The organism is Microbacterium sp. NPDC090007 (assembly GCF_044748345.1).
Classification (GTDB): Bacteria; Actinomycetota; Actinomycetes; order Actinomycetales; family Microbacteriaceae; genus Microbacterium.
This window is the reverse complement of the sequence record NZ_JBIVFV010000001.1, coordinates 1-57,671: the sequence shown is the minus strand read 5'-3', so window position 1 is coordinate 57,671 and position 57,671 is coordinate 1. Positions and strand designations below refer to the sequence as shown.

46 protein-coding genes and 2 tRNA genes (1 of these 48 running past the window's edge) are annotated in these 57,671 nt (G+C 71.2%); 23 read left to right on the top strand and 25 right to left on the bottom strand.

What is annotated here, in order from left to right; all coding sequences use genetic code 11:
- The 4 genes from ACIPVB_RS00240 to ACIPVB_RS00225 all read right to left on the bottom strand — a co-directional run.
- On the bottom strand, positions 1–1,124 hold the 5' portion of the coding sequence (locus tag ACIPVB_RS00240; protein ID WP_400365906.1) for an ABC transporter substrate-binding protein. It extends 202 nt beyond the left edge of the window; the window shows 1,124 of its 1,326 coding nt (coding positions 1–1,124); its start codon is at positions 1,122–1,124; its stop codon lies beyond the left edge, outside the window.
- Positions 1,125–1,198: 74 nt separating this feature from the next.
- Positions 1,199–2,098: a carbohydrate ABC transporter permease gene (locus ACIPVB_RS00235; RefSeq protein ID WP_400365904.1), complete on the bottom strand. Its 900-nt coding sequence runs from the start codon at positions 2,096–2,098 to the stop codon at positions 1,199–1,201.
- Entirely contained in the window at positions 2,095–3,024 is a 930-nt protein-coding gene (locus ACIPVB_RS00230) for a carbohydrate ABC transporter permease (RefSeq protein WP_400365903.1), read from the bottom strand. Before ACIPVB_RS00230 ends, ACIPVB_RS00235 begins: the two co-directional genes overlap by 4 nt.
- Positions 3,021–5,054 (bottom strand): beta-galactosidase, encoded by a 2,034-nt coding sequence (locus ACIPVB_RS00225; protein ID WP_400365901.1) that lies wholly within the window; start codon positions 5,052–5,054, stop codon positions 3,021–3,023. The genes ACIPVB_RS00230 and ACIPVB_RS00225 overlap by 4 nt, the downstream gene beginning before the upstream one ends.
- A gap of 139 nt (positions 5,055–5,193) precedes the next feature.
- Here ACIPVB_RS00225 and ACIPVB_RS00220 point away from each other — a divergent pair, with 139 nt between their 5' ends.
- Positions 5,194–6,210: a LacI family DNA-binding transcriptional regulator gene (locus ACIPVB_RS00220; RefSeq protein ID WP_400365899.1), complete on the top strand. Its 1,017-nt coding sequence runs from the start codon at positions 5,194–5,196 to the stop codon at positions 6,208–6,210.
- A 149-nt stretch (positions 6,211–6,359) separates the two neighbouring features.
- On the opposite strand, the gene ACIPVB_RS00215 is transcribed toward ACIPVB_RS00220, so the two are convergent.
- From ACIPVB_RS00215 to ACIPVB_RS00195, 5 genes are all read right to left on the bottom strand, one after another.
- Positions 6,360–8,081: a glycoside hydrolase family 35 protein gene (locus ACIPVB_RS00215; RefSeq protein WP_400365897.1), complete on the bottom strand. Its 1,722-nt coding sequence runs from the start codon at positions 8,079–8,081 to the stop codon at positions 6,360–6,362.
- A 13-nt stretch (positions 8,082–8,094) separates the two neighbouring features.
- Positions 8,095–9,615 carry an alpha-N-arabinofuranosidase gene (locus ACIPVB_RS00210; protein WP_400365896.1) on the bottom strand — a complete coding sequence of 507 codons (1,521 nt, stop codon included), beginning with the start codon at positions 9,613–9,615 and terminating at the stop codon, positions 8,095–8,097.
- 75 nt (positions 9,616–9,690) lie between these two features.
- Complete coding sequence (locus ACIPVB_RS00205; protein WP_400365895.1) at positions 9,691–11,040, bottom strand: ABC transporter substrate-binding protein; 1,350 nt, start codon at positions 11,038–11,040, stop codon at positions 9,691–9,693.
- 88 nt (positions 11,041–11,128) lie between these two features.
- The gene (locus ACIPVB_RS00200) at positions 11,129–11,938 is read right to left on the bottom strand and encodes a carbohydrate ABC transporter permease (RefSeq protein ID WP_108318357.1); all 810 of its coding nucleotides are present in this window, start codon (positions 11,936–11,938) and stop codon (positions 11,129–11,131) included.
- Between the two features lie 122 nt (positions 11,939–12,060).
- Complete coding sequence (locus tag ACIPVB_RS00195; RefSeq protein WP_400365894.1) at positions 12,061–12,984, bottom strand: carbohydrate ABC transporter permease; 924 nt, start codon at positions 12,982–12,984, stop codon at positions 12,061–12,063.
- Between the two features lie 110 nt (positions 12,985–13,094).
- Here ACIPVB_RS00195 and ACIPVB_RS00190 point away from each other — a divergent pair, with 110 nt between their 5' ends.
- From ACIPVB_RS00190 to ACIPVB_RS00180, 3 genes are all read left to right on the top strand, one after another.
- Positions 13,095–14,138: a LacI family DNA-binding transcriptional regulator gene (locus tag ACIPVB_RS00190; RefSeq protein WP_400365893.1), complete on the top strand. Its 1,044-nt coding sequence runs from the start codon at positions 13,095–13,097 to the stop codon at positions 14,136–14,138.
- 216 nt (positions 14,139–14,354) lie between these two features.
- Complete coding sequence (locus tag ACIPVB_RS00185) at positions 14,355–18,254, top strand: glycoside hydrolase (protein WP_400365891.1); 3,900 nt, start codon at positions 14,355–14,357, stop codon at positions 18,252–18,254.
- 151 nt (positions 18,255–18,405) lie between these two features.
- On the top strand, positions 18,406–19,452 hold the full coding sequence (locus ACIPVB_RS00180) for an NAD(P)-dependent alcohol dehydrogenase (RefSeq protein ID WP_400365889.1): 1,047 nt from the start codon (positions 18,406–18,408) through the stop codon (positions 19,450–19,452).
- Positions 19,453–19,807: 355 nt separating this feature from the next.
- On the opposite strand, the gene pgm is transcribed toward ACIPVB_RS00180, so the two are convergent.
- Positions 19,808–21,454, bottom strand: coding sequence for a phosphoglucomutase (alpha-D-glucose-1,6-bisphosphate-dependent) (pgm, locus tag ACIPVB_RS00175; protein ID WP_400365887.1), 1,647 nt, complete (start codon positions 21,452–21,454; stop codon positions 19,808–19,810).
- Between the two features lie 101 nt (positions 21,455–21,555).
- Between pgm and pheA the strand changes: the two genes are divergently transcribed.
- Positions 21,556–22,518, top strand: a complete 963-nt coding sequence (pheA, locus tag ACIPVB_RS00170; protein ID WP_400365886.1) for a prephenate dehydratase — start codon at positions 21,556–21,558, stop codon at positions 22,516–22,518.
- Positions 22,519–22,570: 52 nt separating this feature from the next.
- Here pheA and ACIPVB_RS00165 read toward each other — a convergent pair whose 3' ends face one another.
- Positions 22,571–23,620, bottom strand: coding sequence for an LLM class flavin-dependent oxidoreductase (locus ACIPVB_RS00165; RefSeq protein ID WP_400365884.1), 1,050 nt, complete (start codon positions 23,618–23,620; stop codon positions 22,571–22,573).
- 95 nt (positions 23,621–23,715) lie between these two features.
- Between ACIPVB_RS00165 and ACIPVB_RS00160 the strand changes: the two genes are divergently transcribed.
- Positions 23,716–23,985, top strand: coding sequence for a hypothetical protein (locus ACIPVB_RS00160; RefSeq protein ID WP_400365882.1), 270 nt, complete (start codon positions 23,716–23,718; stop codon positions 23,983–23,985).
- A gap of 120 nt (positions 23,986–24,105) precedes the next feature.
- Positions 24,106–24,528 (top strand): Asp23/Gls24 family envelope stress response protein, encoded by a 423-nt coding sequence (locus tag ACIPVB_RS00155; RefSeq protein WP_400365880.1) that lies wholly within the window; start codon positions 24,106–24,108, stop codon positions 24,526–24,528.
- Between the two features lie 57 nt (positions 24,529–24,585).
- Here ACIPVB_RS00155 and ACIPVB_RS00150 read toward each other — a convergent pair whose 3' ends face one another.
- On the bottom strand, positions 24,586–25,956 hold the full coding sequence (locus ACIPVB_RS00150) for a cryptochrome/photolyase family protein (protein ID WP_400365878.1): 1,371 nt from the start codon (positions 25,954–25,956) through the stop codon (positions 24,586–24,588).
- Positions 25,957–26,125: 169 nt separating this feature from the next.
- Complete coding sequence (locus ACIPVB_RS00145) at positions 26,126–27,415, bottom strand: diacylglycerol/lipid kinase family protein (protein ID WP_400365876.1); 1,290 nt, start codon at positions 27,413–27,415, stop codon at positions 26,126–26,128.
- A 143-nt stretch (positions 27,416–27,558) separates the two neighbouring features.
- Between ACIPVB_RS00145 and serS the strand changes: the two genes are divergently transcribed.
- Together serS and ACIPVB_RS00135 are read left to right on the top strand one after the other, a co-directional pair.
- Complete coding sequence (gene serS / locus ACIPVB_RS00140) at positions 27,559–28,827, top strand: serine--tRNA ligase (RefSeq protein WP_400365875.1); 1,269 nt, start codon at positions 27,559–27,561, stop codon at positions 28,825–28,827.
- Positions 28,824–29,717: an HAD family hydrolase gene (locus ACIPVB_RS00135; RefSeq protein ID WP_400365873.1), complete on the top strand. Its 894-nt coding sequence runs from the start codon at positions 28,824–28,826 to the stop codon at positions 29,715–29,717. The genes serS and ACIPVB_RS00135 overlap by 4 nt, the downstream gene beginning before the upstream one ends.
- Before the next feature lie 34 nt (positions 29,718–29,751).
- Here ACIPVB_RS00135 and ACIPVB_RS00130 read toward each other — a convergent pair whose 3' ends face one another.
- Positions 29,752–31,002 (bottom strand): DUF2254 domain-containing protein, encoded by a 1,251-nt coding sequence (locus tag ACIPVB_RS00130; protein WP_400365871.1) that lies wholly within the window; start codon positions 31,000–31,002, stop codon positions 29,752–29,754.
- 84 nt (positions 31,003–31,086) lie between these two features.
- On the opposite strand from ACIPVB_RS00130, the gene ACIPVB_RS00125 reads away from it, so the two are divergent.
- From ACIPVB_RS00125 to ACIPVB_RS00115, 3 genes are all read left to right on the top strand, one after another.
- A tRNA-Ser gene (locus ACIPVB_RS00125) sits at positions 31,087–31,174 on the top strand.
- 200 nt (positions 31,175–31,374) lie between these two features.
- A complete protein-coding gene (locus tag ACIPVB_RS00120; RefSeq protein ID WP_400365869.1) occupies positions 31,375–32,661 on the top strand; it encodes an LCP family protein in 1,287 nt (428 codons plus the stop codon).
- A 93-nt stretch (positions 32,662–32,754) separates the two neighbouring features.
- Positions 32,755–32,843, top strand: a tRNA-Ser gene (locus ACIPVB_RS00115).
- A 45-nt stretch (positions 32,844–32,888) separates the two neighbouring features.
- Here the strand turns inward: ACIPVB_RS00115 and ACIPVB_RS00110 are convergent.
- The 3 genes from ACIPVB_RS00110 to ACIPVB_RS00100 are packed head-to-tail and all read right to left on the bottom strand — an operon-like array spanning position 32,889 to position 34,464.
- Complete coding sequence (locus tag ACIPVB_RS00110) at positions 32,889–33,149, bottom strand: DUF6510 family protein (protein WP_400365867.1); 261 nt, start codon at positions 33,147–33,149, stop codon at positions 32,889–32,891.
- The gene (locus ACIPVB_RS00105) at positions 33,149–33,877 is read right to left on the bottom strand and encodes an FAD-binding oxidoreductase (RefSeq protein ID WP_400365865.1); all 729 of its coding nucleotides are present in this window, start codon (positions 33,875–33,877) and stop codon (positions 33,149–33,151) included. The genes ACIPVB_RS00110 and ACIPVB_RS00105 overlap by 1 nt, the downstream gene beginning before the upstream one ends.
- On the bottom strand, positions 33,874–34,464 hold the full coding sequence (locus tag ACIPVB_RS00100; RefSeq protein ID WP_400365863.1) for a molybdopterin-dependent oxidoreductase: 591 nt from the start codon (positions 34,462–34,464) through the stop codon (positions 33,874–33,876). The genes ACIPVB_RS00105 and ACIPVB_RS00100 overlap by 4 nt, the downstream gene beginning before the upstream one ends.
- A 178-nt stretch (positions 34,465–34,642) precedes the next feature.
- Here ACIPVB_RS00100 and ACIPVB_RS00095 point away from each other — a divergent pair, with 178 nt between their 5' ends.
- Positions 34,643–35,533: a DUF808 domain-containing protein gene (locus ACIPVB_RS00095; RefSeq protein WP_400365861.1), complete on the top strand. Its 891-nt coding sequence runs from the start codon at positions 34,643–34,645 to the stop codon at positions 35,531–35,533.
- Positions 35,534–35,555: 22 nt separating this feature from the next.
- On the opposite strand, the gene ACIPVB_RS00090 is transcribed toward ACIPVB_RS00095, so the two are convergent.
- On the bottom strand, positions 35,556–36,116 hold the full coding sequence (locus ACIPVB_RS00090; protein WP_295789138.1) for a flavin reductase family protein: 561 nt from the start codon (positions 36,114–36,116) through the stop codon (positions 35,556–35,558).
- Positions 36,117–36,491: 375 nt separating this feature from the next.
- Here ACIPVB_RS00090 and ACIPVB_RS00085 point away from each other — a divergent pair, with 375 nt between their 5' ends.
- Positions 36,492–38,162, top strand: a complete 1,671-nt coding sequence (locus ACIPVB_RS00085; protein ID WP_400365859.1) for a DUF4832 domain-containing protein — start codon at positions 36,492–36,494, stop codon at positions 38,160–38,162.
- 72 nt (positions 38,163–38,234) lie between these two features.
- Here ACIPVB_RS00085 and ACIPVB_RS00080 read toward each other — a convergent pair whose 3' ends face one another.
- Entirely contained in the window at positions 38,235–39,761 is a 1,527-nt protein-coding gene (locus tag ACIPVB_RS00080; RefSeq protein WP_400365857.1) for a CitMHS family transporter, read from the bottom strand.
- Positions 39,762–39,876: 115 nt separating this feature from the next.
- On the opposite strand from ACIPVB_RS00080, the gene ACIPVB_RS00075 reads away from it, so the two are divergent.
- Both ACIPVB_RS00075 and ACIPVB_RS00070 read left to right on the top strand, forming a co-directional pair.
- Complete coding sequence (locus tag ACIPVB_RS00075) at positions 39,877–41,565, top strand: ATP-binding protein (protein WP_400365855.1); 1,689 nt, start codon at positions 39,877–39,879, stop codon at positions 41,563–41,565.
- A complete protein-coding gene (locus tag ACIPVB_RS00070) occupies positions 41,562–42,212 on the top strand; it encodes a response regulator (RefSeq protein WP_400365853.1) in 651 nt (216 codons plus the stop codon). The genes ACIPVB_RS00075 and ACIPVB_RS00070 overlap by 4 nt, the downstream gene beginning before the upstream one ends.
- An 84-nt stretch (positions 42,213–42,296) precedes the next feature.
- Here ACIPVB_RS00070 and ACIPVB_RS00065 read toward each other — a convergent pair whose 3' ends face one another.
- Both ACIPVB_RS00065 and ACIPVB_RS00060 read right to left on the bottom strand, forming a co-directional pair.
- On the bottom strand, positions 42,297–43,583 hold the full coding sequence (locus ACIPVB_RS00065; protein ID WP_400365851.1) for an alpha-amylase family glycosyl hydrolase: 1,287 nt from the start codon (positions 43,581–43,583) through the stop codon (positions 42,297–42,299).
- 94 nt (positions 43,584–43,677) lie between these two features.
- A complete protein-coding gene (locus ACIPVB_RS00060; RefSeq protein WP_400365850.1) occupies positions 43,678–44,904 on the bottom strand; it encodes an ROK family protein in 1,227 nt (408 codons plus the stop codon).
- A 142-nt stretch (positions 44,905–45,046) separates the two neighbouring features.
- Between ACIPVB_RS00060 and ACIPVB_RS00055 the strand changes: the two genes are divergently transcribed.
- From ACIPVB_RS00055 to ACIPVB_RS00040, 4 genes are read left to right on the top strand one after another with little or no spacing between them, the layout of a single operon-like run.
- On the top strand, positions 45,047–46,360 hold the full coding sequence (locus tag ACIPVB_RS00055; protein WP_400365848.1) for an ABC transporter substrate-binding protein: 1,314 nt from the start codon (positions 45,047–45,049) through the stop codon (positions 46,358–46,360).
- Positions 46,357–47,271 (top strand): carbohydrate ABC transporter permease, encoded by a 915-nt coding sequence (locus tag ACIPVB_RS00050; RefSeq protein ID WP_400365846.1) that lies wholly within the window; start codon positions 46,357–46,359, stop codon positions 47,269–47,271. Before ACIPVB_RS00055 ends, ACIPVB_RS00050 begins: the two co-directional genes overlap by 4 nt.
- Complete coding sequence (locus tag ACIPVB_RS00045) at positions 47,268–48,194, top strand: carbohydrate ABC transporter permease (protein ID WP_400365844.1); 927 nt, start codon at positions 47,268–47,270, stop codon at positions 48,192–48,194. The genes ACIPVB_RS00050 and ACIPVB_RS00045 overlap by 4 nt, the downstream gene beginning before the upstream one ends.
- 27 nt (positions 48,195–48,221) lie before the next feature.
- On the top strand, positions 48,222–49,916 hold the full coding sequence (locus ACIPVB_RS00040) for a glycoside hydrolase family 13 protein (protein WP_400365843.1): 1,695 nt from the start codon (positions 48,222–48,224) through the stop codon (positions 49,914–49,916).
- Positions 49,917–50,184: 268 nt separating this feature from the next.
- Here the strand turns inward: ACIPVB_RS00040 and ACIPVB_RS00035 are convergent, their stop codons facing one another.
- From ACIPVB_RS00035 to ACIPVB_RS00020, 4 genes are read right to left on the bottom strand one after another with little or no spacing between them, the layout of a single operon-like run.
- Positions 50,185–50,997, bottom strand: a complete 813-nt coding sequence (locus tag ACIPVB_RS00035) for a glycosyltransferase family 2 protein (protein ID WP_400365842.1) — start codon at positions 50,995–50,997, stop codon at positions 50,185–50,187.
- Entirely contained in the window at positions 50,994–51,998 is a 1,005-nt protein-coding gene (locus tag ACIPVB_RS00030; protein ID WP_400365841.1) for a glycosyltransferase, read from the bottom strand. The genes ACIPVB_RS00035 and ACIPVB_RS00030 overlap by 4 nt, the downstream gene beginning before the upstream one ends.
- Positions 51,995–53,131, bottom strand: coding sequence for a glycosyltransferase (locus tag ACIPVB_RS00025; protein WP_400365840.1), 1,137 nt, complete (start codon positions 53,129–53,131; stop codon positions 51,995–51,997). The genes ACIPVB_RS00030 and ACIPVB_RS00025 overlap by 4 nt, the downstream gene beginning before the upstream one ends.
- Positions 53,128–54,276, bottom strand: coding sequence for a glycosyltransferase (locus ACIPVB_RS00020; protein WP_400365839.1), 1,149 nt, complete (start codon positions 54,274–54,276; stop codon positions 53,128–53,130). Before ACIPVB_RS00020 ends, ACIPVB_RS00025 begins: the two co-directional genes overlap by 4 nt.
- Positions 54,277–54,282: 6 nt before the next feature.
- Between ACIPVB_RS00020 and ACIPVB_RS00015 the strand changes: the two genes are divergently transcribed.
- From ACIPVB_RS00015 to ACIPVB_RS00005, 3 genes are read left to right on the top strand one after another with little or no spacing between them, the layout of a single operon-like run.
- On the top strand, positions 54,283–55,275 hold the full coding sequence (locus ACIPVB_RS00015; RefSeq protein WP_400365838.1) for a WcbI family polysaccharide biosynthesis putative acetyltransferase: 993 nt from the start codon (positions 54,283–54,285) through the stop codon (positions 55,273–55,275).
- The gene (locus ACIPVB_RS00010; protein ID WP_400365837.1) at positions 55,272–56,261 is read left to right on the top strand and encodes a hypothetical protein; all 990 of its coding nucleotides are present in this window, start codon (positions 55,272–55,274) and stop codon (positions 56,259–56,261) included. The genes ACIPVB_RS00015 and ACIPVB_RS00010 overlap by 4 nt, the downstream gene beginning before the upstream one ends.
- On the top strand, positions 56,258–57,583 hold the full coding sequence (locus tag ACIPVB_RS00005; RefSeq protein ID WP_400365836.1) for a glycosyltransferase family 2 protein: 1,326 nt from the start codon (positions 56,258–56,260) through the stop codon (positions 57,581–57,583). Before ACIPVB_RS00010 ends, ACIPVB_RS00005 begins: the two co-directional genes overlap by 4 nt.
- The last annotated feature ends 88 nt before the right edge of the window (positions 57,584–57,671 follow it).

The window sequence follows — 57,671 nt, the reverse complement described above, 5'->3', positions numbered from 1 at the left end:
ATCTTCTGTCCGCCGTAGAACTCCACACCCTCGGTGAGCGAGGGCAGCTCCAGGCCCGCCGTCGTGGCCGGGTAGATGTTCGCCTCCTTGTTCAGCGCGGTCAGCGCCTCTTCCGAGGTGTTCAGCCACAGGGCGAACTTCGTCGCCTCGTACGGGTGCTCGCTGCCCTTCAGGACCGCGATGGACGATCCGCCCCAGTTGCCCGCGACCTTCTCGCCGGCCGACCACTGCGGCAGCTCCGAGACGGCCCAGCCCCCGGCGGTGTCGGGCGCGCCGCTCGAGATCGAGTTGGCACCCCAGACGGCCGAGTTCCAGGTCCAGACCTGGCTGGAGTTGTAGGCGTTGTTCCACTCGTCGGTCCACGCCGGGTAGGTCGAGACGAGGTCCTGGTCGATCAGCGACTGCCAGTACTCGGCGACCTGCGTCGACGCGGGGTCGGTCAGCGAGACGGTCCAGCCGTCCGCGTCGTTACCGAACCACTGGCCGCCCGCCTGCCACACGAAGCCCGCGAACTGGTTGATGTCGGACTGCGAGAAGTTGGTGATGTAGCCGCCGAGCGCGCGGATCTGCTTCGCGGCCTCGGTGTACTCGTCCCACGTGGTGGGAACGGCGATGCCGTTCTGCTCGAACAGGTCGGCGCGGTAGAACAGCGCCATCGGACCGATGTCCTGGGGGATGCCGTACACGGCGCCCTCCTCGCCCAGGGCGACCTGGTTCCACGCCCAACCGACGAACTGGTCCTCGGCGGCGGTCACGTCGGCGCAGGCGCCGATGTTCTCCAGACCATCCTGGACGAGGAAGTTGGGCAGGGCGTCGTACTCGATCTGGCCCAGGTCGGGGGCGTTTCCGGCCGCGATCTGGTTGAAGAAGTTCTGGTACGTGCCGCTGTTGCCGTTGGGGCCGGTCTGCACCTTGACCTGGATGTCGGGGTTGTCCGCGTTCCACATCTCGACGACCGACTCGATGCCGGGGATCCACGAGGTGAACTCGAGGGTGACGGGGCCGTCGGCGGGGGTGCAGTCGGCGGCTGCGGCGCCGTCGCCGCTTCCGCCGCCGGCGCAGCCGGCCAGGAGCAGAGCCGACAGGGCGACGCCGGACGTCGCCGCGAGGATTCTGTGCTTCATGCGAATGCCTTTCTCTGGTGTCCCGGACGCGCCGTTTGCGTCCGGGGTGGGGGCGGCCGGAGCCGCCGAAGGGATCACTTCAGCGCGCCGGTCCCGAGACCGTTGCGCCAGAAGCGTTGGAGGAGCAGGAAGATGACGATGAGGGGGATGACCGACAGCAGGGCGCCGATCAGCACGAGTCCGCGCAGCTCCGGGATCTGGTTGAGCTGGTTGTTCCAGCCGTACAGACCGAAGACCACGGGGAAGAGCTCTTCGCTGCGCAGCATGATCAGCGGCAGGAAGAAGTTGTTCCAGATGGCCACGAACTGGAAAAGGAACATGGTCACCAGCGCCGGGCTCATCAGTCGCAGGCTGACGGTGAAGAAGGTGCGGATCTCGCCCGCGCCGTCCAGTCGGCTCGCCTCGAGGAGTTCGTCGGGCACCGACGACGCCGCGAAGATGCGCGCGAGGTAGACCCCGAACGGACTCACCAGCGAGGGCAGGAACACGGCCCAGAAGGTGTTGGTGAGCTGCACCTGGCTGAAGATGAGGAACAACGGCAGCGCGAGGGCGGTGGCGGGCACGAGCACGCCGCCCAGCACCACGTCGAACACGAGCTCGCGACCGGGGAATCGGTACTTCGCCAGGGCGTAGCCGGCCATGGCGGCCAGCAGCGTCGCGACGGCACCGCCGAGACCGGCGTACAGCAGCGAGTTGCCGAGCCAGCGCAGGAAGATCCCGTCGCGGTAGGCGAACAGGTCGCCGATGTTGGAGAACAGGCGCATGTCGGCGAACCACAGCGGGTTCGTGGTGAGGATGTCGCCGGTGCTCTTGCTCGACGCCACGAGCAGCCACCACAGCGGCAGCAGGAAGTAGACCGTGAACACGGCCATGACGAGCATCGCCGAGGTGCGCGAGATCAGCGGCTCGCGGACCGCGCCGGAGCGGGTGCCGCGCGTCGTGCGCGCGGGGCGGGGGGTGGTGACGGCGCTCATGCGTTGCCCTTCTTCTGCATCCACTTCATGAAGCCGAACGACAGCACGAAGGTGGTCACGGCCAGCACCACCGAGAAGGCGGCGGCGAGGTTCGCATTGGGGATGGATGCCGTGGCGTACACGGTCATGTTCGGGGTGAACGTGCTGGTGACGGCCGAGCTGAAGGAGCGGAACACCTGGGGCTCGGCGAGCAGCTGCAGCGTGCCGATGATCGAGAAGATCGCCGTCATGACGATGGCGGGGCGCACGAGCGGGATCTTGATCGACCACGCGATGCGGAACTGGCCCGCGCCGTCCAGGCGGGCGGCCTCGTAGATCTCGCTCGGGATCGACAGCAGCGACGAGTAGATGATCAGCATGTTGTAGCCGACGTAGACCCAGGTCACGACGTTCGCGATGGACCACAGCACCAGGTCGGCGCCGAGGAAGTCGACGTTCTGCGTGAGCGCCGTGAACGGCGACAGGTTGGGCGAGAACAGCGAGCCCCACATGATCGCGGCGATCACGCCGGGGACGGCGTACGGCACGAAGAAGGCGAGGCGGAAGAACCGCTTGCCCTTCAGCAGCGGGGAGTCCAGCAGCAGCGCGAAGATCAGGGCGAGACCCAGCATGACCGGCACCTGGACGACGCCGAAGGCGAGCATGCGCAGCATCGAGGACCAGAACGCCTCGTTCTGGAAGACCTGCGCGTACTGCGCGAAGCCGCCGAACACCAGTTCGGCCTTGCCGAAGGTGCCTTCGCGGCGCACGACGAGCAGGGACTGCACGATCGCGAAGCCGATGGGCAGCACGTAGAACAGCGCGAAGAGCACCGCGAAGGGGGCGAGCAGGATGAGGATGGCGCTCTTGAACGGCACGCGCGGACGCCGGCGTTGGGGATCGCTTGCGCGCGCGGCCCGCGTCGGGGCCGGGACGGTGGTGGTCACAGGGTCTCCTCGATGATGCGGACGGCGCCGCCGGTGACGGTGACGACGCCCTCGACGGACTCGCCGCTGATCGCGTCGCGGCCGTGCGCCGCGATCTCGACCGTCTCGGTGGTGTGGTTGACGACGAACGTGAAGGCGCGGTCGGTGCCCGCGCGGCGCACGATCTCGACGCCCGGGTGGGCGGCGGTCGAACGGATGCCGGCGGCCTGGGCCGCTCGAGCGAGCAGGTCGCGGTAGGCGTCGGCGGCGGGGAGCGTCGCGAGGTACCAGGCGGAACCGGCGCCGACGTCGCGCCGCGTGCGGGCGGGCTGGCCCGCCGCGGGGCCATCGACGAAGCGGGCGTCGACCTCGGCGTCGACCGCGCGCAGGCGCTCCGACCAGATCGTGCCGGTGGTGCCGTCGTCGAGCGCGACCGTCTGGGCGGGTCCGAGGGGGGCGAACTCCTCGGACACGATGCCGAGCAGGTCGCGGAACGCGCCCGGGTACCCGCCGAGACGCACGCGGTCGCGCTCGTCGACGATGCCGCTGGCGAAGGTGATGACGACGGTGCCGCCGGACTCGACGAAGCGGGTGATGCGCTCGGCGTCGGCGTCGCGCACGAGGTGCAGGGCGGGCACGACCACCAGGCGGTAGGCCGACAGATCGCCGCCGACCGAGACCACGTCGGTCGAGACCCCGGCCGCGGTGAGGGCGGCGTGGGCGGCGTGCACCTGATCGAGGTAACGGACGTCTTCGCTCGGACGCCCCTCGTTCTCGAGGGCCCACCAGCTCTCCCAGTCGAACAGCACCGCGGCGTCCGACACGACGGTCGAGCCCGCGACCGGCTGCAGGGCGCGCAGGGTGTCGCCGAGCTCGAGGACGCTGCGCCACTGCGCGGTGTCGGTCCCGGCGTGCGGCAGAAGGGCGGAGTGGTACTTCTCGGCCCCCTGCGCCGAGGCGCGCCACTGGAAGAAGCAGATGCCGTCGGCGCCGCGTGCGACGTGCGAGACGACGTTGCGCAGCAGCTCGCCCTGGCCCTTCGCGAGGTTGTGGGGCTGCCAGTTGACCGCGCCGGTGGAGGTCTCCATGAGCAGCCAGGGGGTGCCGGCGGCGAGACCGCGGGTCAGGTCCGCAGCGAACGACAGCTCGGCGAGCGGGTCGGGCAGGCGACGGTCCAGGTAGTGATCGTTGGCGATCACGTCCATCTCGCCCGCCCACGAGAAGTAGTCGAGAGCGCGGATGTGCGCGGTGACCATGAAGTTCGTGGTGACCGGGGCGGCGCTGCGCGCACGGATCACGGCGGCCTCGGCGCGGTACAGCTCGAGCTGCTGGTCGGACGAGAAGCGCTGGAAGTCCAGGAGCTGACCGGGGTTGCGCAGCGAGAGGGCGGCCATGGGGGGCAGGATCTGGTCCCAGGCGCTGTAGCGCTGGCTCCAGAACGAGGTGCCCCACGCGGCGTTCAGCTCGGCGAGTGAGCCGTAGCGTGCCTCGAGCCAGGTGCGGAACGCGACGGCACTGGCCTCGCAGTAGCACAGGGCGTTGTGGCATCCGAGTTCGTTCGAGACGTGCCACATGGCCAGCGCGGGGTGATCGGCGTAGCGCTCGACGACGCGGCGGCTGAGCTCGGCGGCGTAGGCGCGGAACACCGGCGAGCTGGGGCAGTACGCCTGGCGTCCGCCGGGGAAGCGGCGCGTGCCGTCTTCGGCGACGGGGAGGATCTCGGGATGCCGTGCCGTCACCCACGGCGCCGGCGACGCCGTCGCGGTGCCGAGGTTGACGCGGATGCCGTGCGAGTGGGCGAGGTCCATGACCTCGTCGAGCTCGTCGAAGCTCCAGACACCGTGTGCGGGGTTGATCCAGGACCACCCGAAGATGTTGACCGCGACCAGTCCGACGCCGGCCTCGCGCATGAGCCGCATGTCCTCGTCCCAGACGGCGCGATCCCACTGCTCGGGGTTGTAGTCGCACCCGAAGACCAGACCCTCGCGGGTCAGGGACGACAGCGGCGTCTCCTCGTGGGTCCGAGGGGCCAGATGGTCGACGGCAAGCATCCGGGGGTCGCTCCTTCGCGGGTTCTGTGAACGTGCACACATTGTCATGTCTCCAAGCGGGAAGGACAATGTGTGAACGTGCACATACTGACACGGGGCGCCGCGGTCGTCAACTCCCCTCTTTCGCTAGGCTGACCCCATGACGCCTCCTCCGCCCGGGCGCCGGCGCAGCACGGTGCACGACGTGGCGAAGGCGGCCGGGGTCTCGCGGGGCACCGTGAGTCGCGTTCTGAACGGCGGCTACGTCTCGGATCACGCGCGCGAAGCGATCCAGACCGCGATCCGCGAGGTCGGCTACGTCCCCAACAACGCCGCCCGCACCCTCGTCCGGCAGCGCACGCAGGCGGTGGGTTTCATCGTCCACGAGCCGCACTCGCTGTTCCTCGAAGACCCCAACATCGGCGGCATCCTGCTCGGTGCCAACACCGCCCTCTCGCAGGCCGACTATCAGATGGTGTGCCTGGTGATCGACACCGATCGCGACACCGACCGCGTGGCCCGCTACCTCAGCGGAGGATTCGTCGACGGCGCGGTCATCGTCTCGGCCCGCCAGCACGACCCGATCACCGACGTGGTCGAGCGCCTCGGCCTGCCGGTGGCCTACGTCGGCCACCCGCCGGGCATCAGCCGCCCGTGGGTGGGGATCGACAACCTCGGCGCCGCGCGCGCCATCACCGCGCGCGTGCGCGCCTCCGGGCGCCGTCGCATCGGCATGATCGCCGCCGCACTCGATCGCGACTCCGGCAGCGACCGCCTCGCGGGCTTCCGCGAGGCACTCGGCGACGACTTCGACGACACGCTCGTCGAGCCCGTCCCGCTGTACGCCTTCGCCGACGGCGAGGCCGGCATGCGGCGCCTTCTCGAGCGGGCGCCCGACATCGACGCGGTGTTCGGGGCATCGGATGCCGTGGCCGCCGGCGCGGTGCAGGCCCTCCGGGCCGCCGGTCGGCGCGTGCCCGACGACGTGGGGGTCGTGGGCTTCGACGACAGTGCGTGGGCGCGGCGCACCGACCCTCCGCTCACGACGATCGATCAGCCCGCCGAGGGGCTCGGGGCGGCGGCCGCCGAGGCCGTGCTGCTGCAGCTCTCGGGCGGTGTCGCCGAGGCCGGCGGCATCCTGCTCGACGCGCCGATCGTCTGGCGCGCCTCGGTCTAGCCGCTCTCGGCGTCGATCACGGCCCTCGGGGCACGGGCGGGCGCGGGCGGGCGCGCCGTCGCGTCATCAGAACAGGGGATGCCACGAGAACAGGCCGATCCGCGAGGGATCGGCCTGTTCTGGGCGCACGCGCCTGTTCTCGTGACGCGTTACTCCTCGAGCTGGCCCAGAGACGGTCCCGCCACGAAGCGCGCGACCGGCTCGACCGCGTGCTCCAGCTCGAGCACGACGATCTCGTTCGCGCCGGCGCGGGTGACCGGGCCGGGGACGTAGAGGGTGTTCTGCGGCACGTGGTTCCAGTACCTGCCGAGGAAGAAGCCGTTGACGAACGCGAAGCCCTTGCCCCAGCCGGTGGTGTCCAGGAACAGGTCGGCGGCGACGTCGAGCTCGAAGGCGCCGCGCAGCAGCGCGCGACCGACGATGCCCGCACCGGTTCCGGTGGCGGATGCCAGGTCGACTGGCGTCGCGGTCCACCCGGTGAGAGGGGATCCGTTCAGCGTCGCCGTACCGATGAGCCCCTTCTGCTCGCCGAGGCGGTCGGCGTAGTTCACGCGTCCCTGGTCCTCGACGAGCACGGTGAGACGCGCACCCGTCGGAATGGTCAGCGCCCGCTCGTGCAGGGTCCGCGACAGGCGCCCGACCGGCGCGCCGTCGACGTGCACCCACGCCAGGTCGCGGATCTCGTCGAACACGAGGGCCGCGGGACCGCTGAACGCGGGCAGCGCCACGTCGTAGCGCACCAGGGGGCCCAGGTGCGCGAGCTGCTCGAAGCTCGGCGGATCGTCGGCCATCGCCGCGGGGGCGGGGCTCGGCATCCAATCGCCCTCGCCCGACAGGACGACCTCGAGAACGGGGGCCTCGGGCCGGGGGGCGGGGACGTCGGAGGGAACCGGCGCGTACTTGGCGATGACCTCGCGGAAGGCGTGGAATTTCGCCGTGGGGTGTCCGGACTCGTCGATGGGGGCGTCGTAGTCGTACGAGGTCACGATGGGGTCGAAGCGGCCCTTGTCGTTCGCGCCGTTGGTCGTGCCGAAGTTCGTGCCGCCGTGCACCATGTAGATGTTCACCGACGCACCGGCCGCGAGCAGCACGTCGAGATCGTGGGCGGATGCCGCGGGGTCGGTCGTGTGGTGGATGCTGCCCCACCAGTCGAACCACCCGTCCCAGAACTCGCTGCACATCAGCGGTCCGCTCGGCTGGTGCGCACGGAGGGTGGCGAGACGCTCCTCGGACCGTGAACCGAAGGATCCCGTGAGGTGCAGGTCGGGCAGGCTCCCCGCCTCGAGCATCCACGGCATGGGCTGGTCGACGGTGGTCAGCGGCACGGTGATGCCCGCGTCCTTCGTCACCCGCACCAGCTCGCGCAGGTAGTCCTTGTCGGATCCGTATGCGCCGTACTCGTTCTCGATCTGCACGAGCACGACGTTGCCGTCGCGGTCGATCTGTCGGGGCGCCACGATCTCGTACACCCGGCGCAGGTACTCCGACACGGCCTCGACGAACTGCGGTTCGAAGCGACGGATGCCGATCCCCGGCGTCGAGGTCAGCCACACCGGCAGGCCGCCGTTGTGCCATTCCGCGCAGATGTACGGCCCCGGGCGCACGATCGCGTGCAGGCCCTCGGCGGCGATCAGATCGAGGAAGCGTCCGAGGTCGTTCGCCCCGGTCGCATCCCACTCCCCGCGCACCGGCTCGTGCGCGTTCCACGCGACGTAGGTCTCGATGGTGTTCAGGCCCATCGCCTTGGCCGTGCGGATGCGATCGGCCCAATGATCGGGGTGGATGCGGAAGTAGTGCAGCGTTCCCGAGATGACCTGGTGGGGTCGCCCGTCGAGAAGGAAGTCGGTCTCGCCGATGCAGAAGGTCGTCACGATGTCTTTCGGGTCAGTCGATGAGGCGCGCGGTCAGGCGCACCCAGGCGAGGGCGGGGAGGGAGAAGCGCAGGATGCCGTCGGCCCCGGCCTCGACGACGAGCCCGACGGGGGCGACGGCTTCGGCGGCCGCCGAGTTGGTGGTGTGGCGGTCGCCGCCCTCGGGGACCGTGACGATCACGGCCTCGACGTCCGCGACGGGGCCCAGATCGAGCTCGACGGTCGTCGGTGCCTCGAGGTCGCGGTGGGCGAGGAACACCGCGACGGTGTCGCCGTCCACGGCGGCGACGGCATCGACGGCATCCACTGCGCCGTGACGGGCGGTGTCGATCGAGGCGCCGTCGACGCGGGGGAGGACGACGCGCCCGGTCGCGGCCTTCGCCGTGAGCGCGAAGGGGTGGAAGGTGCTCTGCCGCCACGCGGGTCCGCCGCCGGGTTCGGTGCGGATGGGGGCGATGACGTTCACGAGCTGCGCGAGGTTCGCCATCGACACGCGGTCGGAGCGTCGGATGAGGGTGATCAGCAGGGAGCCGACGACGACGGCGTCGGTGACGGTGTAGTCGTCCTCGATCAGGCGCGGTGCGATCGGCCAGTCGCCGGTGAAGACGCGGGGCTTGTCGACATCGTTCCAGCGCGTCTGGTTCCAGACGTTCCACTCGTCGACGCTGATGCCGATGGTGCCGCCGTCGGGGGTCGTGGCGCCGGTGTCGTCGATGATGTCGACGACATCGCCGATGTAACGGTCCAGGGCGGCGCCGCTCGCGAGGAAGCTCGCCGGATCGGCGGGGTCCTCCTCGTAGTACGCGTGCACCGAGATGTGGTCGATCAGGCCCGCGGTGTGGCGCAGCACCGTGCGCTCCCACTCGCCGAAGGTGGGCATCTCGTGGTTGGAGCTGCCGGCGGCGACCAGCTCGACGTCGGGGTCGATGAAGCGCATCATGCGCGCGGTCTCGGCCGCGAGGCGGCCGTACTCGTCGGCGGTCTTGTGCCCGATCTGCCATGGGCCGTCCATCTCGTTGCCCAGGCACCACAGACGGATCCCGAAGGGCTCGTCGCGCCCGTTGTCGCGACGGCGGTCGCTCAGGGCGGTGCCTGAGGGGTGGTTGGCGTACTCGAGCAGGTCGGCGGCCTCGGCGACGCCGCGCGTGCCGAGGTTGACCGCCTCCATGACCTCCAGGCCCGCGGCATCCGCCCATTCGGCGAACTCGTGCAGCCCCACCTGATTGGTCTCGGTGCTGTGCCACGCGGCATCCAGTCTCACCGGACGCGCCTCGCGCGGCCCCACGCCGTCCTCCCACCGGTACCCGGAGACGAAGTTGCCGCCGGGGTAGCGCACCACCGTCGCCCCCAGCTCGCGCACCAGCTCGAGCACGTCGGCGCGGAAGCCCGCCGCGTCCGCCGTGCCGTGCCCGGGGGAATGGATGCCGTCGTACACGCAGCGGCCCATGTGCTCCACGAACGAGCCGAACAGGCGGCGCGGAACTGGGGCACCGGTCGCGGAGCGATCGACGACGATGCGGGTGGGGGAGGTCATTCGGGTGTCTCCTCGCGGGGAAGGGAAGGGGGCGGGTCGCAGACGAACAGATGCGACCCGCCCCCACGCGGATTGTTACTTGTTGACCGAGAAGCCCTGGTCGTTGCCGTACTGGACGAGCTGGTCCTGCCAGGTCGTCAGACCGGTGTTGAGGTCGCTCTTCGACGCGTAGGACTGGCCGACCGTGTCGCTGAAGATGCTGTTGGCGAACACCTGGAACGGCAGGTAGCTCCAGCCCTCACGGACCTCGCTCGAGGCCTGCGTCAGCACCTCGTTGATCTTCTGGCCGCCGAAGTAGCTCGACTCCTGCTCGACGAAAGCGGGGTCGCTGAGCTGCGCGGTGGTGGAGGGGAAGCCGCCGGACTCCGCGAAGATCTTGAGGCTCTCCTCGTCGTTGTTCAGCCACTTGAGGAAGCCGGCCGCCAGAGCCGGGTTCTTGCTCTGCTTGACGACCGCCTGGCCGCCGCCGCCGTTCTCGGCGGTCACCGCCGTGCCGTCATAGGTCGGGATGGGGGCCACGGCCCACTTGCCCGAGCCGTCCTTGACCGACGACTCCAGGACGCCCGGCATCCAGGCGCCCGTGATCAGCGAGGCGATCGAGCCGTCGCCGAGCCCCTTGAACCACTCGTCGCTCCACGCCGGGGTGTCGGCGAGCAGGCCGCCCTCGACGAGGCGGTTCCAGTTGTCGGCGAACTTCTTCGAGCCCTCGTCCTGCAGGTCGATCGTGACGTCGGTGCCCGAGGTCTTGAACGGGGTGCCGCCGGCCTGCCAGATCATGCTGGTGGCGAAGCCCGAGTCGCCGGTGTCGGCGGTGATGTACTTCGACGGGTCCGCCGCGTGCAGCTTCTGCGCTGCCGCGTAGTACTCGTCCCACGTCTTGGGGGCCGAGATGCCGGCCTGGTCGAAGACCTCTTTGTTGTAGAAGAGGGCCATGGGGCCCGAGTCCTGCGGAAGACCGTAGATCTTGCCGTCGAAGTCGACCGAGCCCCACGGGCCCGAGCTGTAGTCGCCCGAGAGGTCGCCGAAGCCGTACGACGACAGGTCGAGCAGCGAGTCCGAGAGTGCGAACTGGGGGAAGGCGTAGTACTCGATCTGCACCACGTCGGGGGCGCCGGAGCCCGCCTTGATGGCGTTCTGCAGCTTGGTGTACTCCTCGGTGTTGGTGCCCGCGTTGACGAGGTTCACCTTGACGTTCGGGTACTTCGCCTGGAAAGCGGCGACCTGCGCCTCGGCGGAGGGCGTCCACGACCAGTACGTGATCTCGCCGCCGGCCTGGAGCGCCTTCTCGATGTCGTCGGCCGAACCGGCCGCGCCGCCGCCGGCGTTGCCGCCCGAGCACGCGGTCAGTGCGCCCACCGTCAGGGCGGTGGCGGCGACGGCGAAGACGGTCCGCCGGACGGCGGAGCCCTTGCGCATGAATGTCATCGGATTCCTCTACTTCGTTGTTGTGGATGTGGTGCGGATGCTGCTGCGGCGACCCGCGGGCGGGTTGCTGCGGTGGGGGGTCAGGGGATCACTGCTTGACGCTGCCGGCGCTCAGGCCCGACTGCCAGAAGCGCTGCAGCACGAGGAACGCGGCGACGATCGGGATGATCGACAGCAGTGCTCCGGTGATCACGAGGTTGTAGATGGGCTGCGCGCCGACGCCGATGGCCTGCGCGTTCCACTGGTTGAGGCCGACCGTGAGCGGGTACCACGCCGGGTCGCTCAGCATGATCAGCGGGAGGAAGTAGTTGTTCCACGTCGCCACGACCGCGAACAGCAGCACGGTGACGATGCCGGGGGTGAGCAGCCGGATCGAGATGGTGAAGAACGTGCGGAACTCGCCCGCTCCGTCCATGCGGGCGGCCTCGAGCAGCTCGGTGGGGATCGCGTCCGAGGCGTAGACCCAGATCAGGTACAGCCCGAACGGGCTGATGAGAGAGGGGATGATGATCGCCCACGGGGTGTTCGTCAGGCCGAGCTGGCTGAACAGCAGGAACGTGGGCACGGCGAGGGCCGTACCGGGGACGGCGATCGCGCCGAGGACCACGGCAAAGACCGCCTTGCGCCCGCGGAAATTGTACTTGGCGAGACCGTATCCGGCGAGGGTGGCGAGCAGCGTCGCGCCGCCGGCGCCGACCACGACGTACAGCAGGGTGTTGCCGAGCCACCGGACGAAGATGCCGTCCCGGTAGGTCAGGGTCTGCGCGATGTTGTCGAAGAGGGCGAAGCTGTTGCCCGGGCCCAGGCCGAAGGTGGTGAACAGGTCGGGCTGGGTCTTCGTGGCGTTGATGACCAGCCACGCCAGGGGCACGAGGGTGTACAGCAGGTACAGGCCCATCACGATGCTGAGCACCAGCGACTTCTTGCTGCGGGTCGGCGACGTGCGCGCGAAGCGGGCGCGGCCGGTGCCTCGCGAGGTGGTCACGGCGACGGTGTCGGTGCGGGGTGCGGTCGCGGTGGTCATCGCGCCTCCTGACGTGAGCCGCGCAGCTGCACGACGTAGGCGATGACGGCGGTGATGACGCCCATGATGATGGCGATCGTGGCCGCGTAGTTGTACTGCTGGCCGGCGAACGAGAGGTTGTAGGCGTACATGTTCGGCGTGAAGAACGTCGAGATCGTGTTCGGGGCCAGCGGCTTGAGGATGTTGGGCTCGTTGAAGAGCTGGAAGCTGCCGATGATCGAGAAGATGGTCGCGATGACGATCGCGCCGCGCACGGCGGGGATCTTGATCGAGAAGATCGTGCGCCACGCGCCCGCTCCGTCGATGGATGCCGCTTCGTACAGCTCGGTGGGGATGGTCTTCAGCGACGAGTAGAAGATGAGCATGTTGTAGCCCACGAACTGCCAGGTCACGATGTTGCCGATCGACAGCAGCATCCACTCGGGGAGGAACGGCTGGACGTAGGTGCCGCCGAGCAGGTCGTTGAGGTTGCGCGTGAGGCCGAACTGGTCGCCGTAGATGTAGCCCCACATGAGCACCGCGACGACGGCGGGCACGGCGTAGGGCAGGAAGATCACGATGCGGTAGAAGCCGGCGGTGTGGAGGCGCGCGCTGTCGATCGCCAGGGCTGCGGCCAGGGCGAGCACCAGCATGATCGGCACCTGGACGACGAGGAAGGCCCCGACGCGGCCGAAGCCGTCCCAGAACTTCGGGTCGGCGAACGCGGTGACGTAGTTGTCGAGACCGACGAAGGCGTTGCCGCCGATGAGCTGATCGCGGAACAGGCTCAGGTAGATCGAGTACGCCAGCGGCGCGAGGAACACGAGCGCGAAGATCAGCGCGAAGGGGGCGACGAACAGCCAGCCCCGGTCGTCGATTCGTGCGCGCCGCTTGCGCCGCGGAGTGCGCAGGGCGGGCGGGGGTGCCGCGGTGGTCGTCATCGTCCGGTGCCTCTTCGTTGGTGCGCATCCCGGTCGGGTTGGCCGGGATGTTGACGTAAACATAACCCGACCGCGCTAGGGTGTCAACGTCAACATCCGAGGGGGCCGACATGAGCGAGACGACGACGACGTCGACCGCGATCCCGACGCGCGAACGCCGACGAGAGGTGTCGATGGCCGACGTGGCCGCGGCCGCCGGCGTGTCGGGACAGACCGTCTCGCGCGTCGCGAACGGACGCGCGAACGTCGACCCCGACACCCGCCAGCGCGTCCTGGACGCGATGGCCACGCTCGGCTACCGGCCCAACAGCGCCGCCCGCGCGCTGCGGTCGGGCCGGTTCCGCAGCATCGGCGTGATCATGTTCTCGCTCAGCTCGTACGGCAACACGCGCACCCTCGACGCTCTGGCGTCGGTCGCCGCGGCATCCGGTTACTCGATCACGCTCATCACCGTGCAGTCGGCGTCGCAGTCCGACGTGTCGGGGGCGTTCCTGCGCCTGCGCGAGCACGCGGTCGACGGCATCGTGATCCTCATCGAGACGCACCGGCTGGGCGAGAACGAGCTGTCGATCCCCTCGGGTCTTCCGGTCGTGGTCGTCGATTCGAGCGCTGATTACCCCTACGCCGTCGTGGACAACGACCAGGCGCAGGGGGCCCGGCTGGCGACCGAGCACCTGCTCGATCTGGGCCACGAGACGGTGTGGCACGTGTCGGGTCCGCCCGAGTCCTTCGCCGCCGAGCGTCGCCGCATCGCCTGGCGCGAGGCCCTCGAGGATCGGGGATGCCGCGTCCCCGCCGTGCAGATCGGCGACTGGACGGCCGAGTCGGGCCACCGCATCGGCGCCGAGCTGGCGGTGCGGCCCGAGGTGACCGCGGTGTTCGCGGCGAACGACCAGATGGCGCTCGGCGTCATCCGCGCCCTGCACGAGGCGGGGCGGGCGGTGCCCGGCCAGGTGAGCGTCGTGGGCTTCGACGACATGCCCGAGGCGGCCAACTTCTGGCCGCCACTGACCACCGTCCGCCAGCGCTTCCAACGCGTCGGCGAAGAGGCGATGAGCGCGTTGATCGCCGACATCGAGGGGCCGGGTGGCGAGCACGCCCGCACCCTCGTGCCGACGTCGCTCGTCGTCCGGGCGAGCTCCGGCCCGCGCTGAGCCGGGCCGCCGTCGTCCAGCCCCGGGACGGGTCGCGGCGCGCGGCGAGTGCGGAGCCGTGCTCGTGCGGTCGCCTCCCGCCCGGGCGGAGCTCGCGCCGACCGGGCATTGCGGCGGCGGTCGGCTCTCCCATAGGCTCGCTGTTGACGTCAACATGTTGACGTCAACACGCCCCCCCCACCGAGGTCGCGCCGATGCGACCGGATCGGAATGACGATGACGTCGATTCGACTGCTGTCGATGACCTGCGCCGTGGCCCTGGCCGCCGGCGCGCTCGGAGCCGCGGCCGCCGTGGCACCTTCTCCGGCCCAGGCGGCCGGGTCCGCGCCCGTGCGCATCACCCCCAATCCCGCCACCGCGTCCGAGAAACCCTTCGAAGGGTGGGGGACCAGCCTCGTCTGGTTCGCCAACGCGACCGGCGGCTATCCCGCCGACGTCCGGCAGAAGCTCTACGACGCCGTCTTCGGCGATGACGGGCTCAACCTCAACATCGCCCGGTACAACATCGGCGGCGGCAACGCCATCGACGTGCCCTCGTACGTGCGCCCGGGTGGAGCGGTGCCGGGATTCTGGAACCCCGACCTCGCCGCGAGCGACGCGAAGGGGCCGATCACCTCGACCTACGCCGATCGCGACCGCTACAAGGCGGCGTGGAATCCGGACGATCCCGCCTCGTTCGACTTCGACGCCGATGCCGGTCAGCGCTGGTGGCTCGACGCGCTGAAGGACAAGGTCACCCACTGGGAGGCGTTCAGCAACTCGCCGCCGTACTTCCTCACGCAGAGCGGCTACGCCTCGGGAGGCATCAACAACGCCACCAGCGAGCAACTCGCCCCGGCCGACATGGACAAGTTCGCCGGCTACCTCGTCACCGTCGTCGACGAGCTCGAGAAGAAGCACGGCATCACCTTCGACACGATCGATCCGTTCAACGAGCCCAACACCAACTACTGGTCGACGCAGATCCCCGACGGCGCGACCTGGCCGACCGGTGGACGTCAAGAGGGCGCTCACATCGGACCGCAGGCGCAGGACGCCATGGTCAAAGCGCTCGCGGCGCGTCTGGCGCAGCCGAGCACTACGACCGACGCCGTCATCTCGGCGATGGACGAGACCAACCCCGGCATCTTCGCCACCAACTGGAACGCGTGGTCGGCGCAGTCCAAGGCGCTCGTGGACCAGCTGAACGTCCACACCTACGGCACCGACGGGCGTCCGGTGGTCCGTGACATCGCCAAGGCCGCGGACAAGCCGCTCTGGATGAGCGAGGTCGAGGGCAACTGGACCGCGCAGGACAAGGGCTTCGTCACGAACGACATCGACAACGGCATCGGCATGGCGCAGCACATCGTGGGCGACCTGCGCGAGCTCGAGCCGGACGCGTGGGTGTTCTGGCAGCCCGTCGAAGACCTCTACAACATGGAGAAGGTCGAGAAGCTGAACTGGGGCAGCGTCTTCATCGATTTCGACTGCAACGCCGAGGGCGAGTCCGAGCGGCGGATCGCGGACGGCGAGGCCGACCCCTCGTGCAAGGTGCTGACCAACGAGAAGTTCAACACCGTGCGCAACTTCACCCACTTCATCACGCCCGGGGCGCACCTGATGGCGACCGACGACGCGCAGTCCACCGCGGCGCTCGACGCCGACGGCACGGGCGCGACCATCGTCCACGTCAACGCCGAGGACGCGGACCGCACCGTCGAGATCGACCTGCGCGACTTCGGTGCGATCGCTCCCGGGGCGACGGTCACCCCGATCGTGACGACCCAGTCGACCGTCGATGCGCCGTCCTCGAACGCGCTCGTGCGGGGAGAAGCGGTCGCCGTGGACACGGCATCCCGCACCGCCACCCTCACCATCCCCGCGAAGTCGGTCGTGACCTTCCAGATCGACGGGGTCTCGGGTGTCTCCGCCGACGCCGCCGCCTTCCGCGACGGGCAGACCGTTCAGCTGACGGGACTGCAGAGCGGCCTCGCCCTCGACGCGTCGTCGACCCTGGCCGTCCGGGCCCCGGCCACGACGGCCGAGGCTGCGCGCGCGCAGTCCTGGACCGTGCGCACGATCGACGGTGAGGGCACCAACCGGCACCGCTTCACGCTGCAGAGCGGCACGGGGAAGTTCCTGGCCTCACGGGGCGGCGGCACCGCGCTCGTCGACGCCGACCCGACCGCGGCGGCGGCCGACCCCTCCCTGCAGTGGATGGCATCCACCGTCGACGGCACGTACTACTCGGTCCTGAACGTCGCGGCCGAACGCGTGCTCGACGTCAACGGCGGCAGCTCCACGCCCGGGGCGGCGGTCGGTCTGTGGACGTCCAACGGCGGCGGCAACCAGCAGTGGCGCATCGCCGGAACGGCCGTGGTCGGCGCCGAGCCGGTCTCGGTCGCCACCGCTGCCGGCGTCACGCCGACGCTGCCCGAGACGGTCGCCCTGCGCTACGGCGGCTCGACGCTGCGCAGCGCCGCGGTGACGTGGCAGCTCGAGGGCGTGGACTTCTCGCGCCCCGGCACGGTCCAGGTACGCGGCACCGGCGCCGATCTGTTCGGAGCGTCCTTCGAAGTGACCGCGACGGTCGAGGTCGGCGCGTTCACCGCGACGCGGCCGGCGTCGGTCACCGTCCCCGCCGGCAGCGCCCTCGGCACCGTGCAGAAGCAGGCGGATGCCGAGGTCCAGGCCGAACTGCGCCCCTCGGGCGCGGGGTACGGGGTGCCCGTCGTGTGGAACTGGGACGGACTGAATGACGCGTCGTTCGCGGCACCGGGGACCGTCGAGGCCGCCGGCGTGGTGACGGCGCCCAGCGGCGAGAAACTGCCGGCGCGCCTGACGGTCATCGTCACGGCCGCCTCGGAGCACAACGGCGCCCCGCAGAGCCAGCCGACGGCGACGTTCACCGAGAGCGCGCAGTACGACGTCCGCAACACCATCAACGGCAGCATGACCGACAAGGGATGGTCGAACTGGCGTTCGGGCACGAAGAACGAGCAGGACACGCTGAGCTACCGTCTGACTCAGCGCGAGACGCTCACGCACGTCGACGTGCAGTTCTACCGCGACGGAGCGACCCTCAGCTGGCCCACCTCTATCCGGGTGGACCACCGTCTCGCCGACGGCGAGTGGGTGCAGGGCGCGGCCACGCCGGTTCCCGATCCCGCGAGCGGTGCGCCGCGCGTGAGCGTGCCGCTCACGGGTGCGGCCGACGAGGTGCGCGTGGTCATGACCGCGCGCCCGCAGACGCACATGATCGTGTCCGAGGTCGAGATCTACGCGGCCGCCCCCGCCCCCGCCGGCATCGCCGATCTGGCGCGGCTGACGGTCGGCGACGAGCCCGTCGCGGGCTTCGACCCCGACACCCTCGCGTACACGGTCACCTCCACCGGAGCGGCCTGGCCGAGCCTGCACGCGCTCGCCGTGGATGAGGACGCTCGCGTCGTCGTCAGGCATCCGGGCGCGACCGATCCGGCCGCACGTGCGGTCGGCGGCGTCGGCACGGTCGAGGTGACCGCCCCCGACGGGACGTCGCGCACGTACACGGTGACGGTGAACCGTGCCGTGGGCGTGGGTACTCCGGTCGTCACCGGAGAGCCGCGCGTCGGATCGACCGTGCGGGTCACGGCGACGACCGATCCCGCGGATGCCGTCCTGGCCTTCGCGTGGCTGCGCGACGGATCGCCGATCGACGGCGCCACGGCCGACGCCTACGTGCTGACCGCCGCGGACGCGGGCCGCGAGATCAGCGTTGCGGTGACGGCGACGGCATCCGGGTTCCAGGACGGTGCGAGCCGCTCGGGCGTGCTGGTCCCGGCCGCGGTGGTCGACCCGGGCACGGGTGGGTCGAACGGTGGCACTCCCGGCACGGGCGGTTCCGGCGGCGTGACCCCCGGCACGGGCACCCCGGGCGCGGGCGCCCCCGGGGCGGGGACCGGGACGGGAACGGGCGGGGGCGCCGGGGCGGGCACTCCGGGCGCGACCGACGCGGCCGGAAAGGCCTCGGGTCGGCCTCTCGCGGCGACGGGTCTGAACGCCGAGGGCGTGACGGCCACGGCGATCACCGCCCTCGTGCTGCTGCTGGCCGGTGCGGGAGCGCTGGCGCTGCGCCGCCGCCGCTCGCGGGTCTGAACGCCAGAGGGCCGCGTCGATCGCCGGAAGGCGACCGGCGCGGCCCCCGGCGTCGTCCTTCACCCGTTTGCACGTGCGTGCAAGCCCGTCTTTTCGGGACTCGGCGAGAGCACAATGGAACCCGTCCCAATAGACCCCACCGAGGAGACCCATGCACGTCAACGCCTACGCGGCGTCGTCCGCGACCTCACCCCTTGAGCCCACGACCATCGAGCGCCGCGAGGTCGGCCCGAAGGACGTCCTGATCGACATCGCCTACGCCGGCATCTGCCACTCCGACATCCACACCATCCGCGGCGAGTGGGGTGACGTCCCCTACCCCCTGACCGTCGGTCACGAGATCGTCGGCACGGTCGCCGAGGTCGGCTCCGAGGTCACCAGCCACAAGGTCGGCGATCGCGTCGGCGTCGGCTGCATGGTCAACTCGTGCCGCGAGTGCGAGAACTGCCGCGCCGGCGAGGAGCAGTACTGCGAGAAGGGCAACATCGGCACCTACGGCGCGAAGGACGTCGACGGGACCATCACCCAGGGCGGCTACAGCGAGAAGATCGTCGTCGACGAGCACTTCGTGCTGCGCGTTCCCGAGTCGATCCCCTATGACAAGGCCGCCCCGCTGCTGTGCGCCGGCATCACGACCTACTCGCCGCTGAACCACTGGAACGCCGGCCCCGGCAAGAAGGTCGCCGTCGTCGGCCTCGGCGGTCTAGGCCACATGGCCGTCAAGATCGCCCACGCCATGGGCGCCGAGGTCACGGTGCTCTCGCAGACGCTCAGCAAGAAGGACGACGGCCTGAAGATGGGCGCCGACCACTACTACGCGACGAAGGACGAAGAGACCTTCTCCACGTTGAAGAAGCACTTCGACCTCATCATCAACACCGTCAGCGCCCCGCTCGACCTCAAGCAGTACCTGGGTCTGCTCGCCCTGAACGGCACGATGGTCAACGTCGGAGCCCCGCCGGAGCCCCTGCCGATCCAGGTCTTCACGCTGTTCACCAACCGTCGTTCCTTCGCGGGTTCGTCGATCGGCGGCATCCGCGAGACCCAGGAGATGCTCGACTTCTGCGCCGAGAACGGCATCGCGCCCGAGACCGAGCTCATCTCGGCCGACCAGATCAACGAGGCCTACGAGCGCGTGCTGAAGAGCGACGTGCGCTACCGCTTCGTCATCGACGCGAAGACCTTCGCCCCCGCCTGATCCCCGTTCCGGCCCGGATGCCACGGCCCCGACGTTCCGCGGAGCGTCGGGGCCGCGGCATACCCGCCCCCCTCGCCGAGAAACGCCATCCGTGTTCACACACGCGGCGTTGCCGCGTGTTTCGCACGGATCGGCGTTTATCGGCGAGCACCGACCCGCGCGCGCCCGCGCCGTCGCGACCCCGGGCCCCCGGCGTCCCCGGCGCCCCCGGCGCCCCCGGCGCCCCGCACCCTCCGCGCCCCCCGCCCCGCGCCCCGTGCGCCCCCGCGCCCCCGCGCCCCGCGCCCCGCGCGCCGCGGGCGCACGCGAAAGCGGCGCCGCCCGCGATGGGCGACGCCGCTGAGAAGACCGTAGGTCAGGCCTCGCCGAGGGCGGCCGAAACCACCGCCCGCGCCTCTTCCTGCACCGCACGCAGGTGATCCTCGCCGCGCAGCGACTCGCCGTACAGCTTGTAGACGTCTTCGGTGCCCGAGGGGCGGGCGGCGAACCACGCCGACTCGGTCTGCACCTTCAGCCCGCCGATGGCGGCGCCGTTGCCGGGCGCGTGCGACAGCTTGGCGATGATCGGCTCACCGGCCAGCTCGGTGGCCGACACGGCATCCGGAGCCAGCTTGGACAGGGCCGACTTCTGCGCGGGCGACGCGGGCGCGTCGACGCGCTGGTACGCCGAGGCGCCGAACTCCGCCTCGAGCTCGGCGTAGCGCTGCGAGGGCGTCTTGCCGGTGACGGCGAAGATCTCGGCGGCGAGAAGGCAGAGCAGGATGCCGTCTTTGTCGGTGGTCCACACGGTGCCGTCCTTGCGCAGGAACGACGCTCCGGCCGATTCCTCACCGCCGAAGGCGACGGAGCCGTCGAGGAGCCCCGGCACGAACCACTTGAAGCCCACCGGCACCTCGAGCAGCGTCTTGCCGAGCGACGCGGCGACGCGGTCGATGATCATCGACGACACGAGCGTCTTGCCCACCGCCGCGTCGGCGGGCCAGTCCGGGCGGTGCGAGAAGAGGTAGTCGATCGCGACGGCGAGGTAGTGGTTGGGGTTCATCAGGCCGGCGTCGGGCGTGACGATGCCGTGGCGGTCCGCATCGGCGTCGTTGCCCGTGAGGATGTCGTACTCATCGCGCGCGGCGACGAGCGAGGCCATGGCCGACGGCGACGAGGGATCCATGCGGATCTTCTCGTCCCAGTCGAGCGTCATGAACTTCCACGTCGGGTCGACCTCGGGGTTCACGACCGTGAGGTCGAGGCCGTAGACCTCGGCGATGAGCGCCCAGTACTCCACCGACGCGCCCCCCAACGGGTCGGCGCCGATGCGCACGCCGGCGTTCCTGATCGCGTCTACGTCGATGATGGATGCCAGATCCCGCACGTACGCGTCGCGGAAGTCGTACTGGCCCAGGCTCTCGAGGTCGATGTCGGCGTGACGCGTACGCTTCACACCCTCGAGGCCGGCGGCGATGAGCTCGTTCGCGCGGTCGGCGATCCAGCCGGTGGCGTCGGTGTCGGCGGGGCCGCCATGCGGCGGGTTGTACTTGAAGCCGCCGTCGCGGGGTGGGTTGTGCGAGGGCGTGACGACGATGCCGTCGGAGCGGCCCGGGTCGTCGGTGGACAGGTTGCGGTTGTAGGTGAGGATCGCGTGGCTGAGCGCGGGGGTCGGCACCCACGAGTCGCGTGCGTCGACGCGCACGTCGACGCCGTTCGCGACCAGCACCTCGATGGCGCTGCGCTCGGCGGGCAGCGACAGCCCGTGGGTGTCGCGGCCCAGGAACAGCGGTCCGGTGATGCCCTGCGCGGCGCGGTAGTCCACGATCGCCTGGGTCGTGGCGAGGATGTGGTCCTCGTTGAAGCTGGTGCTCAGTGACGAACCGCGGTGACCGCTGGTGCCGAAGGCGACGCGCTGCTCGGGCACCGCGGCATCCGGTTTGCGGTCGTAATACGCGGCGATCAGTTCGTCGATGTCGATGAGATCGGATGCCTCGGCGGGCTGTCCTGCGCGACTGCTCATGCGCCCAGTCTGCCCGCTGTCCCCGACATGCGCACACGCCGTGACGCATTCCCGGCGAATCCGTCGGCGGGACGGCGGGGGGACGCGGCTAGGCTGAGCCGGTGCTGCCCGACACAGACAACGCCCCCGCTCGTCGCACCTACAGCTACCTCGGCCCCGCGGGCACGTTCACCGAAGCCGCTCTCGCCCAGGTTCCCGAGGCACGCGACCAGATCTGGCGGCCCGTGCGCAACGTCGGCGAAGCGTTGGCCGACGTCGTCGAGGGGCGATCGGATGCCGCGATGATCGCGATCGAGAACTCCGTCGACGGCGGGGTCTCGACCGCGCAGGACGCCCTGGCGACCGTGCCGGGGCTGCGCATCGTGGGCGAATACCTCGTCCCGGTGAACTTCGTGCTCGTCGGTCGTCCCGGCGCGACGCTCGAGGACGTCTCGCTCGTCGCCGCCCACCCGGTCGCGTACGGCCAGTGCCTGGGGTGGCTGAGCAAGAATCTGCCCGCGCACGCCCACCTGCCGGCCGAGAGCAACGTCGCCAGCGCCCTCGGCGTGCTGGATGGGACCAGTGCCGCGGATGCCGCTGTCGCCGCCCCCGGGATCGTCGCCCACCACGACGTCACCGTGCTGGCCGAGAGCATCGGCGACAACCCCAACGCCGTCACGCGCTTCGTGCTCGTCAGCCGCACGGTCGCGCCGGCACCCCCCACCGGGGCCGACAAGACCTCGCTCATCGTCGAGCTGCCCGAGGATCACCCGGGCGCGCTGCTGGAGCTGCTCGAGCAGTTCGCCACCCGGGGCATCAACCTGAGCCTGCTGGCATCCCGTCCCATCGGCGACGCCCTCGGGCGCTACCGCTTCGTGATCGACGCCGACGGGCACGTGCACGACGAGCGCATGGCCGACGCGCTGCTGGGCCTTCGGCGCTTCAGCCCGAAGGTCATCTTCCTCGGCTCGTATGCACGCGCGGACCGCGCGATCGTCCGGTACCCGCAGCGCTACAGCGACGACGTGTTCGTCGAGGCGCGCGACTGGTTGCGGGGTCTGCTGAGCGGCGAGCCCGAGGCCTGACCCTCGGACGCCTCGGCGACCGTGGGCGGGTATTTGCACCCGCCCACCCCTCTCAGGCCGCGACGGCCGCCTGCTGTGCGATCAGCTCGAGCGTCTGAATGCGTCCGTCCGCTCCCTCGCCGTCGTAGGCACCCGCCACCGGCGACACCATGATCTCGTCGACGCCGTGCTGGGCGGCGAAGGCGGCGAGCTGGCCCTGCACCTCGGGCCCCGAACCGACGAACCACTTCTGCCGCGTCGACGCCATGATCGACTCGGCCATCGCGTCGAACGGGTCGGCCTTCGCCTGCTCGATCGTCTCGAGCGGCACGAGGGGGCGGTTGGTGCGCAGGCGCGCCATCATGCGCAGCTGCGGAAGAGCGCGCTCCTCGGCCTCGTCGGTGGTGGGGGCGGCCACGACGTTCGCGGTGACGAAGGTGCGCGGGCCCTCGCCCGAGTCGTTGGGTACGAACTGGTCGCGGTACAGGTGCAGCGCGCGGTCCAGGCCCTCACCGGCGAAGTGGTTGGCGAAGACGTACGGCAGACCGAAGCTCGCTGCGAGCTGAGCCGAGTAATCGCTCGAACCCAGGAGCCAGACCTGCGGCATCCCGGTGGCGGCGGGGGTGGCCTTCACCTGGTACTCGGTGCCCGAGGTGAACCGCACGGTTGCGCCGTCGGGCGAGGTCAGCGCCATGATGTCGGTGACATGGTCGGGGAATCGCGAGACGTCGCTGGTCGTGCCCGAGCGGTTGAGCAGCTGCGTGATGACCGGGTCGCTGCCGGGTGCACGGCCGATGCCCAGGTCGATGCGACCGGGGGCCAGGGCTTCGAGGGCGGCGAACTGCTCGGCGACGATGAGCGGCGAGTGGTTGGGCAGCATGACACCGCCCGAGCCGACGCGGATGCGGCTCGTCCGCGCGGCCGCCGCGGCGATGAGGACCGGGGGAGTGGTGGATGCCACGGCCGGCATGTTGTGGTGCTCGGCGAACCAGTAGCGGCGGTAACCGAGGCGGTCGGCGTGCTCGACGAGATCGAGGGCCGCGCTCACCGCCTGCGCGCTGGTCTGCCCGTGACGCACGGGCACGAGGTCGAGAACGGAGAGGGAGGGGATCGCGTCGTTCACCCCTGGTACAACCGCCGCGGCGACGCGCGTATTCCGTTTCGCCCGGCGCGCAACCCCCGTGACGGCGCGCCCGGGGCGTTCTTATCGTGCCGCGCATGAACGAGCCGGGAACCGAGACGCAGACGCTGCTGGCCGTCGACGACGCGACGTACGTCCTCGCGCCCGAAGAGCAGGTGGGCGATCTCGTGCGCCGGATCGAGGCCGCCGTCCATGACGGCGGTCGGTTCGAGCGCTTCTCGGTGGCGGGCGGTCGGGAGGTACGGGTCCTCTTCGGCCGACACACCCGTGTGGTGCTGTCGGTCGAGGCGGGGGCGCACGGCGCGCACATCCCCGAGCCGCCTCCGAGCGACTGGGACGGCGGGTGAGGAACCGGCATCCATCCTCAGGTTTCTCCCAGGAAAACGCCGTGACGAATGGCCTCCTGCCCGCGTCTTCCCTCTGACATCGCGGGACACACGGTCCCGGTACGACGGAAGGAAGCACACATGGCTGACAACACCATCACGACCGGCACCCCCACCACGAAGGACGGCGGCTCGACCGTCATCGTCGACGCCGTCGTGGCGAAGGTCGCCGGCATCGCCGCGGCCGAGGTTCCCGGCGTCCACGCCCTCGGCGGCGGAGCGGCCCGCGTCATCGGCAACATCCGCCAGGCCGTGGGTTCGAAGGACTACGCCCAGGGCGTGAGCGTCGAGGTCGGCGAGACCGAGGTCGCCGCCGACATCGCCATCCAGGTCGACTACCCCGAGCAGCTGCAGCGCGTGGCCGGCAACGTCCGCAAGGCCGTGCACGAGGCCATCACCGAGCTCGTGGGCATGAAGGTCGCCGAGATCAACGTGACCGTGGTCGACGTCTTCATCCCGGGCGACGACGACGAGGACACCGTCGACGACTCGCGCGTCAACTGACCTCCGTCGAGAGGGGCGTCACCGTGAGGTGGCGCCCCTCTCGCGTGCGCGGGGCGGTCAGCCGCCGTGCCGCACGCGCGAGTAGGCGTCGAGCGCGCGCTTGCGCGTCTCTCCCAGATCGACCATCGGCTCGGGCGGATCGTCCCCGAGGTGTTCGGGCGCCCACTCCCGCACGTACGCATCGCGCGAATCGAACTTCTTGCGCTGCGTCTCGGGGTTGAAGACGCGGAAGTAGGGGGCGGCATCCGCTCCCGAACCGGCGACCCACTGCCAGTTGAACGGGTTGCTCGCCGCGTCCGCGTCGACCAGGCAATCCCAGAACCACTGTTCGCCGTGACGCCAGTCGATCAGCAGGTTCTTGATCAGGAAGGATGCCGTCACCATGCGCACCCGGTTGTGCATGACGCCGGTCTTCCACAGCTGACGCATCCCGGCATCCACGACCGCGACGCCGGTCTCGCCCCGCTGCCACTTCTCGAGGTGGGAACGATTCAGCCTCGGCCAGGGAAAGGCGTCGTACTCGCGACGCCAGTTCTTCGTCGCGATGTCCGGGGCGTGGAATGTCACGTGCCAGGCGAACTCGCGCCAGACGATTTCGGAGAGGAACCCCGCCGCGCTCTTCGCGTGCGCCCCCGAACCCCGGTGCTCGAGTGTGTCGTGCCATACCTGGTACGGGCTCAGCTCGCCCCAGCGCAGGCGGGGCGACAGGTTCGATGTCGCACCGCCGGCGAACTCGTCGCGGGAGGTCGAGTAGTCCCCGAGATCGTCGTCGAGGAACTCCTTCATGCGCGCCTTGGCGGCCGGCTCGCCGGGCTCCCACGTCTCGCGCAGGCCGCCGGCCCAGTCGGGCTTCGTGGGCAGCAGGCCCCAGGACGACAGGTCGTCGGAGTCGATGGATGCCGACAGCCCCGGCACCTTGCGCGCCTCGGGCAGCGGCGGTCGCGGCGCGGGCAGCTTCTGCACGGCGCGCGAGAACGGGCTGTACACGCCGTAGGGCTTGTCGCTCTGCGTGCGAACGGTCCAGGGCTCGTACAGCAGGTTCGCCGCGAACGATGCCACCGTCAGCCCGCCGTCGCGCAGCTTCTCTTTGATCGTCGCGTCGATCTCGCGCTCGACCCCGCCGTACCGGCGGTTCCAGAAGACCGCACCCGCGCCGATCTCATCGGCGACGGCAGGGACGACCTCGGCCGCCTTCCCCCGCCGCAGGACGAGCGACGAACCGCGCTCGACGAGGCGCTCGCCGAGCGAGGTGAGCGAGCCGTCGAGCCACCACCGGGCGGCTCCGCCGATCTCGCGGACGCCGTCGGACTCCTCGTCGAGCACATACAGCCCCACGATCGGCTCGTCGCGGTCGAGCGCGGCGCGCAGAGCGGGGTTGTCGGTGAGGCGGAGGTCGTCGCGGAACCACACGATCGAGGGCGTTGCCATTCCACGACGGTATCCACCGCGGCATCCGGTCGTCCGGGCTTGACACCCGCCCCGCCCGGCGCCGGGCAGGTCCGCGAGAGCGCAACCGTTCGGCGGAACCGCACCCGTTCGCCGACGGTCTGCACGAGGGAGTACGGTCTCGCGGCGCCTCCGCGCCCGATGCCGGACGTCAGAGCGTGGAGGTGTCGTGCCCCTTCGGCAGCGCCACGATGAGACCGCCCGGGACGATGCTGGTGTAGATCCGTGTGGCCTCACCGAACTCGTCGCCGTCCAGCTCGATCGGCTGCGCGGGCGACGTGGCCAGCTCGATGCCCGTCCCCCGCAGGTAACGCACCGAGGAGTCCTTGCGTCGCTCGAGCACCCGGCGCCCGGCGCGGAACCGGCGCAGCACCGAGTTGTCCCAGACGATCTTTCGCCACACGCCCAGCCAGCCCAGTACCCCGGTCGGCTGCAGGACGGCCACGTCGAGGCGACCGTCGGCGATCGAGGCGTCGGGGATCAGGGCGACACCGCCCTGAAGGGCCCCGCAGTTCGCGAAGAGCACGCTGTGCACCTTCGCGGAGTGCAGGCGGTGACCGTTCAGCTGGTACATCACGCGGAACGGCTTCGCCGCGACGAGGGAGCGGGCGGCGCCGTCGACGTATGCGACCCAGCCGACCTGCTTCTTCAGGTCGTCGCGCGTGTTCTGGATCATCGCCGCGTCCAGGCCCATGCCGGCCATGACCGAGAAACCGTGCTCCTCGACCGCGCCGTCCGCGCGTCGGATGCGGGCGAGCCCCGTGTCGATCGAATGGACGTCGCCCTCGAAGGTCGCGCGGATCATGGCGTCGGCGTCGTCGAGGGGCAGATTCATGTTGCGCGCCAGCAGGTTGCCCGTGCCGCTCGGCAGGATCGTCAGCGGCACGCCCGTGGAGGTGAGGGCCTCGGCGACCGCGCGGACGGTGCCGTCGCCTCCCGCCACGAGGATGGCATCCACCTTCTCGTCGAGGGCGGCGCGGGTGGCGTCGTCGCCGAGGTCGTCCACGGTCGTCTCGTAGAACAGCGGGTCGGCCCACCCCGCCTCGGCCGACATCGCGGCGACGCGGTTGCGCAGCGCCTCGGGCTCGACCTTCGTCGGGTTGTAGACCAGGGCCGCGCGCTTGTTCGGCGTGGTCTCGGCATCCATCGGTGCCTCATCGCCCTCGGCGTCGACGCGCTGCGCCTTGCCGGGGAGGTCGGCGGAGGAATCCGCGGGGACGTCCTCGGGCTGGTGGATGACGTCGTCGGGCTCGGCGGCGTCCTTCGGAGCGGGGACGTCCTTGCGCGGGTGGTCGGTGACGTCGTCGCCGAGGCGCGCGGCGTCGAACTGTTCGTGCGAGCCGTCCGCCGCCGCAGCGTCCGCCTTCACCTCGGCGGGGGCATCGGGGTGGACGGGTTCGGGGGACTCCGCGTCGTCACGCGGCTCGTCAGGGGCGGCCATGGCATCCACCATAGGACCGCGCCGAGCCCGCGAACCGGCGCGGGGGTGGGGTTGACGGGGCGGATGCCGAGCCCCAGAACGTCGAGGGATGTCGGACCCCGCGGCGCGGAGGCCACCGCGGGACTCGACCATAGGATGGACGCGTGATCGACCTGACTCTGCTGCGTGAAGATCCCGAGCTCGTGAAGCGCTCCCAGATCGCCCGCGGGGAGTCGCCGGATTCGGTGGACGCCGCCCTCGCCGCCGACCGCGACCGCCGCGCCGCCCTCACCGCCTTCGAAGAGCTGCGTGCCGCGCAGAACGCGCACGGCAAGCGCGTCGCCCAGGCGCCCAAGGACGAGAAGGCCGCGCTCGTCGCCGAGGCCAAGCAGCTGAGCGAGAGGGTCAAGTCCGCTCAGCACGCGGCGACCGAGGCCGAGGCCGCCGCCGATGCCGCCCTGTCGAAGATCGAGAACATCGTGCTCGAGGGCGTGCCCGCCGGTGGTGAAGAGGACTTCATCACCCTGCGCACCCACGGCGATGTGCCCGCCTATGACTTCACCCCGCGCGACCACCTCGAGATCGGCGAGCTGCTCGGCGCGATCGACATGGAGCGGGGCACCAAGGTGTCCGGCAGCCGCTTCTACTTCCTCACCGGCATCGGCGCGCGACTCGAACTCGCGCTGATGACCCTCGCCCTCGACCGGGCGCTGCAGGCCGGGTTCACCCCGATGATCCCGCCGACACTCGTTCGTCCCGAGGTCATGCGCGGAACCGGCTTCCTCGGTCAGCACGCCGACGAGGTCTACCACCTCGACAAAGAAGACCTGTACCTCGTCGGCACGAGCGAGGTCCCCCTCGCCGGGTATCACATGGACGAGATCCTCGACCTCGAGCGGGGCGCCAAGCGCTACGCCGGATGGTCCACCTGCTATCGCAGCGAGGCCGGCTCGTACGGCAAGGACACCCGCGGCATCATCCGCGTGCACCAATTCAACAAGCTCGAGATGTTCGTCTACACCGACCCCGCGGATGCCGAGGCCGAGCACGAGCGACTCGTCGCCATGCAGGAGGGCATGCTCCAGGACCTGGGGCTGGCGTACCGGGTGATCGATGTCGCCGCCGGCGACCTGGGCTCGAGCGCCGCGCGCAAGTTCGACATCGAGGCATGGGTCCCCACCCAGGACGCGTACCGCGAGCTGACCAGCACCTCGAACTGCACCACGTACCAGGCGCGCCGGCTCGAGACGCGGTTCCGCCCGGCCGACGGCGGCAAGACGCAGCCGGTGGCGACGCTGAACGGCACGCTGGCGACCACGCGCTGGATCGTGGCGCTGCTCGAGACGCACCAGCGCGCCGACGGCTCGGTCGTCGTCCCCGAGGTGTTGCGGCCGTACCTGGGCGGGCTCGAGGTCATGGAGCCCGTCGCGTGACCCGCGAGGCCGCCCTTCCCGAAACCGGTGACGTCGAGAGCGCGCCGCAGCAGGAGGCGGCCGACGTCGTCGCCTCGCTGGCCGACGACGCCCCCGGCGGGCGCATGCTCATCGCGCTCGACATCGACGGAACCGTCCTGCTCGAGGACGACACGCTCAGCCCGGGCGTGGTCGAGGCGGTGGCGGGCGCGCAGGCGGCGGGCCACGAGGTGATGCTGGCCACCGGGCGCAGCTGGGACAACACCCACACGATCATGGACCGCCTCGGCATCCGCCCCGAGTACGCCGTGTGCTCGAACGGCGCGATCGTGATGCGCCGCGACGGCGACCACGGTGACTACGCCCGCGCCCACGTCGAGACGTTCGACCCGACCGAGGTGCTCACGCTCCTCGGCGAGCATCTGCCCGACGCGCATTTCCTCGTCGAACTCCCCGACGGCACGCGGCTGTTCACCGACTACCTCGACGACTGGAACCTCGAACAGGCCGACAGGGTCGAGTTCGACGAGCTGTCGGCGCAGCCCGTGTGCCGCGTGGTGGTGGTGGCTCCCGAGCAGACCGATCAAGACTTCCTCGAGCTCGTGGAACGCATCGGTCTGTCGCAGGTCTCCTACGCGATCGGGTGGACGGCGTGGCTCGACATCGCCCCCCAGGGCGTCGACAAGTCCACCGCGCTCGAGCTCGTGCGCGGTCGGCTCGGCATCGCCCCCGCGCGGGTGCTCGTCATGGGCGACGGTCGCAACGACATCGAGATGATGCAGTGGGCGGTGCGCAACGGCGGCCGCGCGATCGCGATGCATCAGGGTCCGCCCGAGGTGCACGCGGCCGCGGGCGAGGTCGGGCTGTCGGTGACCGAGGGCGGCGTGGCCGCGGTCCTCCGCGCGCTCTGACACCGTCTTCTTCGGCGCCCGGGTCGCGCGGTGGTCAGCGCCCCCAGGCCGCGCGCACCGCGGTGCGCAGCGTCTGCACATCGGTGCGGTCCAGCGACCCCCGCGCACGCTCGAAGGCCGCGCGGGCGGCGGCGCGGAACACCTCCGCCTCGGCGGGAGCGGATGCCGCGAGCGACGCCAGACACTTCTGCAGCCGCAGGTGCACCTCGATGTTCGACGCGCCGTCGCGCGCGAGCGGTCGGAAGGCGTCGTTCACGAGGTCTTCGAGCCGCGGCGCACGGACGTATACGCGCTCGCTCTCGACCTCGGGGGAGGTGCGGACACGCAACCCCCGGGTCAGCACCCGCTGCAGGGCGGCGATGACCTCGATCGCCGTGCCCGGGTCGTTGACCCCGGGAGACAGGGCGCGACTGCCGATCTCGGCCAGGGCGATCACCCCGAAACGCGGGTCCTGTTCGTACGTGCGGTGGTGCTCGACGCGGAAAGCGCGTCGCACGCCCGCCCGCAGGTCGTCGTCGACCGACCCCGAGATCGAGACCAGCGGCGTGCGCGCGTCGGCGATGCGCCCCGGGGTCGCCCGGACATGGATCTCGAGATCGTGCTCGCGCGCGAGACGGTTCAATCCCGCCACGTCGACGTGGGTGACGTAGCCGACCTCCGCGGCGTGCACGTCGACGCCGCCCCCCGGGGGCGACACGGCGGGGCGGGCGCCGAGGGTGGGCGCCTCGGCGTGCACCTCGAGCGCCACGGTGGCGGCCTTCTCGACGCGGTCGATCACGTCGGCCATGCGCCCGAAGGTCGCGAGGTGCGAGATCCACCGCAGCAGTGTCACCACGACGATGCCGATGATCACCAGGGTCGCGACGAAGAGGATCGTGCGCCCCTGGCTCTGGTAGTAGCCGGTGGAGAGGGCGACGATCCCCACGAGCGAGTACGCGAACGCGCCGACGAACGTCGAGACGGCGTTCTGCGAGGTCGGGTCGGCGATGAGCAACTGCGTCGACCGGGGGGTCGCCATCGTCGTCGCCGACGAGAAGGCCGTGACCATCGCCGTCACCGAGAACGTGCTCGCCGTGAGCATCGCGGTGGCGATGATCTGCAGCAGCGAGTCGACGGAGTTCTCGGCGAGGTCGATGCTGAACGAGAACGGCAGCAGCGGGCCGATGAACCGCGCCGCCAGCGCGACGACGATCGCGACGAGGGTGAAGATGGCTGCGCGCACCCACACCTGCCGTCCGAGACGGAGGAAGAAGGATGCCAGAGAGCTGCGCGTCGACGTGGCCATCCCGCCGACGATAGCCGCCCGAGCGAGGTGCTCACCGGGGCTGGACGCGCGCCGCCGGACCGGTCGGTAGACTCGTCGCGTCCGGGAGGGTTGTCCGAGCGGCCGATGGACCTGGTCTTGAAAACCAGTGGGCAGCGATGTCCCGTGGGTTCGAATCCCACACCCTCCGCCATCAGGGAGCGGGCCCCGCGGGGTCCGCTCCCTGACGCGGTCTCCGCGTGCCGCCGGTGCGTCCGCGCCGCGCCGACGGGTGAAAAGCCCGGGCCTCACGGCATTCACAGCGCCGGGTCTCTAATATGGCTCCGACCTCGGGCCTCGCCGCACGGGTCGACGCGTCGCCGGGCCGGCGGCATCCGTCACGGAAGGACCCGAGTGAGAACGAACATCACCCCGCGCCGTCAACGGACGGTCGCGCGCCACGGGCGGCTGTCGTCCCCCGGGCCCGCCGCGCAACTCCTGCGCGGCCTCGCGATCCTCCTCGCCGTGGTGCTCGTGTCGGGAGGAGCCGTCCTGGCCTACGCCGCCGTCGACCTGACGCGCAGTTTCACGGCCGATGCGGTGGAGCTGAAGGGGCAGCCCGCGGTTCCGCCGGATCTCGGCGAGCTCCAGGGGGGCGTCAACATGCTGCTCGTGGGCACCGACGAGTGCGAACCGTCGTTCGCGCAGTATTTCGGCGACCGCTGCACGGGCCCCGACTCCGAGGGCACGCTGAACGACGTCAACATGCTCGTCCACATCTCCGACGCCCCGCGACGCGTCACGGTCATCTCGTTCCCCCGCGACCTCATGGTTCCGATCCCGGCGTGCACCGATGCCGACGGCGTCGAGCATTCCGCGATGCGCAAGCAGCAGGTCAACAGCGCCTTCATGTACGGCGGTCTGTCGTGCGTCGTGCAGACCGTGTCGGAGCTGAGCGGACTCGAGATCCCCTTCGCGGCCAAGGTCAGCTTCGGCGGGGTGATCAACATCACCGACGCGATCGGCGGCGTCGACGTCTGCATCGCCAACGGCATCCAGGACCCGTACACCGGCATCGACTGGCCGGCCGGCATGCGCGAGGTGAAGGGGCTGGACGCCCTGCAGTTCCTGCGCACCCGTCATGGTGTGGGCGACGGCGGCGACCTGGGCCGGATCTCCAACCAGCAGCAGTACATGTCGCGCCTGGCCAACAAGCTGAAGAGCCAAGAGGTGCTGTCCAACCCCGCGACGCTGTACAAGCTCGCCTCGACGGCCTTGCGCAACGTCGACCCGTCGACCTCGCTGACCAATCCGCTGACGCTCGTGCAGATCGCATCCGCGGTCAAGGACGTCCCCTTCAGCGAGATCGTCTTCATCCAGTACCCGACGTACACCGACCCCGACAACTCCAACCGTGTGGTGCCCGACGACGAGGACGCCGACATCCTGTGGGCGGCCCTCGCGGCGAACCAGCCCCTCGAACTGTCCGGTGGGCTCAGCGACGGTGACGGCGTGATCGTCGACGAGAGCGCGACCCCGGCACCGTCCGAGACGCCCGCCCCCGTCGAGACGGCCGCTCCCGCGCCGTCCGAGTCGGCAGAGCCCACCCCCGCCCCCACCTCGGGCGCCGTGGTCCTGCCCGACGGCATCGCCGGTCAGACCGCCGCCCAGGCGACCTGCTCGAACGGCAACGTGCGCTGAGGCGATCCGCCCGGTATCCGATCTCGGTTTCGGATGCCGGGCGGCATCCGGTTAGTATGGACCGGTGTGCTCGTGCGGTCAGCGCGATCACCTGGAGACGTCGCATAGTCAGGCCTAGTGCACCACCCTGCTAAGGTGGAGTCCCCGTAAGGGGACCGAGGGTTCAAATCCCTCCGTCTCCGCCGAAATAGCCCCGGTTCGCCGGGGCTTTTCGCGTCCCGCGGCCGTCAGCGCGGCCGGACCTCCAGGCCGTCGAGGCCCGGCATCCCGAACCAGGAACGCCCCTCGCCCCTGTCGACGATGGTCAGCAGGACGCCGTCGCAGCCGCGGCAGCGCGCCACCATGCCCATGTCGCTCGCGAACACGACGACGTTCGCGAGGACGCCGCGCGCCCCGCAGCGGCGACAGCGGGCGGCGGAGGCGGTGGCATCCCCTCCGAGGAGGTCGTCGAGCCGCCCGGCGAGGACGTTGCCGTCGAGAACACCCATCACGAACCTCCGAACCTCTCGGTGCGCACGCGCGCGGGATCGTGGCCGTCCGCCAGCAGCCACTGGGAGACAGCCTCGACGAACGGGGTCGGGCCGCAGACGTACACGCGTGGTCCACGCTCGGCCGGCAGGGCGAGAGCGCGCAGGCGTTCCGGAGTCAACCGCCCCACGGGGGTGGGGGAGTCGGGCGGTGATGTCCGGGTGAAGACGACGTCGAGATCGATCGAGGTCGCGAGCGCCCGCAGCTCCTCTGCGAAGAACACGTCGCCCGGAGACCGCACCGAGTACAACAGGCGGAACTCCGTCGCGTCCGCCGCCTCGACGTGCGCGGATGCCATCGCGAACAGCGGGACCACCCCCGAACCGCCCGCGATCAACTGCACGGGCGCGGGGTCGTCCGACGGCGTCCACACGAAGAAGGCTCCCAGTGGGCCGTGCACCTCGAGGCGGTCTCCATCGCGCAGCTCGTGGACGAGGAAGGGCGACACCTCGCCGTCGGGGACCTCGTCGACCGCGAGCAGGATCCGCGTGCCCTCGCCCGACGAGGCGACCGAGTACGACCGGCTCGCCTGGTACCCGTCCGGCGCGGTCAACCGCACGTCGAGGTGCGCCCCCGCGTCGTTGCCCGGCCACGTGGGCACGTCCAGTTCGATCCGGCGGGCGGTGGTCGTCTCGGGGCGCGTTCCGACGACGGTCGCCGTGTGCCAGGATGCCGTCCGGCTGCTCACCCGTAGCGTTCCTCGCGCCAGGGGTCGCCGTGCAGGTGGTAGCCGTTCTGCTCCCAGAAGCCGGGCTTGTCGGTGGGCATGGTGACCAGGCCCTGCACCCACTTGGCGCTCTTCCAGAAGTACAGGTGCGGCACGAGCAGTCGGGCGGGTCCACCGTGCTCGGGGGTGAGCGGGGCGCCGTCGGCCTCGAAGGCGATCCAGCTCCTGCCACCGAGCAGGTCGTCGAGAGCGAGGTTCGTGGTGTACCCGCCGAAGGAGTGCACCATCGCGTAGCGGTGGTCGGTGTCGACCTGGGCGAACAGTCGATCCAGCGACACCCCGCGCCACGGCATGCCGAACCGTGTCCAGTGGGTGACGCAGTGGATGTCGACGGTGATGTCCTCCACGCCCAGAGCTTCGAGGTCGGCGCGGGTCCACCGGTGCACGCCGTTCTCGGTGCCGATGACGAACTCCCAGGTGTCCGCGGCGACGGCCGGGGTCGGGCCCGCCGAGAGCACCGGCCAATCACTCACCGACGTCTGGCCGGGCGGCAGCCTCGGGTCGCGCTCGCGGCGGCGGCCCGAGAACCCGCGGGTGATGAACGACATGGCATCCCCTTCACTCGATCGGAGCGGTGGCTTCACCCTAGCGACGGTCGGTCCCGCCTCGACAGGGAGGGATGCCGTGACCCAAGCCCGCGAGGCCCTCTCCGCGCCGACGTGCGCCCGATAGTCTCGAGGGCGCGGCCCGCACGTGTCCGCACCCTCGTCCCCGGGAGAAGAACGCATGTCCGTCGGTCTGCTCGCCGTCGTCGATGACATCCTCAGCGCCGCCATGCGCGCCAGCGCCAAGACGGCCGGTGTCGTCATCGACGACGCCGCCGTGACGCCCCAGTACGTCCAGGGGCTGACGCCCGCGCGCGAGCTCCCGGTGGTGTGGAAGATCGCGCTCGGCAGCATCATCAACAAGTACGTGATCATCATCCCGATCGCGCTGCTGCTGACCGCGTTCGCCCCCTGGGTGCTGCCGTTCCTGCTGATCATCGGTGGCGGGTTCCTCTGCTTCGAGGGCGCCGAGAAGGTGCTCGAGTGGTTCGGCGTCCACCACGAGACGCACGACGCGGACGCTCCGCGCGACGAGAAGAAGCTGGTCCTGGGGGCCGTGCGCACCGACCTCATCCTCAGTACCGAGATCATGCTCATCTCTCTCACGAGCCTGGACCCGGGGTTCAGCATCTGGATGACGCTGGGAGCGCTGCTGCTCATCGGATTGGCGATGACGATCGCCGTCTACGGCGCCGTCGCCCTGCTGGTAAAGATCGACGACATCGGTCTGCGCTTCATGAAGAACGAGTCGCGCGGCGTGCGCCGGTTCGGGGCCCGGGTCGTGGCATCCATGCCCACGGTGTTCCGGGTGATCAGCATCGTCGGGACCGTGGCGATGCTGTGGGTGGGGGGTCACCTCGTGCTGCAGAACCTCGCCGAGACGTTCTGGCACGGCCCCTACGACGTGGTCCACCTCGTCACCCACGCGATCGAGGCGGCGGGTCCCGTCGTCGTGTGGATCGTCGAGACGGCGATGTCGGCTGTCTTCGGCCTCGTGCTCGGGCTGATCATCGTCGCGGTCGTCACGGGGATTCAGCGCCTGGTGCGGCGGGAAACCCCCGCCGCGCACTGATTCTGCGCGGTGCCGCGACCCGTCAGTCGAGGCGGGAGTGCTCGCCCAGACGGTGCCAGGAACGGTTGTGGTAGACCAGCGCGGCACCCGGCTCGCCGGGCTCGAGGTCGCGCTCGACGTCGACCTGCAGTGCCTGCGCGGCGATGACGGTGGAGCCGCCGGCATCCATCCGGCTGACGATCTTGCACCGGAGCCAGGCGCGCACGCCGTGATAGACCGGCTCGCCGGTCGCCAGGCGCGACCACGTCGAGGTGTCGGCGAAGCGGTCCAGGCCGCTGGTGGCACCCGCGCGTGCAAGGCCGATGTCCTCGGCGTCGAGCAGGTGCACCACGATGGTGTCGGCCGCGATGATCGTGGGCGTCGCCGACGAGAGCGCTGAGACCGAGAAGATCAGCAGCGGCGGGTCGGCACTGACCGAAGAGACGGACGAGGCCGTGAGAGCGACGGGACCGTGCTCGCCGTAGGCGGTGATCACGGCGATGCCGCCCGGGTGACCCCGGAAGGCGCGCTTGAAGTCGTCCGCCGAGACCGAGGTGCCGATCGCGGGCGTGCTCTCGGGGGTGTTGTGGGGGAGCGAAGTCATGTCTACGACGTTAGGCGTTGGTGCGGTCAGTGGCGTCGCCGCGCGCAACACGGCGACACTCTCACCGACGGTCCACCGCCGCCCCGGGTGAAATACGATGCCGCACGGGTGAATTTGCTCGCGATGCGGCCGCGCCGACGCGGGTCCGCCGGCGACGGACTGTCCCGCGTGCCGTTCGGCGGCTGGCCGTCCCGCCGACGAGACGGCGCGCCCCTCACCCGATCTCGGCGTGCGGTCCGACGCGGCGGACGACCTGCCATCCTTCGACGACCCGCCTCGTGCGCGCCCGGGTCTCCGCGCCACCGAAGGCCCCGTCGTGTAACCCATGGCACGCCGCGCCGCGGCTCGCCGACGCCGCCCTCAAGGACACCGCACATGCCCCCGACATCCTCTGCACGTCTCGTTCTCGCAGGTCTGATCGTGGGTGCCGTCCTGGCGTCCGCGACGGGGCTCCCCGCCTCGGCCCTTCCCGACGGAACGGTCGTCTCGTACGCGGAGGATCCGGGCATCATCGCCAATCCCGGGCGAGGGTGGTACCACCACACGGAAACCCACTCCTTCTCCGACGGTTCGGGATGGACCCCGCTGGACCCGGGGGAGCTGATCCGCATGCGCGGCGAAGGAGTCACTCAGGTGCTCCGCGTGGTGTACCTCGAACGCTACGTCGACGCCGACCTCGACGCGGTCGTCCTCTCGGCACTCGAAAGCGATTTCGCCACCGCGCGCGCGGCGGGGGTGTCGGTGATCCTCCGCTTCGCCTACGTGCAGGGGGGCGACGGACCGTACGACCCTCCATACGGCGACGCGCCGCCCGAGCGCGTTCTCGCCCACATCTCGCAGCTGACCCCGGTGCTGCGCCGGAACGCCGACGTCATCGAGGTCGTGCAGCAGGGGTTCATCGGCTTGTGGGGCGAGGGGTACTTCACCGACCACTTCGTCGCCGATCCCGCCGAGCCGGGCACGGTGACCGATGCCGACTGGGCGGAGCGTAATCGGGTCGTCGCGGCGCTGCTGGCGGCGCTTCCGCCCGACCGCATGCTCCAGGTGCGGACGATGCTCGCGAAGCAGCGGGCTCTGGGCACCCCGAGCGGAACGGCGGGCGCGCTCGCCGACGCGCAGGCGTACGACGGGTCGGAAGCCGCGCGGATCGGCCACCACGACGACTGCTTCCTCGCCTCGCCCGACGACTTCGGCACGTTCCTGTCCGACCCGCTCTCGCTCGATCAGGATTACCTCGCACAGGACAGCCGTTTCGTGCCGACGGGTGGCGAGACGTGCGCCGTCAACGCGCCGAGATCCCTCTGGCCCTCGGCCCGGGCCGAACTCCAGCGGTACCACTACAGCTTCCTCAACCGCGACTACGACGCGGACGTGCTCGCGTCGTGGGGGCCGGACGGCATCGACGAGGCCGCTCGTCGTCTGGGCTACCGCTTCGTCCTCGAAAGCTCACGCGTCGTCGACGGAGCGGAGGCATCGGTTTCGATCACGCTGCGCAACGACGGGTGGGCAGCCCCTTACAACCCGCGTCCGGTGCAGCTCGCCCTCACCGGTGCAGGTGGATCCGTCGTCGTCCCCCTCGACGTCGATGCCCGCACCTGGGCACCGGGCCGAGAGATCGAGCTCACGGTGCCCTTGCGCGGCGTCGACCCGGGCCAGTACCGGGTCTCTCTGTTTCTGCCGGCTCCCGAGGCGTCTATCGCGGGCGACCCGCGCTTCGCGATCCGTGCGGCGAACCTGGGTACCTGGGATGCCGCGACCGGCAGAAACGACCTCGGGCAGGTCGTGCGCGTCGACTCTCCCGTTCCCCCGCCGTCCGGGTCGTCGGACCCGAGTGTGCCGGCCCCGCCGCGCGGAACGGAGCCGGCCGTCGTCACCCCGATCGCGTCGTCGACGCCGACGTCCGCCGTGCCGAACGGGTCGGCGAGAGGCCGACTCCCCGCGACGGGTGCCGAGCCGTCGCTGCCGGCCGTGATCGCGGCCCTGGCTCTGCTCCTCGCCGGGGGCGTCCTCCGAGTCGCCGCCAGGCACCGTCGCCGCGCGGACTGACCTCGCCGAGCAGACACCGAGACGGGGCCCGGATGCCATCGCATCCGAGCCCCGTCGCCGTTCGCCTTCGACTCAGCCGAGCAGCGGCACCGCCCCCACGAGCACGCCGACTGCCAGCATGACCAGCGACACGACCGTCGCGCGCCACAGGACCTTCTTGTGGTGGTCGCCGAGATTGACCCCGGCGAGCGATACGAGAAGCAGGATCGCCGGCACCAGCGGGCTCTGCAGGTGAACCGGCTGACCGGTGATCGAGGCGCGGGCCATCTCGACCGGTGCGATGCCGTAGTTCGCCGCGCTCTCGGCCAGCACCGGGAGGATTCCGAAATAGAACGCGTCGTTCGACATGAAGAACGTGAACGGGATCGACAGGACACCCGTGATGACCGCGAGGAAGGGACCCATCGACGAGGGGATTACCTGCGTGATCCAGTCGGCCATCGCGGTGACCATGCCCGTGCCGTTGAGCACGCCGACCAGAACGCCGGCGGCGAGCACCATCGACACCACGCCCACGATGCTCGGAGCGTGCGCCACGATCTCATCGGCCTGCGAGCGCAGCTGGGGGAAGTTCACGATGAGGGCGAGGGCGGCCCCGACCATGAACACGAACGCCAGCGGGAACAGGTCCATGACCAGCAGCACCATGACCGCGACGGTGAGGGCCAGGTTGAACCAGATGAGCTTGGGGCGCAGCGTCGCGCGGTTGGGGTCGAGCATGGTGTCGGCCATCGCCGTGTCGGCGGCCTCGACCAGCTGCGGGGCGGCGACGGCGCCCTGACCGCCGCGCACCGTGACCACGTTGCCGGTGCGCAGCGACGCGAGGGCGCCGGGCTTGTGCTCTGCGCCGCGGAAGATCTTGGGCGCGCCCAGGCGACCGAAGCCGCCGGGGCCGGCGATCTTCGCGGTGTCGATCGAGCCGGCGAGGCGCTTGCGCTCGGACAGGCCGAGGAACCACGCGAAGGCGAGCGCGACGATCAGGCCGGCCAGCAGCGAGGGCAGCATCGGCACGAAGACGTCCGTGGGCTGCAGGCCCAGGGCGGTCGCGGCGCGGACGGTCGGTCCGCCCCACGGGACGATGTTGAGCGTTCCGTTCATCAGACCTGCGACGCATGTCAGCACCACCGGGCTCATGCCCAGGCGCAGGTACAGCGGCAGCATCGCCGATGTGGTGATGATGAAGGTGGTCGATCCGTCGCCGTCGAGCGAGACCGCGCCGGCGAGGATGGCCGTGCCCAGCACGATCTTGGCCGGATCATCGCCGAGGAAGCGCGTGATGACGCGGATGAGCGGGTCGAACAGGCCGACGTCGATCATGATGCCGAAGTACATGATCGCGAACAGCAGCAGGGCGGCGGTCGGGGCCATCTTGCCGATCGCGTCGATGACCATGTCGCCCAGGCCGAAGCCTGCTCCGGCGATGAGGCCGAACACCGTCGGCACGACGATCAGCGCGACCATCGGCGTCATGCGCCGCGTCATGATGAGCGCCATGAACGACAGGACCATGAGGAAGCCGAGGGCGACGAGCACACCGTCGGCGGGCGTGTACGCCACCGGGTACTCGACCGCTTCGGCCGAGAGGATCAGGGGGGTCATCGCGACTCCTTCGTCGTGGATGCCGGCACGGGGCGCGCCGCCGATGCGGTGACACTACGCAGGCCCGCGTCGTCGCCGCGCTCTTGCTCGCATTGAGGGGCGTTGTGCGCGTACCGTGTGTTCTGCGCATTTCGCGCACGACGTCGTCGCCGAGCGGGAGGTGCGCATGCGGTTCGCCACGCGGATGCTCGTCGTCCAGGTCGCCACGCAACTCGTCGTGGTCGCCGTGTGCACCGCGGTCTTCGCGTGGCTGGGGGTGCAGCAGCTGCGGGCCGAGGCCGATTCGTCGGCGCTGAACATCGCCCGCTCCGTCGCCGAGGCCCCCGACGTCCGCGCGCTCGTGACGACCTTCTCCGCCGACCCCGGCACGCCCGCGGCCGCGGACCTGCGCGACGGGGCCCTGCAGCAGTACGCCGCCGACGTGACGAGCCGTACGCAGGGCCTGTTCGTCGTGATCACCGATGATCACGGCATCCGTCTCGCCCACCCCGATCCCGACCGCCTCGGCCAGGTCGTCAGTACGAGCTTCGCCGACGCCCTGGCCGGACGCGAGGTCGTCACGTGGGAGACCGGGACGCTCGGAGAGTCCGCCCGCGCCAAGGTGCCCATCTATCCCCCCGCCGGCGGAGCGCCGGTCGGTGAGGTGAGCGTGGGCTTCGAGCGGGCGAGCGTGTTCGATGGTCTGCCGGCGCTGATCGCGGGGATCGCGGTGGCCGTCGCCCTCGCGGTCGGGATCGGCTCGATCGCCGCACTGCTCATGCGCCGACGGTGGGAACGCCTCACCCTGGGGGTGCAGCCCGAAGAGCTCGTGGCGCTCGTCCAGACGCAGACCGCGGTACTCGAGGGTGCCGACGAGGGCGTGCTCGCCTTCGACGACGCCGGTGTCGTTCGCGTGTGCACCACCGCCGCCGAGCGGATGCTCGGGATCACGGATGCCGTGGGGCGCCGCGTCGACGCGCTGGGACTGCCGCAGGCCGTCACCGCCGCCCTGTCGCGGGTCGGCGCCTCGGCGGGGCTCCCGCTGGGAGACCGGGTCGTCTTCGTCGATGTGCGACCGGTTCGCCGGGGCGAGCGAGCCCTCGGGCGGGTCGCCGTCCTGCGCGATCGCACCGACGTCATGGCGCTGTCCGGCCGACTCGACAGTGTGCGCGCGATGGGTGATGCGCTGCGCGTGCAGCGACACGAGAACGCGAACAGGCTGCACGCCGCGGTCGGCCTCGTCGACGCCGGTCGCGTCGACGAGGCGCGCGCCTTCCTCGCCGATCTGGTGGACCGCGGGTCGGTCGATTGGGCGGTCCCCGGCATCGAGCTCGTCGGCGACGCGATGCTGCAGTCGTTCCTCGGCGCCAAGGCGCTGTCGGCGCGCGAGCGCGGCGTCACGCTCCGCGTGGCCGAGGACACGTTCGCGCGCAGCCCGATCGACGACGTCGAGGACGTGGTCGCGGTGCTCGGCAACCTGATCGACAACGCGGTGACGGCCGCGGCCTCGGCCCCGCCGCCCCGCGCGGTGGAGGTGAGCGTCCTCGACGACGCGGACGCCGTCGTGGTGACGGTGTCCGATTCGGGCGGAGGGATCGCCGACGTCGAGGCCGTCTTCGCCTCCCGCGATCGCGAAGACGACGCGGATGCCGTCCACGGCCTGGGCATCGGGCTCCCGCTCTCGCGCGAGTTCGCACGCCGCCGCGGCGGCGAGGTGTGGGTCGTCGACGCGGGGGGCGCGGGGCGCGGCGCGGTCGTCGCGGCCCGCTTGCCGGGCGTGCGTCGTTCGCCCGTGCCGACGGTGAGAGAGGGGGAGGGCGCGTGAGCGGCATCCGTGTTCTGGTGGTCGACGACGATTTCCGGGTGGCGGGGCTGCACCGCGACGCCGTCGCCGCGCGTCCGGGTTTCGTGGCCCTGGATGCGGCGCGCACGGTCGGCGAGGCGCGCGCTGCGGTCGCTGCGCAGGCCCCGGACCTGCTGCTCGCCGACGTGTATCTTCCCGACGGCGACGGCATCGAGCTGGTGCGCTCCCTCGGCGTCGACGCGTTCGTGCTGTCGGCTGCGACGGATGCCGCGACCGTCCGCCGCGCGTTCTCGGCCGGGGCGCTGGCCTACCTCGTCAAGCCGTTCGACACCCGCGTGCTCGCCGAGCGGCTCGACCGTTTCGCGCGATACCGCAACCTGCTCTCGGGTGCTCGCCCCCTGTCGCAGGACGACGTCGACCGCGCGGCCGCCGTCATGCGCGGTGAGCGAGAGGGGCCCTCGCTGGCGCGCTCGACGACGGAGCAGAGCGTGCTCGCCGCGCTGGGGACCGACGAGGCGTCGGCGGCCGAGGTCGCCGAGCGCATCGGCGTCTCACGCGCCACGGCGCAGCGCCACCTGACCGCGCTCGCCGAGCGGGGAGTGGTGCAGGTGGGCCTGCGCTACGGCAGCACGGGGCGCCCCGAGCACCGCTTCCGCGCGGGGGGCTGACGGAGCAGGCGGGGCCGCGCGGTCGCCGGGCCCGACGGAGCGCTCCGGTGCCTCCGCCGGGCTGCGCAGCCCGAGCGAGGGGGCTCAGCCCTCCAGTACCGCCCATCCGCGCGGGCCGAGCTCGACCCGGCCCTCGACGAGGGTCCCGTCGCCGGTCACGACCGTGCGCGCGTCGGCGGCCGGCAGCGACACCGGTTCGTCACCGATGTTCAGCGCGACCACCACCGCGTCGCCCTCGACCGCGGTGCGCAGCACGATCGACGCATTCGCCACCTCGACCACGTCGGTGTGGGCGCGCCACAACCACGGCTTGCGTCGGCGCAGGGCGATGAGCGCGCGGTGGGCCTCGAGGATGCGCGCGTCCGCGTCTTCGACAGCGTCGGGGGATGCCGGGAACTCCGGCCGCACCGCATCGTCACCGCCCTCGCGCTCCTCCTTGCGTGCGGTCCACCCGTACTCGTCGCCCGCGTACACCGACGGCGTGCCGGCGACGGTGAACAGCACCGCGAGCGCGTGCGGAACGGCAGCGCGGCCCACGGCGGAGGCGATGCGCGTCACGTCGTGATTGCCGACGAACGTCTGCGGGGCGAAGGTGGCGAGCAGGGCGTCATGCCGCTCGATCGCGTGACTGAGCTCGAACAGGTTCGCGTCGGAGATCCCGTGCCAGATGCCCTGCCACAGCTCGTACTGGGTGAGGGAGTCCATCGTCGACGCGCGCACGAGACCGGGCCCGTCGCCGTGGATGACCTCCCCGAGGAACCACGCCTCGGGGAAGCGCTCGCGCACGCGCGGGAGCACGTCGGCCCAGAACGCGGGCGGCACGGCGTAGGCGGCATCCAACCTCCAGCCGTCGATGCCGCGCTCGAGCCAGTGGCACATGACCTCGACCACCAGATCGGCCACGGCGGGCGACGAGTGGTCGAGGGCGACGAGCGCGTCGTGGCCCTCGAAGACCTCGGCCTCCAACCGACCGTGCTCCCATCGACCGCGGAACAGCGGCGGGGCGTCCTCGGTCGCTTCCCGGAACGCGGGATGCGCGCGGCCGACATGGTTGAAGACCCCGTCGAAGAGGACGCGGATGCCTCGTTCTCGAGCGCTCGAGAGCAGTCGGTCGATGTCGGTGTCGTCTCCCAAGCGCGGATCGATGCGGAAGTGGTCGACCGTGTCGTAGCCGTGCGTCTCCGAGGCGAACACCGGCCCGAGCAGCAGTCCGTTCAGGCCGAGTCCGATGACGTGGTCGAGCCACGGCTCGAGGCGGTCGAGGCGGTGCACGACGTCGGCGTCGGGCTGCACGCCGTCACGGATGGGCGCGCCGACGAACCCGAGCGGGTAGACGTGCCACCACATGACGTGTTCGGGCCATTCGGGCATGGCGTCTCCTCGGCCCGGGGGTCGTGCCGGGATCTCGACGCTATCTCGTCCGCGGCGGGTGATCGGGGGGTTGTGGCGGCGCGGATGCCGGGGGTCACGCCCGCGCGCGGTCCGCCGTCGGGGCGAACAGCGGCAGATCGAGCGCGTTGTCCCGGGCGGCGTCGACGGCGGCTGCGACCGCGCCGATCGAGACGATGTCGGCACCGAGGGTGGAGGCGAGGATCCGGGGTGCGGGCAGGTCCACGGCGCGCGGAAGCGCGTCGACGGCGGCACGGATGATGGGGTCGGCGCCCTCGGCGATGGCGCCCGAGACGATCACACGATCGGGGTCGAAGAGGCTGCCGAAGATTCCGACGACGCCGGCCAGGGCCGCGCCGACCTCGCGGGCGATCGCGAGGGCTCCCGCGTCGCCGGTCGCGGCGAGGTCGAGCACGGTCTTGGCGTCGATGCGGTCGGGGTCGAGATCCCGCAGCGGGCTGTCCGCGGGCAGGGCGCCGGAGGCGAGGGCGGCCCGGGCGGCGGCGACGCAGCGCGGGGCGAGCCCCTCGGCGCCGCCGACGCCGCGGACCCGGTCGAAGGCGACGGTCTCGCCCGCACCGCCGTGCTTGCCCCGGAGAAGGCGGCCGTCGACGAAGATGCCGGCACCGAAGCGCTCGCCGGCCAGCAGGGCGATGAAATCGTCGCAGCCGACCGCGTCCCCGCGCGCGTGTTCGGCGACGGCGGCGAGCGTCGCGTCGTTCTCGACGCGGACCACCGGCGACCACGACGAAAAGGTGTCGACGAAGCCGGGATTCATGCGCTCCCAGAACCGGTCGTGGTGCACGGGGGAGCGGCCCGCGCGGTCGACGGGTGCGGGCACGCCCACGCACAGCGCGACGATGTCGGAGCGACGGCGTCGCGCGCGGGTCAGGGTCGCGTCGACGGTGGCCTCGGCGGCTCGCCGCCGGCGTTCGGGGGAGTCCCGTTCGGGGTCGACGGTGAGCCGCGAGGTCGCGATCGTGTCGCCGCGGAGGTCGGCGACCGTGGTCGTGAGGTGTCCGCGGCCGGCGTCGACACCCACGACGACGCCGACGTCGGGGCGGAAGGCGAAGCGTCGGGCGGGACGGCCCTTGGAGTACTCGCCCACGGCGCGGGCGTTCGGCATCTCGCTGAGCAGGCGTCGCGCGGTGAGCTCGTCCAGGACGTCGATCGCGGTCGACCTCGTGACCCCGATCGCCGCGATGACGTCGCTCGCGGTGAAGGCGTCGACCCGCCAGGCGTGGCGGAGGACGACGTCGAGGCTGTGGCGCCGCAACGAGGGTGTCGCGGTCGTGGCATCCATCGGCATCCATCCCGTCTCTGGGTCGCATCGTCGCCCTTGACCGGTGTTCGGTCCGATGCAATACTGCCTGCACGACATTGATTTGGCGACTAGATTTAGTCGCCAGCACAACGTATTCGCAGCGCAGCGAAGGAGGAGCCAGGTGTCGACGAAGACCAGGGCGGGGCGACGATGGATCGCGGCGACCGCGGTGGGGGTGCTCGGAGCGGGTCTGCTCGCGGGGTGCTCCGCCGACGGGCGCGAGACCATCCGTTTCACGTTCAGCAAGCGTGAGGCGCTGTCCTTCATGGACGACGTCGTCGCGCAGTACAACGCCTCGCAGGACCAGGTGCGGGTCGAGATGGACAGCTCGGGTGTCGACGTCGTGTCGGCGAGCTTTGTACGCGGCAACCCGCCCGACATCATGCTCGCCAACTACAACTACGAGGTGGCCCGCTTCGTGCAGCGATGCGCCCTGAGCGACCTCAGCGGCACCGCCGCGGCCGAGAGTGTTCGCCGGGACCTGCAGCCCCTCATGGACCAGTACGGCTCCTGCGAGGGACGCACGAGCGCGCTACCGTACTCGGTGATGGCGGCATCGGTGATCTACAACACGCAGATCTTCGCGCAGCTGGGACTCGAGGTCCCCACCACGTACGACGAACTGATCCAGGTCGCCGACACGCTGGAGCAGAACGGCGTCACCCCGTTCTATGGCACCTTCAAGGACGACTGGACGGTCGCCCAGGGCTGGTACGACTACTCCGTCGGCGGCTCGCTCGACGTCATCGACTTCTTCGACGCCCTCGCCGCAGAGGGCGCCCAGGTCGGCCCCGACTCCGCGGTGTCGTTCGCCAAGGACTTCACCGAGCCGATGCAGCGCATGCTCGATCTGGCCGAGAACTACACCAACGCGGATGCCGAGAGCCGGGCGTACGGTGACGGCAATCTCGCCTTCGCCCAGGGCGAGGCGGCGATGTACCTGCAGGGACCGTGGGCGCTCGGCGAGATCGCCAAGACCGCTCCCGACCTGCCGGTGGGGACGTTCCCGCTGCCGATGACCGACGACCCCGCCGACCTCAAGGTCCGCGTGAACATGGACCTCGCCGCGATCATCCCCGAGGCCTCGCGCCATCAGGATGCCGCTCGCGATTTCCTCGAATACCTGTACCGGCCCGAGGTGATCGAGGCGTACAACGAGTCGCAGCTGGGCTTCGCCCCGACGGACGACGCCCCGTCGCCGAGCGATCCGCGCGTCGCCGGAATGATCCCGTACTACGACGAGGGCCGCATCTACCAGGGCGCGTCGGTCCTGGTGCCCAAGACCATCCCCACCTTCAACTACGCGCAGGCGATGATCTTCGGCGCCGCGCCCGAGACGACGCTGCGCACCATGGACGAGGACTGGTCGCGTCTGGCGTTCCGCCAGCCCCCGGCTTCGACGACGGATGCCGCTGGCGAGGAGGCCGCGCGATGACCACCACCACCACGATCGTGACGGGGGGAAAGGCGACCGCGCGTCGCAGCACCCGCCGGGTCGAACCGATCTACTACTTCTTCCTCGTCCCGACCCTCGTGCTGTTCACGCTGGCCATCACGGTGCCCGGTCTGATCGGCATCTTCTTCAGCTTCACCGACTCGATCGGGCTGGGGGAGTGGAACTTCACCGGGCTCACGAACTACATCGCCATCTTCAGCGACCCGGCGATCCTGCAGGCCTACCTGTTCACCTTCGGGTTCTCCATCGCCACGGTCGTCGTCGTCAACGTCGCGGCCTTCCTGCTCGCGGTGGGCCTGACGGCGCAGATCCGCTTCAAGAAGGCGCTGCGAACGGTGTTCGTCATCCCGATGGTGATCTCGGGCATCATCATCGCCTACGTCTTCAACTTCCTCTTCAGCAACTCCGTCCCCGCCGCGGGGACCGCTCTCGGCCTCCCCTGGCTCGAGACGAGCCTGCTCGCCAATCCCGATCTCGCCTGGGTCGCGATCGTGGTCGTCACCGCGTGGCAGGCCATCCCCGGCACGCTGCTGATCTACATCGCGGGGCTCCTCGCGGTACCCGGCGACGTGTACGAGGCTGCGGGCCTCGACGGGGCGAGCAAGACCCAGCAGCTCCTGCGCATCACGCTGCCGTTGGTCGCCGGCTACGTCGTGATCAACGTCATCCTCGGGTTCAAGGGCTTCCTGAACGCGTACGACATCATCGTCGGTCTCACCGGCGGTGGCCCCGGCACCGCGACCCGCAGCGTCGCGATGTCGATCATCTTGGGATTCAACGGGGGCGATTACGCCTACCAGATGGCCAATGCCGCGCTCTTCTTCGTGGTCGCCGTCGTCATCTCGCTCCTGCAGCTCTCGCTGACCCGGGGAAGGAACACCCTGTCATGACCGCCCTCAATCAGCCCGCCCTCGCCGTCGAACAGGCGGAGCTCTCCGTTCCCGATCGGCGGGGCCCGGACGCCCCGCGTCGGCCCGGCCGCCGTGTCGGCGGCGAACGCGTCACCTGGTCGACGACGACGATCCTCGTGCTGTGCACGCTGACCGTGCTGCTGCCGCTGTACGTCACGGTCTCGATGGCGCTCAAGAGCGGGACGCAGGTGGTCGACGGCAACGCGTTCTCACTGCCCTCGCCGATCAGCTTCGACGGCTTCGTCCAGGCGTGGACGCTGACGAGGTTCCCCGTCGGACTGGCGATCTCGCTGCTCGTGACAGCGGGGACCGTCATCGCCACGATCGTCCTGGCCGCGTTCGCGTCCTACGCGATCGCCCGCAACTGGGACCGAAAGCTCTTCCGCTACTCGTTCTTCTACCTGCTCGCCGCGATGTTCATCCCGTTCCCGGTGGTGGCACTGCCGCAGATCCAGCTCACCGGACGCCTCGGGCTCGACAACCCCGTGGGCGTGATCATCCTCGCCACGATGTTCCAGCTGAGCTTCAGCGTGCTGCTGTTCACCGCGTTCCTGCGTTCGATTCCCCTCGAGCTCGAAGAGAGTGCACGTATCGACGGGGCGTCGACCTGGCAGACGTTCTGGCAGCTGATCTTCCCGCTGCTGGCCCCGATGAGCGCCACGGTCGGCATCTTCGCCTTCCTGTACGCCTGGAACGACTTCATGATGCCCTCGCTCATCATCAGCGATCCGGCTCTGCAGACCCTGCCGGTGCGTCAGAACCTCTTCCAGACGCAGTTCAGCAACAACTACAACGTCGCCTTCGCCTCGTACCTCATGGCCATGGCCCCCGCGATCGTCGCCTACCTCTTCACCCAGCGCTGGGTGATGGCGGGTGTCACGCAGGGCGCCGTCAAGGGCTGATCCACCACCCCCCCCGAAAGGACAACCGTGACCACGTCCGCACCCGTTTCCGAACGCGCTCCGCACTCTCGCGACCTCTCCGACGCCCCCGACTGGTGGCGCCAGGCCGTGGTGTACCAGGTCTACCCCCGCAGCTTCGCCGACACGAACGGCGATGGCCTGGGCGACATCCCCGGCATCACCTCCCGTGTTCCCTACCTGGCGGAACTGGGGGTGGATGCCGTCTGGCTCAGCCCCTTCTACCCGTCCGACCTCGCCGACGGCGGCTACGACGTCGCCGACTACCGCGACGTCGACCCGCGCCTGGGCACCCTGGCCGACATGGACGAGCTCATCGCGCAGCTGCACGCGCACGGCATCCGTGTCGTGGTCGACATCGTCCCCAACCACACCTCGAACAGACACGCGTGGTTCCAGGAGGCGCTCGCCGCCGGTCGCGGTTCGGCCGCGCGAGAGCGGTACATCTTCCGCGAGGGTACGGGTCCCGACGGCGCCGAGCCGCCCACGGACTGGGTCTCGGTCTTCGGCGGAGCGGCGTGGGAGCGCGTGGCGGACGGGCAGTGGTACTTCCACAACTTCGACGTCTCGCAGCCCGACCTGAACTGGGCGAACCCCGAGGTGCGCGCCGACTTCGTCGAGACCCTGCGCTTCTGGAGCGATCGGGGCGTCGACGGATTCCGCATCGACGTGGCGCACATGCTCACCAAGGATCTCCGCGAGCCCCTCCCCTCGCGGGCCGAGCTGGAGGCGATGCCGATCGACGGCAGCCACCCGCTGCTCGACCGCGACGACGTGCACGAGGTCTACGCCGAGTGGCGGGCCGTCTTCAACTCCTACGACCCGCCCCGCACCGCCGTGGCCGAGGCATGGGTGCACCCCTCGCGCGTGCCGCTGTACGCCAGCGCCGACAGCCTGGGTCAGTCGTTCAACTTCGACCTGCTCGAGGCCGACTTCGACGCCGGCCAGTTCCGCCGCATCGTCGCCGACAACCTCGCGCTCGCTACGGAGTCGGGGTCCTCCACGACGTGGGTGCTGTCCAACCACGACGTGGTGCGCCACGCCACCCGCTACGGGCTCCCGGATGCCGAGCGCGACGCCGAGGGGCGGCCGACCCTCAAGCACGGCAACGAGTGGCTGCTCTCGGGCGGGCGCACTCCGGCGCTCGACGCCGAGCGGGGCGGACGCCGTGCGCGGGCCGCGGCCCTGTTCGTGCTGGGCCTGCCCGGCTCGGCGTACCTGTACCAGGGCGAGGAGCTGGGGCTGCACGAGGTGGCCGAGATCCCCGATGACCAGCGTCAGGATCCGACGTTCTTCCGCAATCGAGACGTCGATCTGGGGCGGGACGGATGCCGTGTGCCCCTGCCGTGGTCCGCGTCGGCCCCGGCGTTCGGCTTCGGCGACGGCGGTGCGCACCTTCCGCAACCCGAGTGGTTCGCCGCCGCCGCCGTCGATGTGCAGGACGGCGATGCGTCGTCGACGTTGTCGCTCTACCGTCGCGCGCTGGAGCTGCGGCACGAGTGGCAGACCGAGGAGCGGCTCGAGTGGGTCGACGGCGACGAGCGCGACGTGGTCGCGTTCCAGCGCCCCAACGGGTGGACCGTGGTGACCAACTTCGGCGTCGAGCCCGCCGCGCTGCCGGCCGGCGAGGTGCTGCTGTCGAGCCGCCCGCTCGACGGCGACACCCTTCCCGGCGAGACGACCGTCTGGCTGCGCCGCGTGTGAGGACCCGAGAAGCCCCGGCGGTCCCGCCGGGGCTTCTCGGCGTCCGGCGGCATGCCCGCCGCGCACGTCGGCCGTCCACGACATCCGGACCGATTCCGAAACGCCCCGGGTCTCGTGGCCACTCGACGCCCCGGGCGGCGCCCGAGGTCAGCCGGCGGGCGCTGCCCCGCCACCGCGCGGGCTCTCGGAGCCCGATCACCCCGGCCGTCGGTCGCGTGCGGCGAGCACGCGGCAGCCGCGCCGCTCGTCGGCGGCGATGGGCGACGGATCAGCCCGTGCGCACCCAGCCGTCGCCGCGCCGCTCGATCGCGCCGGCCGCAGCGAAGGCCTCGAGCCAACCGCCCATCGGCCACTCGCCCCACCGACGGTGGAAGGCCGCGCCGTTGCGCAGGATGTCGTCGAGGTGCTGCCACGGGGGCGACGACACGGGATGCCACTGGTGGAAGGCGTCGGCACCGCCCACCCAGCGCAGGTCGACGCCGGCTGCCCGCGCGGTCCAGGCCAGGTCGGTGTCCTCGGCGCCGTAACCCTGGTACTCCGAGTGGAACCCGCCGACGCGGCTCCAGGTCGCGGGGGTCGCGGCGAACGACAGCGACCAGAACAGGTCGTACTCCGCGGGGGTCGCCGCGCGGGTCGTGCCCGCCCGCAGCGCGGGCCGGGCGCGGTGGGGGCGCACGAGGAAGGGCAGGTCATCGGCCCGTGCGGGGCGCTGGACGCTCAGCAGATACGTCACCGCTCCCGCGAGCAGCGCGTCCGGGTGCGCAGCGGCGGCGGCGGCGTACGCGGGCAAGAGCTCCGGGCCCGGCAGACAGTCCACGTCGAGGAACACCAGAAGCTCCGCCCCGGCATCGACGGCCGCGGCGGCGGCCCGATTCCGGCCCTCGCCGACGCGGAGCCCGTGAGGCCCCGGGGGGACGTGAAGCGCCAGGGCGGCGGCATCCGGGATGCCGTCCGGCGGTGTCTCGTCCAGCCAGGCCTCTACGCGCACGATGTCGCCCGCGACCTCGGCGAGCACGCGTCGCTGGCGCTCGAGGTGCTCCCGGCGTGCCGAGGAGGCGACCGTGATGACGGCCGTCCTCACGGCAGCACCGCCTCGACGGCGGAGGCGAGGCGGGGCGCAGCGCCCGCGACCTGCCAGCTCCGCCACTGCGGGCGGTCGCCCGCGGCCCGCTCGACGAGGTCGACCAGCTCCGCGGGCTGCACCGACGCCTCCGCGCGGCGCGCGAGTCCCCAGCGCTCGAGGGCGGTCGCCGTGTGCTCCTGCTCGTCGAAGGGGCGCTCCTGCGCGATGACCACCGCGCGGGTCCCGGCGGCGGCGAGGTCGGCGACGCTGTTCTGCCCGGCCGCACTGATCGCGACGGTGGTCCGGGCCAGGAGCGGCCAGGGATCGTCGATCCGCGAGGACTCGTCGTGGCCGATCGACGTCACCGTCCACCCGCGGTCGCGCAGGCGCGCGGTCGTCTCGTGGCGCACCTCCGGTTCGAGCACGCGGCCCAGCATCAGCACCGAGCGCTCGTCGGGGGCGTCGGCGGGCTCGCGGCCGTCGAAGCGTGAGATCCCCCCGGTCCACATCACGCGGTCGCCGTGCGCCGACAAGCCGTCCGTCGGGACGGCGCCGTGCGGCCACGGCGCGACGATGCGGTCGGCGAGGTCGTAGGCGAGCGCGTGCGGGGCGTCGGTGCGTGCTCCCGGCTGGGTGACGGCGATGGTGCGCAGCCCGAGCAGCCGGACGAAGGCGACGACCTCGGCGCTGACGTCGACGACGAACGCCTGCAGGGCGCGGTCCACGGCGGCTGCGGCGATGGCGGCGAGCCGGGCGCGGTGGCCGGGGTGCCCGTGCGGAGCCCAGTGCAGATGCCCGCGTGCCGTCGGATCCGCGTGCCGGGGGTCCATGATCGAGCCGTCGGGGCCGTCGAAGGGATCGGCGTCCGGGGGCAGCTGCATCCACTCGACGTGCGGGGGCAGGCCCGCGGGCCGCTCCATCGACGAGAAGGCCGTGACGGGAGTGCGCAGGTGCGGCTGCACCGCGAGGAACCGCGCGACGTGGCCGTGACCGTGGTGGTGGACGTACCAGCCGATCACCACGACACCGCCGGCACACGTCGCGCGGCCACGGGCAGGGCCGTGTGGGCCAGCACGCGTTCCACCTCGCGGTAGCGCTGCGCGAGGGAGTGCTGGCGGACCGCGGCCCGCCGTGTCCACACCCGGGTGAGGGGCTCGGCGGCGCCCTCCGCGGCCAGACGAGCGGCGGCCTGGGCGAGCGCGACGACGTCCCCGGGGGTGACCGTGGCCGAGCCGGGCATGCCGGCGAGCACCTCGGAGACCCCTCCGATGTCGAAGGCGGCGACCGGGGTGCCGGTCGCGAGGGCCTCGGCGATGACGAGGCCGAACGGCTCCTCCCACATCGGGGTCACCAGCGCGACGGCCGACGACCCGACGAGTCGGCACAGGTCGGGCTGGCGAAGTGGCCCCACGTAGCGCGCGTGGACGCCGAGGCGGGGCACGATCTCCTGCTCGAAGTAGTCCACGTCGCCGATCCGGCCCGCGAGGACGAGGTGCGCCCCGGCCGCGCGTGCGGCTTCGATGGCCAGGTGAGGGGCCTTCTCGGGCACCACCCGACCCGACCACACCCACGAGGTGCCACCGTCCCCGCGCAACCACTGGTCGGTGTCGATGCCGTTGGGGAAGACGAAGGCGTCGACCCCCTCGACCGACCACGCGCGCGCGGTGGCCTGACTGACCGCGACGAAGCGGTGCGGGCTGTCGCGCACCTCGGCGGCGGCTTCGAGCAGGGGTTCCAGCGGCGGCGTGTGCAGGGTCGTCACGACGGGGATCCCGGCCTCGCGGCTCCACCGGATCGGGGCGGGATGCAGGCTGTGGTTGTCGACCACGTCGTACAGGTGCCGATCGGCGAGCAGGCGGTCCCGTGCGGCGTCGTACGCGGCGTCGACGGCCGGGCCGTAACCGGTGGGGTACTCGGTGTCCGAGGCGTCCTCGGGGCGTGTCCATTCGGGCACGGGCAGACGGAACTCGGGTGTGTCGCCGAGGAAGTCGCTCCCGTCCGCCGCGCACAGGGTGACATCGTGACCGCGCTCGCGCAGCCAGCGCACCCGATCCCACACGCAGGCTTCCAGGCCCCCGGCGTGCGGCTGGCGCAGGGGGTATCGGCTGGGGGCGACCACGAGCACGCGCAGGGGCCGCTGCGCCCGGATCACGCCGCGGCCTCCGTCGACAGCACCGCGCGGTAGAGGTCGAGGTGGGCGGCACGGACGGCGTCGCGCTCCGCCGTGCGATCCTGTCGTCGACGGTCGACCTCGGCCGCGCGCTGCGGCGAACCGGGGATCGACGACGCGGGGTCGGTGGCATCCAGGATGGCTCGAGCGAGCGAGACGGGGTCGCCCAGTCCGAAGGTGTGGAAGTGCGCGGGGTGCTGCGCGGCGATGTGGCCGATGCGCGTGCCGATCACGGGAACGGCCAGGTCGTGGCACAGTTCCGCCCATCCCGACTGCGTACCGTGGCGGTACGGCAGCAGGCACGCGTCGAGGTCGGCGAGCCACGCCGCGAGCTCGTCGTCGTCCAGCCGTGGGCCGCGTTCCACCCGGATGCCGTCGGTGTCGCGGGCGAGCAGATCGATGGATGCCGCGGCCTCGGCGTCGCGGACGTTCTCGTTGAGCCGGACGACGCCCTCGACCCGGGCGCCCTGCGAGCGAAGATCCGCGATCGCCCGGACGAGGGTGGCGGTCGTTCCCACGCCGTCGATGTTGGGTCGGAGATCGCGCAGGTGCACGCCGATGCGCACCGCGTCGTGACGGGTGCCGACGGGGCGCACGCCGTCGTCGAGCAGGGTGGGGTGGGCGATGACCTCCGGCGTGCGGCCCGTGAGGCCGTGCACCTCGGCGGCGGCCGTGTCGGTCAGGGCGATCAGGGCGTCCGCCGCCGCGGCGAGGACGGCGACCGAGGCGCGGTGAGCGGTCTGATCGGTCAGCTGGGGGTTCTCCAGATCGTGCACGGTGTACACCAGGGGGCGTCCGAGGCTGCGCAGCATCGCCACCGTCTCGACCAGCTCGTCCGGGCGGTACGACTCGATCCCGAAATGCACGTGGACCAGGTCGAAATCCGCGGCGTTCTCGCGCAGCCACGCGGGCAGGAGCACCTGCGGCGGCCACCACTGCCCGGCTGGTGCACCCGGGGGTGGGGGGTCGACGAGCAGCCGGACGTGCTCCGGGTCCGTGACGGCGGCGACGTACGGGTGCGCCGACGGGACGGCCGCGACACGGACCGGGGGGACGGTGGTGACGACGATCTTCTCTCCTCCTCGTGCGTGCGGGCATGGCGGTGCGCGTACCGCATCGCCAGGCACATCGCAATGCAACGGGGCGGTTGGGACGACGACGACACCGACGGATACCTTCACATCATGGGTGTCGAGACGGCGCGGGCGCACAGCCTTGCGGACCACGACGCGGCGGTGATAGCGCGCAGGGCCCACTACGCGGCGTTCTTCGGCGACGTCCTTCCGCCCGAGGGCTACGGCGTGGTGGTCGGCAACTGCCAGGCCGAGTCGCTGCGCCTGGTCATCTCCTCCGACGCCCTTCCCACCGTGCGCGTGCCCGCGGTGCACGAGCTCACCGCGGACGACGCCGGGCGCCTGCACCGCCTGCTCGCCGGGGCGTCCTTCCTCGTCGCGCAGCCCGTGCGGGACGACTATCGCGGGATGCCGCTGGGCACCGCCCAACTGCGCCGCTCGCTGCCCTCGTCGGCGCGCACCGTGACCGTCCCGGCGGTCCGCTTCGCGGGCCTCCATCCCTTCCAGGCGGTCCTGCGTCTTCCCGATTTCCCCGAGGATCCGCCGCTCGTCGCCTATCACGACGTCCGGACGGTCGCCCGCGCCGCCGGCCTCGACGTGGCCGCCGCGCTCCCGGCGCGCGCGGTGCAGGAGATCGCTGCGGCGTCGCGGAGCGAGCTGCGGCGCCGCGAGGGGCTCGGCCTCGACGTCGCGGCATCCGATCTGCTGGAACCGGTCGTCGACGACCTCGCCCGCACCGTCAATCACCCGGGCAACGCGCTGTTCCTCCCTCTGGGCGCCCGCCTGGTCGCGGCTCTGGGGGCTCCGGGTCGTGAGGTCGATCCCGGCCGCCCCATCCTCGCCTCCGTGCGGGCGCCGCTGGAGGAGTGGGTCGTCGACGCGTGGGGGCTCGATGCGACACCGCGCCCCGACTGGATCGTCGGCGGCGAGAACGTCCCCGCCGACGTCGTCCGCGACGCCCAGCTCGCGTATTACGCCGAGCGCCCGGCTCTCCTGGCCGCGGTCGTCGACCGCCTGACCCCCCTCCTGCGCACGTGGAGCGCTGCCGCATGACCCCCGGAGTGGATGCCGCCCCGCCCGTCCTCCTCGTGCACCCCGGCACGCACGGCGTCGCCGTCTACGCCCGCGACGTGGCGGCCGAGGTCGTGCGTCTCGACGGCCGCGCGCGGGTCACGACCCCCGACGCCGTCGCAGCGCTCGCCCCGGGCACGGCCGTGCACGCGCACGTGACCGACCGTCTGTGGGGGGCGTCGCCCGAGGAGGCGACGCACCATGTCACGGCGCTGGCCGCACGGCATCCGCTCACCGTCACCCTGCACGACGTCCCGCAGCTCTCCGACGGTCCGCGCAACCGCCCCCGCCGCGCCGCGTTCTACCGCGCCGTCATCGAGGCCTCCCGCGCCGTGGTCGTCAACAGCGCGCACGAACGCGAGCTCCTGCGCGAAGAGGGGGTGTGGCACGGCGAGGTCGGCGTGATCCCCCTGCCCGTCGTGTCCGATCGGGCCGTCCGGGTCGAGCGGGACGACGACGCCGTGGGAGTGCTGGGGTATTTCTATCCCGGCAAGGGTCACGACGAGGCGCTCGCGGCGACGATCTCCGCGGGGATGACGGCGATGACCGTCCTCGGACGGGCGTCCGACGGGCACGCCGCCGATCTCGACGCGTTCGTCCGCCGGGCCGAGGCAGCCGGCGTCGCGGTCGAGGTGACCGGCTGGCTCGACGACGCCGAGATGTCGGCCCGTGTCGCCCGCGTCGCGGTACCGGTGATCGCACATCGTCACGTGTCGGCATCGGGCTCTCTCGCCTCGTGGGTGGGATGGGGCCGGCGGCCGGTTTCGGTGCGCAACCGCTACGTCGACGAGATGGCGGCGCTGCGTCCCGGCACGCTCGCGGTCGTCGAGGCGGACGAGCTGGGCCGCGCCGTCGCCGCGGCACGGCGGCAGGCGTCCTCGACCTGGCACGACGCCGACCCCGTGCCCTTCGGTCGGGCCGACGGCGCTCGCGCGTACCTGCGGTGGTGGACGGAGGTGTCGGCGTGATCCCCGTGGAGTGGAACGACCGGATGCCGTGGGTCCCGGGCAATCGCTGGGATCTCGTCGCGCATCGACGGCCGCAGCCCCCGCGGGTCAGCGTCATCGTCACGCACTACGCGCAGCCCGACGAGCTGGCCCGGACGCTGGCGGCGCTCGCGCGGCAGGATCACCCCCGCGAGCTGCTCGAGATCATCGTCGCCGACGACGGTTCCCCCCAGGCCCCCGCCGTTCCCGACGGGGTGCGTGTCGTGCGACAGGACGACCGGGGCTTCCGCGCGGCCGCAGCCCGCAACCTGGGTGCGGCCGCAGCGACCGGAGACGTCCTCTGCTTCCTGGATGCCGACACCACCCCCGAACCCGGGTACGTCCGACGATTGTCGCGGCTTCCCGCCCTGCTGCCCGAGGCCGTCACGGTCGGCCGTCGCCGGCACGCCGACCTCACCGGGGTCCCGGCCGCCGAGCCGATCGAGCACGCCGGTCCCGCTCGCGAACTCGACGAGCCCGCGTGGCTGCGCGAGGCCTATGCGCGCAGCGGTGACCTGCTGCGGGCGGACGACCGCTCGTACCGGTACGTCATCAGTGCGGTGCTGGCGTGCTCTCGCGCCTTCTTCGACGAGGTCGGGGGATTCGACGAGACGTTCGCGTCGTACGGGGGCGAGGACTGGGAGTGGGCGCACCGGGCATGGCAGTCGGGAGCGGTGCTGGCCCATGTCCCCGACGCGGTCGCGTGGCACGACGGGCCCGACTGGGCCGGACGCGACGGCGTCGACCGCGCCGCCGAGGGCAACCGGCAGAGTCTGCTGCTGGCCGGCCGCATCCCCGTCGACGGCTCCGCTGCACGGGGGGTGCTGACCCGGAGCGCGGACCTGCAGGTGGTGGTGCCCGGAGCCCTCACCCCCGCGGCGGCCTTCGTCTGCGCCGATTCCTTCCTCGCGGCCTTTCCCCGCTCCGTCGTGACGATGGATGCCGTCCCTCCCGTCGCCGCGTTCGACGACGACCCGCGGGTCCGTCCGGTCGCGGACCCGGTCGACGCGCGGGTGGTCCTGCGCCTCGTCGCACCCGCCGTGGTGCTCGATCCGACGTCGCTCCGGTCGGCGCTGGCGGTCCTGTCCGAGTCCGACACCGGGCGGGTCCGCCTCGTCTCGCCCGAGGGGGCGTTTCTCGGTCGGGCGCACTCGCGACGCGCTGCTCGCCGTTCGTCTCGCTGGGGGACCGATGCGGCGCATGGCGAGAGCGAGACGACGGTGGCGGGCCTGCATCCGCTCGGCCCGGAGCCCCATGTGGAGGCCTGGCTCGGCGGGTGGGGCGGGGCGGATCGCTTCGCGTGATTCCGGGGTTTTTGGTGTGCGACACGCCCGGGGGGTGGTGTCGATTCGACGGGTGGGGGGTTCGGGCGTAACTTATTACTTGTTCGCC

Bases quoted from the DNA above. Each gene is read 5' to 3' on its own strand.
- ACIPVB_RS00100 (WP_400365863.1), bottom strand. From the start codon at position 34,464: ATGTCGTTCATCACCCGCGGGTTCTCGGGCCGCCGCCGCGAGCGCGAC.
- ACIPVB_RS00190 (WP_400365893.1), top strand. From the start codon at position 13,095: ATGAGCGAGACGACGACGACGTCGACCGCGATCCCGACGCGCGAACGC.
- ACIPVB_RS00130 (WP_400365871.1), bottom strand. From the start codon at position 31,002: ATGGCCACGTCGACGCGCAGCTCTCTGGCATCCTTCTTCCTCCGTCTC.
- ACIPVB_RS00065 (WP_400365851.1), bottom strand. From the start codon at position 43,583: ATGCCCGAATGGCCCGAACACGTCATGTGGTGGCACGTCTACCCGCTC.
- ACIPVB_RS00160 (WP_400365882.1), top strand. From the start codon at position 23,716: ATGAACGAGCCGGGAACCGAGACGCAGACGCTGCTGGCCGTCGACGAC.
- ACIPVB_RS00045 (WP_400365844.1), top strand. From the start codon at position 47,268: ATGACCGCCCTCAATCAGCCCGCCCTCGCCGTCGAACAGGCGGAGCTC.
- ACIPVB_RS00205 (WP_400365895.1), bottom strand. From the start codon at position 11,040: ATGACATTCATGCGCAAGGGCTCCGCCGTCCGGCGGACCGTCTTCGCC.
- ACIPVB_RS00010 (WP_400365837.1), top strand. From the start codon at position 55,272: ATGACCCCCGGAGTGGATGCCGCCCCGCCCGTCCTCCTCGTGCACCCC.
- ACIPVB_RS00180 (WP_400365889.1), top strand. From the start codon at position 18,406: ATGCACGTCAACGCCTACGCGGCGTCGTCCGCGACCTCACCCCTTGAG.
- ACIPVB_RS00060 (WP_400365850.1), bottom strand. From the start codon at position 44,904: ATGGATGCCACGACCGCGACACCCTCGTTGCGGCGCCACAGCCTCGAC.
- ACIPVB_RS00200 (WP_108318357.1), bottom strand. From the start codon at position 11,938: ATGGGCCTGTACCTGCTGTACACCCTCGTGCCCCTGGCGTGGCTGGTC.
- pgm (WP_400365887.1), bottom strand. From the start codon at position 21,454: ATGAGCAGTCGCGCAGGACAGCCCGCCGAGGCATCCGATCTCATCGAC.
- ACIPVB_RS00095 (WP_400365861.1), top strand. From the start codon at position 34,643: ATGTCCGTCGGTCTGCTCGCCGTCGTCGATGACATCCTCAGCGCCGCC.
- ACIPVB_RS00185 (WP_400365891.1), top strand. From the start codon at position 14,355: ATGACGTCGATTCGACTGCTGTCGATGACCTGCGCCGTGGCCCTGGCC.
- ACIPVB_RS00195 (WP_400365894.1), bottom strand. From the start codon at position 12,984: ATGACGACCACCGCGGCACCCCCGCCCGCCCTGCGCACTCCGCGGCGC.
- ACIPVB_RS00225 (WP_400365901.1), bottom strand. From the start codon at position 5,054: ATGCTTGCCGTCGACCATCTGGCCCCTCGGACCCACGAGGAGACGCCG.
- ACIPVB_RS00145 (WP_400365876.1), bottom strand. From the start codon at position 27,415: ATGGCCGCCCCTGACGAGCCGCGTGACGACGCGGAGTCCCCCGAACCC.
- ACIPVB_RS00155 (WP_400365880.1), top strand. From the start codon at position 24,106: ATGGCTGACAACACCATCACGACCGGCACCCCCACCACGAAGGACGGC.
- ACIPVB_RS00015 (WP_400365838.1), top strand. From the start codon at position 54,283: ATGCAACGGGGCGGTTGGGACGACGACGACACCGACGGATACCTTCAC.
- ACIPVB_RS00210 (WP_400365896.1), bottom strand. From the start codon at position 9,615: ATGACCTCCCCCACCCGCATCGTCGTCGATCGCTCCGCGACCGGTGCC.
- ACIPVB_RS00080 (WP_400365857.1), bottom strand. From the start codon at position 39,761: ATGACCCCCCTGATCCTCTCGGCCGAAGCGGTCGAGTACCCGGTGGCG.
- ACIPVB_RS00090 (WP_295789138.1), bottom strand. From the start codon at position 36,116: ATGACTTCGCTCCCCCACAACACCCCCGAGAGCACGCCCGCGATCGGC.
- ACIPVB_RS00235 (WP_400365904.1), bottom strand. From the start codon at position 2,098: ATGAGCGCCGTCACCACCCCCCGCCCCGCGCGCACGACGCGCGGCACC.
- ACIPVB_RS00110 (WP_400365867.1), bottom strand. From the start codon at position 33,149: ATGGGTGTTCTCGACGGCAACGTCCTCGCCGGGCGGCTCGACGACCTC.
- ACIPVB_RS00220 (WP_400365899.1), top strand. From the start codon at position 5,194: ATGACGCCTCCTCCGCCCGGGCGCCGGCGCAGCACGGTGCACGACGTG.
- ACIPVB_RS00050 (WP_400365846.1), top strand. From the start codon at position 46,357: ATGACCACCACCACCACGATCGTGACGGGGGGAAAGGCGACCGCGCGT.
- ACIPVB_RS00085 (WP_400365859.1), top strand. From the start codon at position 36,492: ATGCCCCCGACATCCTCTGCACGTCTCGTTCTCGCAGGTCTGATCGTG.
- ACIPVB_RS00150 (WP_400365878.1), bottom strand. From the start codon at position 25,956: ATGGCAACGCCCTCGATCGTGTGGTTCCGCGACGACCTCCGCCTCACC.